Annotated in this window: 50 protein-coding genes, 1 pseudogene and 2 CRISPR repeat arrays (1 of these 53 only partly in view); of the genes and pseudogenes, 25 read left to right on the forward strand and 26 right to left on the reverse strand. The window is 67.2% G+C overall.

Annotated features, from left to right (window positions below; translation table 11 throughout):
- Positions 1–76: 76 nt before the first annotated feature.
- The 10 genes and pseudogenes from PY257_RS04740 to PY257_RS04785 all read left to right on the forward strand — a co-directional run.
- Complete coding sequence (locus PY257_RS04740) at positions 77–478, forward strand: MerR family transcriptional regulator (RefSeq protein WP_275739391.1); 402 nt, start codon at positions 77–79, stop codon at positions 476–478.
- Between the two features lie 75 nt (positions 479–553).
- A complete protein-coding gene (gene can, locus PY257_RS04745) occupies positions 554–1,204 on the forward strand; it encodes a carbonate dehydratase (protein ID WP_275739394.1) in 651 nt (216 codons plus the stop codon).
- A 29-nt stretch (positions 1,205–1,233) separates the two neighbouring features.
- A complete protein-coding gene (gene aceK / locus PY257_RS04750; RefSeq protein ID WP_275739549.1) occupies positions 1,234–3,072 on the forward strand; it encodes a bifunctional isocitrate dehydrogenase kinase/phosphatase in 1,839 nt (612 codons plus the stop codon).
- Complete coding sequence (locus PY257_RS04755) at positions 3,065–4,246, forward strand: acetyl-CoA C-acyltransferase (RefSeq protein WP_275739396.1); 1,182 nt, start codon at positions 3,065–3,067, stop codon at positions 4,244–4,246. The genes aceK and PY257_RS04755 overlap by 8 nt, the downstream gene beginning before the upstream one ends.
- Positions 4,247–4,343: 97 nt before the next feature.
- On the forward strand, positions 4,344–5,474 hold the full coding sequence (locus PY257_RS04760; protein ID WP_275739398.1) for an acyl-CoA dehydrogenase family protein: 1,131 nt from the start codon (positions 4,344–4,346) through the stop codon (positions 5,472–5,474).
- Entirely contained in the window at positions 5,474–5,875 is a 402-nt protein-coding gene (locus PY257_RS04765; protein ID WP_275739400.1) for a YchJ family protein, read from the forward strand. The genes PY257_RS04760 and PY257_RS04765 overlap by 1 nt, the downstream gene beginning before the upstream one ends.
- 62 nt (positions 5,876–5,937) lie before the next feature.
- Positions 5,938–6,612 (forward strand): HAD family hydrolase, encoded by a 675-nt coding sequence (locus PY257_RS04770; RefSeq protein ID WP_275739402.1) that lies wholly within the window; start codon positions 5,938–5,940, stop codon positions 6,610–6,612.
- A gap of 115 nt (positions 6,613–6,727) precedes the next feature.
- On the forward strand, positions 6,728–8,071 hold the full coding sequence (argG, locus tag PY257_RS04775; protein WP_275739404.1) for an argininosuccinate synthase: 1,344 nt from the start codon (positions 6,728–6,730) through the stop codon (positions 8,069–8,071).
- Positions 8,072–8,223: 152 nt separating this feature from the next.
- A complete protein-coding gene (locus PY257_RS04780; RefSeq protein WP_275739406.1) occupies positions 8,224–9,273 on the forward strand; it encodes an NAD(P)-dependent alcohol dehydrogenase in 1,050 nt (349 codons plus the stop codon).
- A gap of 192 nt (positions 9,274–9,465) precedes the next feature.
- Positions 9,466–9,597 (forward strand): annotated as a pseudogene (locus tag PY257_RS04785) (IS630 family transposase); the annotation flags it as partial.
- Here the strand turns inward: PY257_RS04785 and PY257_RS04790 are convergent.
- From PY257_RS04790 to PY257_RS04800, 3 genes are all read right to left on the reverse strand, one after another.
- Positions 9,582–10,853: an MgtC/SapB family protein gene (locus tag PY257_RS04790; RefSeq protein WP_275739408.1), complete on the reverse strand. Its 1,272-nt coding sequence runs from the start codon at positions 10,851–10,853 to the stop codon at positions 9,582–9,584. The pseudogene PY257_RS04785 and the gene PY257_RS04790 overlap by 16 nt on opposite strands.
- A 177-nt stretch (positions 10,854–11,030) precedes the next feature.
- Positions 11,031–11,186 (reverse strand): hypothetical protein, encoded by a 156-nt coding sequence (locus PY257_RS04795; RefSeq protein WP_275739411.1) that lies wholly within the window; start codon positions 11,184–11,186, stop codon positions 11,031–11,033.
- 98 nt (positions 11,187–11,284) lie between these two features.
- A complete protein-coding gene (locus PY257_RS04800) occupies positions 11,285–12,766 on the reverse strand; it encodes an AMP nucleosidase (RefSeq protein ID WP_275739413.1) in 1,482 nt (493 codons plus the stop codon).
- A gap of 169 nt (positions 12,767–12,935) precedes the next feature.
- Here PY257_RS04800 and PY257_RS04805 point away from each other — a divergent pair, with 169 nt between their 5' ends.
- Both PY257_RS04805 and dbpA read left to right on the forward strand, forming a co-directional pair.
- Positions 12,936–13,199: a hypothetical protein gene (locus PY257_RS04805; protein ID WP_275739415.1), complete on the forward strand. Its 264-nt coding sequence runs from the start codon at positions 12,936–12,938 to the stop codon at positions 13,197–13,199.
- 204 nt (positions 13,200–13,403) lie between these two features.
- Positions 13,404–14,831 (forward strand): ATP-dependent RNA helicase DbpA, encoded by a 1,428-nt coding sequence (gene dbpA / locus PY257_RS04810; RefSeq protein WP_275739417.1) that lies wholly within the window; start codon positions 13,404–13,406, stop codon positions 14,829–14,831.
- A gap of 189 nt (positions 14,832–15,020) precedes the next feature.
- Here dbpA and ybeY read toward each other — a convergent pair whose 3' ends face one another.
- Positions 15,021–15,503 carry an rRNA maturation RNase YbeY gene (gene ybeY / locus PY257_RS04815; protein WP_275739419.1) on the reverse strand — a complete coding sequence of 161 codons (483 nt, stop codon included), beginning with the start codon at positions 15,501–15,503 and terminating at the stop codon, positions 15,021–15,023.
- Between the two features lie 7 nt (positions 15,504–15,510).
- Positions 15,511–16,464, reverse strand: a complete 954-nt coding sequence (locus PY257_RS04820; protein ID WP_275739421.1) for a PhoH family protein — start codon at positions 16,462–16,464, stop codon at positions 15,511–15,513.
- Positions 16,465–16,499: 35 nt separating this feature from the next.
- Here PY257_RS04820 and ruvA point away from each other — a divergent pair, with 35 nt between their 5' ends.
- The 3 genes from ruvA to ruvB are packed head-to-tail and all read left to right on the forward strand — an operon-like array spanning position 16,500 to position 19,817.
- Complete coding sequence (ruvA, locus tag PY257_RS04825; RefSeq protein ID WP_275739423.1) at positions 16,500–17,078, forward strand: Holliday junction branch migration protein RuvA; 579 nt, start codon at positions 16,500–16,502, stop codon at positions 17,076–17,078.
- A 41-nt stretch (positions 17,079–17,119) separates the two neighbouring features.
- Positions 17,120–18,742, forward strand: a complete 1,623-nt coding sequence (locus PY257_RS04830) for a trypsin-like serine peptidase (protein WP_275739425.1) — start codon at positions 17,120–17,122, stop codon at positions 18,740–18,742.
- A 13-nt stretch (positions 18,743–18,755) separates the two neighbouring features.
- Positions 18,756–19,817, forward strand: a complete 1,062-nt coding sequence (ruvB, locus tag PY257_RS04835) for a Holliday junction branch migration DNA helicase RuvB (RefSeq protein ID WP_275739427.1) — start codon at positions 18,756–18,758, stop codon at positions 19,815–19,817.
- A 68-nt stretch (positions 19,818–19,885) separates the two neighbouring features.
- Positions 19,886–20,187: direct repeats of the CRISPR family, unit length 28 nt; unit sequence TTTCTGAGCTGCCTGCGCGGCAGCGAAC.
- Positions 20,188–20,845: 658 nt separating this feature from the next.
- Positions 20,846–26,096: a CRISPR direct-repeat array (repeat unit 28 nt; unit sequence TTTCTGAGCTGCCTGCGCGGCAGCGAAC).
- Positions 26,097–26,225: 129 nt separating this feature from the next.
- Here ruvB and cas6f read toward each other — a convergent pair.
- The 4 genes from cas6f to csy1 form a co-directional block, all read right to left on the reverse strand.
- Positions 26,226–26,792, reverse strand: a complete 567-nt coding sequence (gene cas6f, locus PY257_RS04845; protein WP_275739431.1) for a type I-F CRISPR-associated endoribonuclease Cas6/Csy4 — start codon at positions 26,790–26,792, stop codon at positions 26,226–26,228.
- 12 nt (positions 26,793–26,804) lie between these two features.
- Positions 26,805–27,836, reverse strand: a complete 1,032-nt coding sequence (csy3, locus tag PY257_RS04850) for a type I-F CRISPR-associated protein Csy3 (RefSeq protein WP_275739433.1) — start codon at positions 27,834–27,836, stop codon at positions 26,805–26,807.
- A 103-nt stretch (positions 27,837–27,939) separates the two neighbouring features.
- Positions 27,940–29,007, reverse strand: a complete 1,068-nt coding sequence (csy2, locus tag PY257_RS04855; RefSeq protein ID WP_275739435.1) for a type I-F CRISPR-associated protein Csy2 — start codon at positions 29,005–29,007, stop codon at positions 27,940–27,942.
- Positions 29,004–30,317 carry a type I-F CRISPR-associated protein Csy1 gene (gene csy1, locus PY257_RS04860; RefSeq protein WP_275739437.1) on the reverse strand — a complete coding sequence of 438 codons (1,314 nt, stop codon included), beginning with the start codon at positions 30,315–30,317 and terminating at the stop codon, positions 29,004–29,006. The genes csy2 and csy1 overlap by 4 nt, the downstream gene beginning before the upstream one ends.
- Before the next feature lie 163 nt (positions 30,318–30,480).
- On the opposite strand from csy1, the gene PY257_RS04865 reads away from it, so the two are divergent.
- Both PY257_RS04865 and PY257_RS04870 read left to right on the forward strand, forming a co-directional pair.
- Entirely contained in the window at positions 30,481–30,783 is a 303-nt protein-coding gene (locus PY257_RS04865) for a BrnT family toxin (RefSeq protein WP_275739439.1), read from the forward strand.
- A gap of 34 nt (positions 30,784–30,817) precedes the next feature.
- On the forward strand, positions 30,818–31,057 hold the full coding sequence (locus PY257_RS04870; RefSeq protein ID WP_275739441.1) for a hypothetical protein: 240 nt from the start codon (positions 30,818–30,820) through the stop codon (positions 31,055–31,057).
- Between the two features lies 1 nt (position 31,058).
- Here the strand turns inward: PY257_RS04870 and cas3f are convergent, their stop codons facing one another.
- Genes cas3f through PY257_RS04910 form a run of 8 tightly spaced genes read right to left on the reverse strand, consistent with a single transcriptional unit; the run spans position 31,059 to position 40,170 of the window.
- A complete protein-coding gene (gene cas3f / locus PY257_RS04875) occupies positions 31,059–34,553 on the reverse strand; it encodes a type I-F CRISPR-associated helicase Cas3f (RefSeq protein WP_275739443.1) in 3,495 nt (1,164 codons plus the stop codon).
- Positions 34,550–35,548, reverse strand: a complete 999-nt coding sequence (gene cas1f, locus PY257_RS04880) for a type I-F CRISPR-associated endonuclease Cas1f (RefSeq protein WP_275739445.1) — start codon at positions 35,546–35,548, stop codon at positions 34,550–34,552. Before cas1f ends, cas3f begins: the two co-directional genes overlap by 4 nt.
- A gap of 46 nt (positions 35,549–35,594) precedes the next feature.
- The gene (locus PY257_RS04885; protein ID WP_275739446.1) at positions 35,595–36,761 is read right to left on the reverse strand and encodes a DSD1 family PLP-dependent enzyme; all 1,167 of its coding nucleotides are present in this window, start codon (positions 36,759–36,761) and stop codon (positions 35,595–35,597) included.
- On the reverse strand, positions 36,745–37,389 hold the full coding sequence (locus tag PY257_RS04890; RefSeq protein ID WP_275739448.1) for a histidine phosphatase family protein: 645 nt from the start codon (positions 37,387–37,389) through the stop codon (positions 36,745–36,747). The genes PY257_RS04885 and PY257_RS04890 overlap by 17 nt, the downstream gene beginning before the upstream one ends.
- Before the next feature lie 3 nt (positions 37,390–37,392).
- Positions 37,393–38,010 (reverse strand): DUF4136 domain-containing protein, encoded by a 618-nt coding sequence (locus tag PY257_RS04895; RefSeq protein WP_275739450.1) that lies wholly within the window; start codon positions 38,008–38,010, stop codon positions 37,393–37,395.
- Positions 38,011–38,058: 48 nt separating this feature from the next.
- On the reverse strand, positions 38,059–38,985 hold the full coding sequence (ttcA, locus tag PY257_RS04900) for a tRNA 2-thiocytidine(32) synthetase TtcA (protein ID WP_275739452.1): 927 nt from the start codon (positions 38,983–38,985) through the stop codon (positions 38,059–38,061).
- Between the two features lie 31 nt (positions 38,986–39,016).
- Positions 39,017–39,388, reverse strand: a complete 372-nt coding sequence (locus tag PY257_RS04905; RefSeq protein WP_275739454.1) for a dihydroneopterin aldolase — start codon at positions 39,386–39,388, stop codon at positions 39,017–39,019.
- An 8-nt stretch (positions 39,389–39,396) separates the two neighbouring features.
- A complete protein-coding gene (locus PY257_RS04910; RefSeq protein WP_275739456.1) occupies positions 39,397–40,170 on the reverse strand; it encodes an SDR family oxidoreductase in 774 nt (257 codons plus the stop codon).
- Between the two features lie 18 nt (positions 40,171–40,188).
- Between PY257_RS04910 and PY257_RS04915 the strand changes: the two genes are divergently transcribed.
- The gene (locus PY257_RS04915) at positions 40,189–41,286 is read left to right on the forward strand and encodes a class I SAM-dependent methyltransferase (RefSeq protein WP_275739458.1); all 1,098 of its coding nucleotides are present in this window, start codon (positions 40,189–40,191) and stop codon (positions 41,284–41,286) included.
- A gap of 141 nt (positions 41,287–41,427) precedes the next feature.
- Here PY257_RS04915 and eutC read toward each other — a convergent pair whose 3' ends face one another.
- From eutC to PY257_RS04935, 4 genes are all read right to left on the reverse strand, one after another.
- Positions 41,428–42,210, reverse strand: a complete 783-nt coding sequence (gene eutC / locus PY257_RS04920) for an ethanolamine ammonia-lyase subunit EutC (protein ID WP_275739460.1) — start codon at positions 42,208–42,210, stop codon at positions 41,428–41,430.
- A 2-nt stretch (positions 42,211–42,212) separates the two neighbouring features.
- Positions 42,213–43,610, reverse strand: a complete 1,398-nt coding sequence (locus tag PY257_RS04925) for an ethanolamine ammonia-lyase subunit EutB (RefSeq protein WP_275739462.1) — start codon at positions 43,608–43,610, stop codon at positions 42,213–42,215.
- 4 nt (positions 43,611–43,614) lie between these two features.
- On the reverse strand, positions 43,615–44,391 hold the full coding sequence (locus PY257_RS04930; protein WP_275739464.1) for a DeoR/GlpR family DNA-binding transcription regulator: 777 nt from the start codon (positions 44,389–44,391) through the stop codon (positions 43,615–43,617).
- A 338-nt stretch (positions 44,392–44,729) separates the two neighbouring features.
- Positions 44,730–46,034, reverse strand: a complete 1,305-nt coding sequence (locus tag PY257_RS04935) for an aspartate aminotransferase family protein (RefSeq protein ID WP_275739466.1) — start codon at positions 46,032–46,034, stop codon at positions 44,730–44,732.
- Between the two features lie 544 nt (positions 46,035–46,578).
- Between PY257_RS04935 and PY257_RS04940 the strand changes: the two genes are divergently transcribed.
- Both PY257_RS04940 and PY257_RS04945 read left to right on the forward strand, forming a co-directional pair.
- Complete coding sequence (locus PY257_RS04940; RefSeq protein ID WP_275739551.1) at positions 46,579–46,773, forward strand: DUF2905 domain-containing protein; 195 nt, start codon at positions 46,579–46,581, stop codon at positions 46,771–46,773.
- 13 nt (positions 46,774–46,786) lie between these two features.
- The gene (locus PY257_RS04945) at positions 46,787–47,725 is read left to right on the forward strand and encodes an ROK family protein (RefSeq protein ID WP_275739468.1); all 939 of its coding nucleotides are present in this window, start codon (positions 46,787–46,789) and stop codon (positions 47,723–47,725) included.
- 361 nt (positions 47,726–48,086) lie between these two features.
- On the opposite strand, the gene PY257_RS04950 is transcribed toward PY257_RS04945, so the two are convergent.
- Positions 48,087–49,070 (reverse strand): LysR substrate-binding domain-containing protein, encoded by a 984-nt coding sequence (locus tag PY257_RS04950; RefSeq protein WP_275739469.1) that lies wholly within the window; start codon positions 49,068–49,070, stop codon positions 48,087–48,089.
- 133 nt (positions 49,071–49,203) lie between these two features.
- On the opposite strand from PY257_RS04950, the gene PY257_RS04955 reads away from it, so the two are divergent.
- Positions 49,204–49,737 (forward strand): DUF2917 domain-containing protein, encoded by a 534-nt coding sequence (locus tag PY257_RS04955; RefSeq protein WP_275739471.1) that lies wholly within the window; start codon positions 49,204–49,206, stop codon positions 49,735–49,737.
- On the opposite strand, the gene PY257_RS04960 is transcribed toward PY257_RS04955, so the two are convergent.
- From PY257_RS04960 to PY257_RS04975, 4 genes are all read right to left on the reverse strand, one after another.
- The gene (locus PY257_RS04960; RefSeq protein ID WP_275739473.1) at positions 49,670–50,422 is read right to left on the reverse strand and encodes an amino acid ABC transporter permease; all 753 of its coding nucleotides are present in this window, start codon (positions 50,420–50,422) and stop codon (positions 49,670–49,672) included. The genes PY257_RS04955 and PY257_RS04960 overlap by 68 nt on opposite strands.
- A gap of 42 nt (positions 50,423–50,464) precedes the next feature.
- Positions 50,465–51,355: a basic amino acid ABC transporter substrate-binding protein gene (locus tag PY257_RS04965; RefSeq protein WP_275739475.1), complete on the reverse strand. Its 891-nt coding sequence runs from the start codon at positions 51,353–51,355 to the stop codon at positions 50,465–50,467.
- 120 nt (positions 51,356–51,475) lie between these two features.
- Entirely contained in the window at positions 51,476–52,435 is a 960-nt protein-coding gene (gene rocF, locus PY257_RS04970; protein WP_275739477.1) for an arginase, read from the reverse strand.
- On the reverse strand, positions 52,432–53,511 hold the full coding sequence (locus PY257_RS04975; protein WP_275739478.1) for an ornithine cyclodeaminase: 1,080 nt from the start codon (positions 53,509–53,511) through the stop codon (positions 52,432–52,434). The genes rocF and PY257_RS04975 overlap by 4 nt, the downstream gene beginning before the upstream one ends.
- A 122-nt stretch (positions 53,512–53,633) precedes the next feature.
- Between PY257_RS04975 and PY257_RS04980 the strand changes: the two genes are divergently transcribed.
- The 4 genes from PY257_RS04980 to PY257_RS04995 form a co-directional block, all read left to right on the forward strand.
- Positions 53,634–54,056 (forward strand): Lrp/AsnC family transcriptional regulator, encoded by a 423-nt coding sequence (locus tag PY257_RS04980; RefSeq protein WP_275739553.1) that lies wholly within the window; start codon positions 53,634–53,636, stop codon positions 54,054–54,056.
- A 68-nt stretch (positions 54,057–54,124) separates the two neighbouring features.
- Complete coding sequence (locus tag PY257_RS04985; RefSeq protein ID WP_275739480.1) at positions 54,125–54,628, forward strand: hypothetical protein; 504 nt, start codon at positions 54,125–54,127, stop codon at positions 54,626–54,628.
- Positions 54,629–54,726: 98 nt separating this feature from the next.
- Positions 54,727–55,050 carry a hypothetical protein gene (locus PY257_RS04990; protein WP_275739481.1) on the forward strand — a complete coding sequence of 108 codons (324 nt, stop codon included), beginning with the start codon at positions 54,727–54,729 and terminating at the stop codon, positions 55,048–55,050.
- A gap of 90 nt (positions 55,051–55,140) precedes the next feature.
- A protein-coding gene (locus tag PY257_RS04995) for an alkaline phosphatase D family protein (RefSeq protein WP_275739484.1) crosses the window boundary here: on the forward strand, positions 55,141–55,584 show its start. Its footprint extends 1,338 nt past the window's final position; only the first 444 of its 1,782 coding nucleotides appear in the window; its start codon is at positions 55,141–55,143; its stop codon lies off the right edge, out of view.

Consider the following 55,584-nt stretch of genomic DNA (forward strand, 5'->3'; position numbering starts at 1 on the left):
CTTACAGCTTCCCTAGCCCCTCCCCAGTCCCCTGGCGAGGGGCTTTCGGGTTCCTGGGGTGCATAGAGTCCATGCCATGGTCACGGAATACAGTATCAGCGACCTTGCCAAAGAGTTCGATTTGACAACGCGGGCCATGCGCTTCTACGAGGACATGGGCTTGCTGGAGCCGAGGCATGAAGGGCCCAGCGGGCGCAAGCGCGTGTATTCGGCGCGCGACCGCACCCGCCTGCGACTGACACTGCGTGCCAAGCGGTTGGGCCTGAGCTTGAGCGAGGCACGGGACATCATCGATATGTATGACAGCCCGCGTGACACGGGGCCCCAATTGCACAAGTTCCTCATGGTGTTGGAGCAGCACCGCCGGCAGCTCGAAGAGCAGATGGCGGATTTGCAAGTCAATCTGAGCGAAGTGCGCGCCCACGAGAAAGAGGCGCGTGCGCTGCTGCAAAAGCTCGAAAAGAAGAACGACCTCTGAACGCGGCATAATTGACGTTTACGTCAACGTCAATCAAGACTGCGGCTATGCTTGCGCAACTGAGACAATCCGGCCATGCCCCTGAAAGATCTCTTCGCCCACAACCGCGCCTGGGCCGCACAGATGGAGCGCGAGCGGCCGGGTTTCTTCACCAGCTTGGTGAAGCAGCAAACGCCGAAGTACATGTGGATCGGCTGTTCGGACAGCCGCGTGCCGGCCAACCAGATCACGGGCCTGGAGCCCGGCGAGGTTTTCGTCCACCGCAACGTGGCCAACATCGTGGTGCATTCCGACCTCAACGCGCTGTCCGCCATTCAGTTCGCCGTGGAGCGGCTCAAGGTCGAGCACATCATGGTGGTGGGCCACTATGGCTGCTCGGGCGTGCAGGCGGCGCTGGAGCGCGCCCGCATTGGTCTGGCCGACAACTGGCTGCGCCACATCCAGTCGGTGCGCGACCACCATCGTGCCTTGCTGGACCGCCTGCCGGAACATCAACGCGCCAACGCCCTGTGCGATCTCAACGTGGTGGAGCAGGTGGTCAATGTCAGCGTCAGCACGGTGATGCTCGATGCCTGGGCGCGCAACCAGAAGGTCATGGTGCATGGCTGGGCCTTCGGCGTACACGATGGCCTGCTGCAGGATCTGCACGTGACAGTGTCGTCCACTGAATCGCTAGAAGGCGTCTATGCAGCCGCGGTAGAGCGCATATCCGCCAGATACGCCTGAAGGGCACAGGACCGGTCATGGCCAAGGTCATCTTCCCGCAGCGTCTGGACGTGCCTGAGGCCTATGACATAGCGCGCGCGATGATGGACGGCTTCAATCGCCACTACCGCCTGTTTCGTACCGAATCCGCACGCGCCAAGCACCGTTTCGAGACAGCCGACTGGCACGGCCAGCAGCGTGCCCAGCGTGAGCGCATCGAGTTCTACGACCTGCGCGTCAAGGAATGCGTGACGCGGCTGGAGAAGGAGTTCAAGGCTGGCGAGCAGCCCATGGAGGTATGGCACCAGGTCAAGCTGCACTACATCGGGCTGCTGGTAGACCACCACCAGCCCGAGCTGGCCGAGACCTTCTTCAACTCGATCACCACCAAGATCCTGCACCGCACGCATTTCCACAACGATTTCATCTTCGTGCGGCCCGCGATCAGCACCGAGTACATCGAGAACGACGAGCCCGCCGCGCGCCCCACCTACCGTTCGTACTATCCCGCCCACGATTCGCTGCTCGGCACGCTCGCGCGCATCGTCACCAACTTCCAGATCCAGCGCCCGTTCGAGGATTTCGAGCGCGACATCGGCTACGTGCATGCCGCCATGCGCCAGCGCATCGACCCGATGCGCCTGCGCGCCAACTTCCAGCTCCAGGTGCTCGCCAGCCTATTCTTCCGCAACAAGGGTGCTTATGTGGTGGGCAAGATCATCAATGGCTTCAACGAAGTGCCGTTCGCACTGCCCATCTTGCACGGCGAAGCGGGCCGGCTGGTCATCGATGCGGCGCTGTTCGGCGAAGACGATCTGCAGATGCTGTTCAGCTTCGCGCGCGCCTACTTCATGGTGGACATGGAGATTCCCGCGGCCTATGTGCACTTCCTGCGCTCGCTCATGCCGCGCAAGCCGCGCGGCGAGATCTACAACGCGATCGGCCTGGCCAAGCAAGGCAAGACATTGTTCTACCGCGACTTCCTGTTCCACCTGAAGCATTCCAGCGACCGCTTCCGCATCGCGCCAGGCATCAAGGGCATGGTCATGCTGGTGTTCGACCTGCCCTCGTTCCCCTATGTGTTCAAGGTCATCAAGGACTACTACCCGCCGCAGAAGGACACCACGCGTGCGCAGATCGCGGCCAAGTACCTGCTGGTCAAGCAGCACGACCGCGTGGGCCGCATGGCCGACACGCTCGAATACAGCGAGGTCGCCTTCCCCCGCGAGCGCTTCGAAGACGAACTGATCGCCGAGATCGCACAGTTCGCCCCCAGCCAGCTCGAAATCTCCGACCGCGACGGCGACGGCAACGTCGAGGTCATCATCAAGCACCTCTACATCGAGCGCCGCATGATCCCGCTCAACATCTACCTGCAGGAAGCCTTCGATACTGGCCTGCATGAACCACGCGCACGGGCCCAGATGGAAAAGAGCGTGATCGACTATGGCAACGCCATCAAGGACCTGGTGGCCGCCAACATCTTTCCCGGTGACATGCTGTGGAAGAACTTCGGCGTCACGCGCAACGGCAAGGTCGTGTTCTATGACTACGACGAGATCGAATACATTACCGACTGCAACTTCCGCCGCGTGCCTGCGCCGCGCCACGAAGAAGACGAGTTCAGCGGCGAAGTCTGGTATCCCGTCGGCCCGCGCGACGTGTTCCCTGAAACCTTCGGCCCCTTCCTGCTCGGCAACGACGCCGTGCGCGAGGTGTTTTTGCGCCACCACGCCGACCTGCTCGACGCGGCGTTCTGGCAATCGCACAAGGAGCGCATCCAGGCCGGGCATGTGTACGACGTGTTTCCCTACGAGCGCGAGCGGCGCTTCCCGCCATCCAGAGTCCCCCTGTCCCCCACCCCATCCAAGGAGATGAACCATGCCTGAATCCATCGTCATCATCGGCGCCGCGCGCACGCCCATGGGCGCGTTCCAGGGCGACTTCGCCAGCCTGGCGGCGCACGACCTCGGCGGCGCCGCCATCCGCGCGGCAGTCGAGCGCGCGGGCATCGCGCCCGACCTCGTCACCGAAGTGCTGTTCGGCAACTGCCTCATGGCCGGCCAGGGCCAGGCCCCGGCGCGCCAGGCCGCATTCAAGGGCGGCCTGCCCAAAAGCGCGGGCGCGGTCACGCTCAGCAAGATGTGCGGCTCGGGCATGAAGGCCGCCATGTTCGCGCACGACATGCTGCTGGCCGGCAGCCACGACGTGATGGTCGCCGGCGGCATGGAGAGCATGACCAACGCGCCCTACCTGCTGCAGAAAGGCCGCAGTGGCTACCGGCTGGGCCACGACCGCATCTTCGACCACATGATGCTCGACGGCCTGGAGGACGCCTACGAGCCCGGCCGCTCCATGGGCACCTTCGGCGAAGACTGCGCGGCCAAGTACGGCTTCACCCGCGCCGACCAGGACGTCTTCGCCATCGCCAGCGTGCAGCGCGCCCAGGCCGCCACGCAGTCGGGCGCGTTCGCGGCGGAAATCACGCCCATCGCCGTCAAGACCCGCGCCGGCGAAACCGTGGTGTCCATCGACGAAGGCCCGACCAAGGCCCGGCTCGACAAGATCGCCCAGCTCAAGCCCGCGTTCAAGAAGGACGGCACCATCACCGCCGCCTCCAGCTCCAGCATCAACGACGGCGCCGCCGCGCTCGTGATGGTGCGTGCATCCACCGCCGCCAAGCTCGGCGCCAGGCCGCTCGCGCGCATCGTCGCCCATGCCATGCATGCGCAGGAACCCAACTGGTTCACCACCGCCCCCGTGGGCGCCACGCAGAAGGCACTGGCCAAGGCCGGCTGGAGCGCGAAGGACGTGGACCTGTGGGAGGTCAACGAAGCCTTCGCCGTCGTGCCCATGGCGCTCATGCAGGAGCTGAACGTGCCGCACGACATCGTCAACGTCAACGGCGGTGCCTGTGCACTCGGCCACCCCATCGGCGCCAGCGGCGCGCGCATCATGGTCACGCTGATCCACGCGCTGCAGGCGCGCGGCAAGAAGCGCGGCCTGGCCACGCTGTGCATCGGCGGCGGAGAGGCGACCGCAGTGGCGCTTGAACTGCTCTGATTTACTCAGTTTTTGATAGCTGCCAGCGCAGGTGGAATAAGCGCTAGGGGCACTTTTTATCCATAAATGGCCCGTCCCCGCGGGCCGGGAGACAAGCATGCTGCTGACCCCAGATCAGGAGGCCATCCGCGATACCGTGCGCGCCTTCGCCCAGGCTGAACTCGCGCCGCATGCCGCACGCTGGGACAAGGAACACCATTTCCCGCAAGACGCTCACCGCGGCCTGGCCGCGCTCGGCGCCTACGGCATCTGCGTGCCCGAGGACCTGGGCGGCGCGGGCCTGGACTATCTCAGCCTGGCGCTCGTGCTGGAGGAAATCGCCGCCGGCGACGGCGGCACCAGCACCGTCATCAGCGTCACCAACTGCCCCGTCAACGCCATCCTGATGCGCTACGGCAGCGCGGCGCAGCAGCGGCAGTGGCTGGCACCGCTGGCGCAAGGCGAGATGCTCGGCGCCTTCTGCCTCACCGAGCCGCAGGTGGGCAGCGATGCCTCGGCGCTGCAGACCACCGCGGCCCGCGAGGGCGACGTCTATGTGCTCAACGGCGTCAAGCAGTTCATCACCAGCGGCAAGAACGGGCAGGTCGCCATCGTCATCGCCGTCACCGACAAGGCGGCAGGCAAGCGCGGCATGAGCGCCTTCATCGTGCCCACCAGTACGCCGGGCTACCGTGTGGCGCGGCTGGAGGACAAACTGGGCCAGCACAGCAGCGACACCGCGCAGATCCTGTTCGAGAACTGCCGCGTGCCGGTGGAAAACCGCATCGGCGAGGAGGGGGAAGGCTACAAGATCGCGCTCTCGGCCCTGGAGGGCGGGCGCATCGGCATCGCCGCGCAGAGCGTGGGCATGGCGCGCGCCGCGTTCGACTGCGCGCTGCAGTATTCGAAGGAACGCCAGAGCTTCGGCGCCGCCATCTTCCAGCACCAGGCCGTGGGCTTTCGCCTGGCCGACTGCGCCACGCAGATCGAGGCCGCGCGCCAGCTCATCTGGCACGCCGCCGCGCTGCGCGACGCGGGCCGGCCCTGCCTGAAGGAAGCCGCCATGGCCAAGCTGTTCGCCAGCGAGATGGCCGAACGCGTGTGCAGCGCGGCCATCCAGACGCTGGGCGGCTACGGCTACGTGCGCGACTTCCCCGTGGAGCGCATCTACCGCGACGTGCGCGTGTGCCAGATCTACGAAGGCACTTCGGACGTGCAGAAAATTCTCATCCAGCGCGCGCTGGCCTGATGGCGCGGCCCGGGGATGCATGCCCCTGCGGCGGCGGCCCGGGCTACCCGGCCTGCTGCGGCCGCTACATCGACCACTTCGACGCCACGCCCGCGCCCGATGCAGCGAGCCTCATGCGTTCGCGCTACACCGCCTTCGTGCGCGAGGACGCGGCCTACCTGCTCGCCACCTGGCACGCCGGCACGCGCCCGCCGCAGGTCGGCTTCGAGCCCGGCGCGCGCTGGCTGGGCCTGGAGGTGCGCGGCGCGCAGCAGCAGAGCATGGACCACGCCACGGTCGAATTCGTCGCCCGCATGCGCGACGCGGACGGTCGCGCCCACCGCCTGCACGAGCGCAGCCGCTTCGTGCGCACGCAGGGGCGTTGGTACTATGTGGACGGCGACCTCCTCGCCTCTTCATAACCAAATTGGCCCGCAGCGCTTATAAAACATGCGCAAGCAGCTATCAATTTCATAGTATCCAGATGCCCCAGTGCTTCGGCGCCGTGCTCTTCGACTGCGACGGCGTGCTCGTCGATTCCGAGCCCATCACCAACCGCGTGCTGCGCGACATGCTCGAAGAACGCGGCTGGGCGCTGACCCAGGAAGAATGCCTGCGCATCTTCATCGGCAAGGCCGTGAAGGACGAGGCGGCCCTGATCGAGCGCCAGACCGGCCAGCCGCTCACGCAGGAGTGGCTGGCCGGCTTCTGGCGCCGCCGCAACGCCGCGCTGGAGCAGGAGTTGCAACCCATCCCCGGCGCGCCTGAGGCTGTGCGTGCGCTCCACCGCGCGTTCGAGGGCCGCATCGCCTGTGCCTCGGGCGCGGACAAGCACAAGGTGGAGTTGCAGTTGGAGAAGGTCGGCCTCCATGCGCTTTTCAAAGGCCGCATCTTCAGCGGCCACGACATGCCGCGCAGCAAGCCTGCGCCCGACGTCTATCTGGCGGCGGCGGCGTCCCTGGGCGTGCCGTCCGCACACTGTGCCGTGGTGGAAGACACGGTGACCGGTGCCACGGCAGGCGTGGCCGCGGGTGCCACCGTGTTCGGCTACAGCCCCGGCGGCCTGGGCCACAGCAGCGCGCAGGCGCTGCGCGGGGTGGGCGTGGCGCAGGTGTTCACGGACATGCGCGCGCTGCCCGCGCTGCTGCTGGGCGTGTGACCGGCGGGCGCCCAGGCAGGCGAGTACCCCGGGGGCGCCAGGGCGGATAATGGCGGGCTGGCGATGGCCTGCGAGGCCCGCTTTCTCTCCACCGCATCCCCAGCAGCAGCAGACGATGGCAACCATTCTTCAGCAGATTCCCGCCGGCCAGAAGGTCGGCATCGCGTTCTCCGGCGGCCTGGACACCAGCGCCGCCCTGCGCTGGATGCGCAACAAGGGCGCCGTGCCCTACGCCTACACCGCCAACCTCGGCCAGCCCGACGAGCCCGACTACGACGAGATCCCGCGCAAGGCCATGCTCTACGGCGCCGAGAAGGCGCGCCTGGTGGACTGCCGCAGCCAGCTCGTGGCCGAGGGCATCGCCGCGCTGCAGGCCGGCGCCTTCCACATCAGCACCGCCGGCGTGACCTACTTCAACACCACGCCCCTGGGCCGCGCCGTCACCGGCACCATGCTGGTGGCCGCGATGAAGGAGGACGACGTCAACATCTGGGGTGACGGCTCCACCTTCAAGGGCAACGACATCGAGCGGTTCTACCGCTACGGCCTGCTGACCAACCCGGCGCTCAAAATCTACAAGCCCTGGCTCGACCAGTTGTTCATCGACGAACTCGGCGGCCGCGCGGAAATGTCCGCCTTCATGGCCCGCGAAGGCTTCGCCTACAAAATGAGCGCCGAGAAGGCGTACAGCACCGACAGCAACCTGCTCGGCGCCACGCACGAGGCCAAGGACCTGGAGCACCTCTCCAGCGGCATCCGCATCGTCAACCCCATCATGGGCGTGGCATTCTGGCGCGACGACGTGGCCGTCAAGGCCGAGGAGGTGAGCGTGCGCTTCGAGCAGGGCCGGCCCGTGGCCCTCAATGGCCGCACCTTCGCCAGCGCCGTCGAACTGCTGCTCGAAGCCAACCGCATCGGCGGCCGCCACGGCCTGGGCATGAGCGACCAGATCGAGAACCGCATCATCGAGGCCAAGAGCCGCGGCATCTACGAGGCCCCCGGCATGGCGCTGCTATTCGTGGCCTACGAGCGGCTGGTCACCGGCATCCACAACGAGGACACCATCGAGCAGTACCGCGACAACGGTCGCAAGCTCGGCCGCCTGCTCTACCAGGGCCGCTGGTTCGACCCGCAGGCCATCATGCTGCGCGAGACGGCGCAACGCTGGGTGGCGCGCGCCATCACCGGTGAAGTGACCATCGAGCTGCGACGCGGCAACGACTATTCCATCCTGAATACCGAGTCGCCCAACCTCACTTACGCGCCCGAGCGCCTGAGCATGGAGAAGGTGGAAGACGCGCCGTTCAGCCCCGCCGACCGCATCGGCCAGCTGACCATGCGCAACCTCGACATCACCGACACGCGCGCCAAGCTCGGCGTGTACGCCAAGGCCGGGCTGCTGCTGCCCGCCGATGGTATTGCGCTGGCGCAGCTCCAGGACGAGAGCGGCGGCAAGTAAGCGCCGCCTGCGGCGGCTGGCGCCCGGCTGATCCGGCCCGTCCGCACGGGATCAGCCGAGCGTTTCTGCCGGTATCGCGCCGTGACATGCACGGGTCGCGCAAACGCGATAAGGTTGCCCCTCTGTCTCTGTCTTTCTTCGAGGAATCCGCCATGGCCCAAGCACTCGCCTATGCAGCAACGTCCCCCAGCAGCCCGCTGGGCCCGTACACCATCGAGCGCCGTACGCCCGGCGATCTGGACGTGGCCATCGACATTCTCTACTGCGGCGTCTGCCACTCCGACCTGCACACCGCCCGCAACGAATGGGGCGGCACCGTCTACCCCAGCGTGCCGGGCCACGAGATCGTGGGCCGGGTCACGGCCGTCGGCGCGCTGGTCAGCAAGTTCAAGACCGGCGATCTCGTCGGCGTGGGCTGCATGGTGGACAGCTGCCAGCACTGCGTGCCCTGCGCCGAGGGGCTGGAGCAGTACTGCGACAACGGCTTCACCGGCACCTACAACGGGCCCGAGCAGGGAACGGGCGCCACCACCTACGGCGGCTATTCCAAGCAAGTCGTGGTGCGGGAGAGCTTCGTGCTCAAGATCACGCACGACGACGCCACGCTCGCCGCCGTGGCGCCGCTGCTGTGCGCGGGCATCACCACCTATTCGCCGCTGCGCCAGTGGCAGGTCGGCCCGGGCCAGAAGGTGGGCATCGTGGGCCTGGGCGGCCTGGGCCACATGGGGGTGAAGATCGCCGCTGCCATGGGCGCGCACGTGGTGCTGTTCACCACGTCGGAGGGCAAACGCGCGGACGCGCTGCGCCTGGGCGCGCACGAGGTCGTGGTGTCGAAGAACCCGGACGAGATGGCCGCCCACATGGGCAGCCTGGACTTCGTCCTGAACACCGTGGCCGCACCGCACAGCCTGGACCCATTCATCGCCCTGCTCAAGCTCGACGGCACCATGACGCTGGTGGGCGCGCCGGCCAGCCCGCACCCGTCGCCGGCGGTGTTCGGCCTGATCATGCGGCGCCGCCGCATCGCCGGCTCGCTGATCGGCGGCATCCGCGAAACGCAGGAGATGCTGGACTTCTGCGCCAGCCACGGCATCGTCTCGGACATCGAGATGATCCGCATGGACGAAATCAACACCGCCTACGAGCGCATGCTGAAAAGCGACGTGAAGTACCGTTTCGTGATCGATATGGCAACGCTCTGACACGGCGGGCTACTGCCCGCAAGGAGGAGCAACGCCGCATGGCGCGCCGAGCGCGGTGCTGGCAGGTGCATCGCACTCTCACCCACGAGGCGAACGCCATCGAAGCCGGCAACGCTCGATTTCCTGCGGCCTGGCAAGGGATGCAAAGCGGTCAACTGCCGTTTCCAGGATCATTAGGGCAGTGGTTGGCCAGCGCGTGTCGACACGGACGTGCGCGGCAGAAGCTTTGCCTCGGCAGGCCAAACCCCTGTGGCGAGGGCCGTGGGCGGGACGCGCCAGAGGCTCTCGATGAGCGCGACGGTGACCAATCAGGGCAAGACCCGCTGCAGGGCCAGCACACCCACAAATGCCAGCGTGTGTGCCACGATGCCCGGCGCCACAGCCAGCGCATAGCGCCAGCCGCCGCTGGCCAGTGCCACGACACATTTGCTGCCCGCATGCACGAGCAGCGCGGACATCAGGGCCGAGACGATGGCGGGTGCCGCTGTGCTGTCCGGGCCGCCCCGCACCAGCACCGCAGCCGTGGCGGCATGCACATCGGCCAGGGCCGCCAGCATGGCACCGGCCCGCATGCCCGCATCGCCTTGCCACGCCGTCAGCAAATGCACGCCCACCTGGATGCCCGTGAGCAAGGCGGCAATGATCAAGGCGTCGCGCAACTTGAACATGGGAGCATCGGGCAGCACACCGGCAGCCGCCGCGGGCGCGTGCCCGCCCGCCGCGCCCCGACCGCCCCACCACCCCAGGGCGGCCGCCACACAGCCCCCTGCCAGGGCCGGCAGCCACAGCCGCGCCAGCCACTGCGGCTGCGCCGTGGCGGCCACCACCACGATCTGCACCATGGTGGCCACGCACGACAGCAGGGCCGCCCCCGCATGGGCGCGCGGCGCGGCCTGGCCGGCACGCACCTCCATGCCCAAGCTGGCAATGGTGGCGGTGCTTGACACAAACCCCGACGCCAGCGCCGACAGCGCCATGGCATGGCGCGCCTGCATCAGGCGCCGGCCCACATGCGCCAGCGACTGGATCACCAGCAGCACGATGACCAGGCGCACCACCACCTGCGGGTTCAACACCCCTTGCCACAGTGGCCTGTCGGGAACCAGCGGATACACCAGCAAGGCCAGCGCGCCCAAAATGAGCCCGCTGCGCACCTCGCCGGGCTGCAGCCACTGGCTGGAAAACTGGTGCAAAGGGTCACGCAGCGCCAGCAGCCCCGTCACCACCACGGCCAGGGCGGCGGCCAGCAACTGGTCGCGCACGCAGATCACGCCGATCAGGTAGGCCAGCAGCAGCGCGATTTCGGTGGTCACCCCCGGGTCGCCCGACCGGTCGCGGGCATAGGCCACCACGGTCAGGGCCGCCACCAACACAGCCCCGACCACCACCAGCGCAGGAACAGCGGTCAGCGCGGCGGTGGCACCGGCAATGGACACCAGGGTGAATGACCGGACCCCGGCCAACGACCGGTAAGGCCCCGCCCCCTTGCGGCGCTCCCGCTCGATACCCATCAGCAACCCGCACCCTGCGGCACTCGCCAGCATGGCCAGCGCCGTAGAAAAATCTGCCACATCCTGCATGGACTTTTGCACCTTTCATCTCAGTTGCTCCACCGCGCTCGCGCGCCACTCGCGACGCATGAAACTGGCGCAGCCCAATGCCAGGGATACCGCGCAACCGGCTTTGCCGGGCCGCCGGTATCGCCCCCGGCGAGGGGGTTGGCGGCCACACGCAGTGGGCAAGCCTGGGGGAGTGTTTCACTTCAGACCACCTTGCGCCAGACGTTCAAGCGCGAATGCGGCATCACGCAGGGAATATCGCGCCGCCGTGCGCAATGAGCGCGGTGCTGGCATGTGCATAGCGCTCTCACCCACGAGGTGAACGCCATCGAAGCCGTCAACGCTCGATTTCATGCGGCCTGGCAAGGGATACACAGCGGTCAATTGCCGTTTCCAGGTTCAGCGCAGGAAAGCGTGGAGAGATGGCGTGCTTGCGCGGCCGAGCCTCGACTTCACTGGAACGCCACCTCGGCGAAGCTGCGCAGCTTGCGGCTGTGCAGCCGGTCCACGCCGCCTTCGCGCAGGATGTCGATGGCGCGCATGCCGATGCGCAGATGCTGGTCCACGCGCTCGCGGTAGAAGTGGTTGGCCATGCCGGGCAGTTTGATCTCGCCGTGCAGCGGCTTGTCGGACACGCACAGCAGCGTGCCGTAGGGCACGCGGAAGCGAAAGCCGTTGGCGGCTATCGCCGCGCTCTCCATGTCCAGCGCCACCGCGCGGCTCTGGCTGAAGCGGCGCTGGGGCTCGTTCTCGGGCAGCAGCTCCCAGTTGCGGTTGTCGGTGCTGGCCACCGTGCCGGTACGCATGATGCGCTTGAGGTTGGCGCCGGCCAGGCCGGTCACGTCGGCCACGCCCTTCTCCAGCGCGAGCTGGATTTCCGCCAGCGCGGGGATGGGCACCCACAGCGGCAGCTCTTCGTCTAGCACGTGGTCCTCGCGCACGTAGGCATGGGCCAGCACATAGTCGCCCAGTTGCTGGCTGTTGCGCAGGCCCGCGCAGTGGCCCAGCATCAGCCAGGCGTGCGGGCGCAGCACGGCCACGTGGTCGGTGATGGTCTTGGCGTTGGACGGGCCCACGCCGATGTTGACCATGCTGATGCCGCTGCGGTCGGCGCGCACCAGGTGGTAGGCCGGCATTTGCGGCAGGCGCGGCGGCGGTGCGCCCAGCGTGTCGGCGGCCTCGGTGGGCAGGCCGGTGCGGCGCGTGACCACGTTGCCGGGCTCGATGAAGGCCACGTATTCGCTTGCCGGGTCGGCCATGGCCTCGTGGCCCAGGCGCACGAATTCGTCGATGTAGAACTGGTAGTTGGTGAACAGCACGAAGCTCTGGAACCATTCGGGCGCCGTGCCCGTGTAGTGGCGCAGGCGGTGCAGCGAATAGTCCACGCGCGGTGCGGTGAACAGTGACAGCGGCTGCGCCTCGCCGGGCTTGGCCTGCCAGGTGCCGTTGGCGATGCCATCGTCCATGGCGCCCAGGTCGGGCAGGTCGAACAGGTCGCGCATGAGCATGCGGCGCTCCGCGCTCAGGCTGCCTTCGATGTGGTCGTGCTCGGCGAACGAGAAGTGCACCGGGATCGGCTGGGTGCTGGTGCCCACCTCGATTTCCACGTTGTGGCTCTGGCGCAGCAGGCGCAACTGCTCGCAGTAGTAGCCGCCGAACAGGTCTGGGCGCGTCAGCGTGGTCTCGAATCGGCCCGGGCCCTGCACGAAGCCGAAGGCCAGCGACGAAGGGATGCGCACCACCGTGTCGGTGTGGATGCGCACGAACGGGTAGCAGGCACGCACGTGGCCCGGCAGATCCTCGCCGGCCACGAAGCGCTGCATGGCGTCGCGCAGGTGCTGCAGGCTGTCGTTGTAGATGGTGCGAATCTGGGCCAGGGCAGCATCGGGGTCTGAGAAGCTGGCGGGGGCGATGAAGGGCGGCAGATAGGGCATGCGGCTATTGTGCCCGCGCGCCGCATTCATGCCGGCGCACAGCCGGCGGCGGCGTATTCCTACATTCTGTTGCGAATGGCCCTGACGGGCCTGGCGGCGCATGGCGGCCTACAGTGGAAGCACCGAAGAACTGCGGCACGTTCCGCGTAAGACGAAAGGATTCACGGTCATGAATGCCACCGCCGCGATCACCGCCAACCCGTTTGCCCTGATGGTCACGCCCGAGCAGGTGCTGCAGACCATGGAGCAGTCCCGCTCCCTGCGCGCGCTGCACCAGCAGCAGTTTCGCCCGCTCGACCGCGACGACGAGGAGGACGACGCGCCCGCCGCCGCCCTGCCGAGCGCTGCGGCTTCGTCCCTGCCCGAGACCGAGCCCTGGCTGCGCGGCATGACGCGCGTGCAAGCCAGCCTGTACCGCGCGGTATTGGCCTGACCCCCGGGGCGCCCTCAGGCTAGTGCAGTGTTCGATGCTTGGCGGCACAAATAAAAGCGATGCGTTTTGGCGCAGGGCAAGGCGCAAACCACAGCGATAGCCGCGTAGCTATCGCGAGGATTTGCAACGCCGCCATGCGTCAAAAGGCGCGGGTTTATGTGCTGCTTAGCGTTGAACACTGCACCAGGTGCCGATAATCGGCGCATGACCACCGCCTCCACGCCGCCCGCTGCGCCGGGCTTCGGTGCCTTGCCCCTTTCCCCTGCCACACTCGCCAACCTGGAGGCGCTGGGCTACACGGCCATGACTCCCATCCAGGCCGCCAGCCTGCCGCCGGCCCTGGCCGGCCAGGACCTGATCGCCCAGGCGCAGACCGGCAGCGGCAAGACCGCGGCCTTCGCGCTGGCGCTGCTGGCCCGCCTGAACGCGCGCCGCTTCGCCGTGCAGGCCCTGGTGCTGTGCCCCACGCGCGAGCTGGCCGACCAGGTGGCCGCGGAAATCCGCCGCTTGGCGCGTGCCGAGGAAAACACCAAGGTCGTCACGCTCTGCGGCGGCGTGCCGCTGCGCGGCCAGGCCGCCAGCCTGGAGCACGGCGCGCACGTCGTGGTCGGCACGCCAGGCCGCGTGATGGACCATCTGGAGCGCGGCAGCCTGCAACTGGGTGCGCTGAACACGCTGGTGCTCGACGAAGCCGACCGCATGCTCGACATGGGTTTCTTCGACGACATCGCCACGGTGGCGCGGCAGTGCCCCCCGGAGCGCCAGACGCTGCTGTTCTCGGCCACCTACCCGGAGGGCATCGCCCGGCTTGCCCAGCGGTTCATGCGCAGTCCGCGGCAGATCGCGGTGCAGGCCCGGCAGGGCGAGGCCCGGATCGACCAGCGCTGGTACGAGGTGCAGGAAAGCGAGCGCCTGCACGCCGTGGCGCTGCTGCTCGCGCATTTCCGCCCCGCATCCACGCTGGCGTTCTGCAACACCAAGCAGCAATGCCGCGACCTGGTGGCGGTGCTGCGGGCCCAGGGCTTCAGCGCGCTGGCGCTGTACGGCGAGCTGGAGCAGCGCGAGCGCGACCAGGTGCTGGTGCGCTTCGCCAACCGCAGCTGCTCGGTGCTGGTGGCCACCGACGTGGCCGCGCGCGGGCTGGACATCGCGCAGTTGGCTGCCGTCATCAACGTGGACGTGACGCCCGACCCCGAGGTGCACATCCACCGCATCGGCCGCACCGGCCGCGTGGGCCAGGCGCAAGGCGAGGGCCTGGCGCTGAACCTGGCCAGCCTCGACGAGATGGGCAGCGTGGGCAAGATCGAGCAGTTGCAGGGCAGCGCGTCGCACTGGCATCCGCTGGCCGGACTCACGCCCGCCGGCGAAGGCCCGCTGCTGCCGGCCATGGCCACGCTGCAGATCGTGGGCGGGCGCAAGGAGAAGATCCGCGCCGGCGATGTGCTGGGTGCGCTGACCGGCGACTGCGGCTACACGCGCGAGCAGGTCGGCAAGATCAACGTGAACGACTTTTCCACCTATGTGGCGGTGGACCGGCGCATCGCGCGCGAGGCGGTGCAGCGCCTGAATGCCGGGCGCGTGAAGGGCCGCCCGGTGAAGGTGCGGCTGGTGGACGATGCGGCGGATGACTAAAGCATGCAGGGCGCAGTGCAGACCGGGCGCTTCGCCGCCGACATGCAGGCGCACCCGGTCGACGACGGGCCGGTGACGATCCCGCTGCGCATCTATTTGCTATCAAAATAAGAGCTGCTACCGCAGGTAGAATAAGCGCTGGAGGCCGATTTGGCTTGAAAAAGCAGACGTTCCAGTCGCATTCCAGGTTCAGTAGGGGTTGGCGAACCCCAGCGCGCCGAGCAGCAGGATCTCCAGCGCCTCCATCTCCAGCGCATCGCGTTCGTTCGTCTCGTGGTCCCAGCCCTGGGCGTGCAGCGTGCCATGCACCAGCAGGTGTGCGTAGTGCGCCTGCAGCGTCTTGCCTTGTTCGGCGGCCTCGCGCGCGACCACGGGCGCGCAGAGCACCAGGTCGGCCATCACCACGGGGCTTTGCGCGTAGTCGAAGGTCAGCACGTTGGTGGCGTAGTCGCGCCCGCGGAACTGCAGGTTGAGCGCGCGGCCTTCTTCCTCGTCCACGATGCGCACGGCGATCTCGCCGTCGCGCTGCAGCGCCTGCGCGATCCAGCGCGTCACCCGCGCGCGCGGCAGCGCTGCCCGGTGCGCGGCGTTGCCGTCGAAGCGGGCGAACTGCAGGCTCAGCGCGAGCTCCGGGGTGCCGGGGGCCTGCCGCCCTTGCCTTGCTAGGGTCATTTGCTATCTATTTCGCGGCACTGCTGTCGCGCTTGTGGGCCGCGTCGTAGGCGTCCACGATGCGCGCCACCAGCGGGTGGCGCACCACGTCGGCGCTGGTGAAGCGGGTCACGGCGATGCCCTTGACGCGCTTGAGTACCCGCTCGGCATCGATCAGTCCGCTCATCTGCGTCTTGGGCAGGTCGATCTGGCTCACGTCGCCGGTGATGACGGCCTTGGCGCCGAAGCCGATGCGGGTGAGGAACATCTTCATCTGCTCGGGCGTGGTGTTCTGCGCTTCATCCAGGATGACGAAGGCGTGGTTGAGCGTGCGCCCGCGCATGAAGGCCAGCGGCGCGATCTCCAGCGCGCTGCGCTCGAACGCCTTTTGCACGCGCTCGAAGCCCATCAGGTCGTACAGCGCGTCGTAGAGCGGGCGCAGGTACGGGTCCACCTTCTGGCTCAGGTCGCCGGGCAGGAAGCCCAGGCGCTCGCCGGCTTCCACTGCCGGGCGCGTGAGCACGATGCGCTGCACGGCGCTCCTCTCCAGCGCATCGACCGCCATCGCCACGGCCAGGTAGGTCTTGCCAGTGCCGGCGGGGCCGATGCCGAAGGTGATGTCGTGGCTGGCGATGTTGTCCAGGTACATCGACTGGGTGGGCGTGCGCGCGCGCAGATCGGCGCGGCGCGTGGCCAGCACCATGGCGCCGTCGGCGGACTCGGCCAGCGCGCCGTCGCCCGCGAGCATGAGCTGCACCGTGTCGGCGGCAATGGGGCGCTCGGCGATCTCGTAGAGCGCCTGCAGCATTTCCATGGCCTGCTGCGCGCGGGCCTTGGGGCCGTCCACCTTGAACTGCTCGTGGCGGTGGGCGATGACCACTTGCAGCGCCGCCTCGATGGTGCGCAGGTGCGCGTCCGTCGGGCCGCACAGGTTGGCCAGGCGCGCATTGTTGTGGGGAGTGAAGGTGTGGCGCAGGATCAAGCCGATAATCCCAGTGGTATTGAGGAACAGGCCCCATGATAGGCAGATTGACCGGAACGCTCACCGACAAGAACCCGCCCGAGGTGGTGCTCGACTGCCACGGCGTGGGCTACGAGGTGAGCGTGCCCATGAGCACCTTCTACAACCTGCCCGCGCCGGGCGAGCGCGTGACGCTGCTCACGCACTTCGTGGTGCGCGAGGACGCGCAGGTTCTCTACGGCTTCGCCGCCGCGGAGGAGCGCGGCGCCTTCCGCCAGCTCATCAAGATATCGGGCATCGGGCCGCGCATGGCGCTGGGCGTGCTGTCGGGCCTCAGCGTGGCCGAACTGTCGCAGGCCATCACGCGGCAGGACGCGGGCCGGCTGGTCAAGATCCCGGGCATCGGCAAGAAGACCGCCGAGCGCCTACTGCTCGAACTGAAGGGCAAACTGGGCGCCGACATCGGCGCCCCCCCCGTGCATGCCGCCGCCAGCGACGCCCAGGCCGACATCCTGCAAGCCCTGCTGGCGCTGGGTTACAACGACAAGGAAGCGGCGGCGGCGCTCAAGGCGCTGCCGGCGGAGGTGGGCGTAAGCGAGGGCATCAGGCTGGCGCTGAAGGCGCTGGCCAAATAGGGGCTGTGCCCGAAATTGTCACGAAGATTGAAAGAGCAATCATGGCGAATGGATGGTGGCAGGGTTTCAAATGGGCTGCGCGCTGGAGTGCCTGCGCCGGCTTGGTCGTGGCGCTGGTCGCGTGCGGAGGGGGCTCCGGTGGGGACGATTCGGGCACATCCACCGCTGGTGGCGGTGACAGCAGCAACACGGGCAGCGGCAGCACGGGCACGGGTGACACTCCCACGACCCCCACGACGCCTGAGACGCCTGTCTGCACACCCGTCATCAGTCCGGTGCAGTATGCCGAGTACCACGTGGCCACCGCTACGAAGGCCGGGTCCGGCACGCCCAAGGCATGGAGCCAGACCCGCGTGGCGCCCGCGCCGCACAGCATCGAACTCGGCGCGCTCGCGCAGACCAAGGTGGCGCAATCGCTGCCGGGCGGCATGCGGCAGATCGGGCTGGCGCGCAGCGTGGCGCAGACCGGCGACAGCGACGCCACGGGGGCGCTGTTGCGCTGGCAGTTCAAGGCGGGTGGGGGCATGGCGGCGGCCATCAGCTTCCGCTCCACGGGTGCCCAGGGCATCCGGCTCGGCATTCTCGTCGACCAGGTGCCCGACGAAGCGGTGCTGCGGTTTTATGCGCAGGGCGGTGGCAGTGTGTTCGAAGTGCCAGGCGCGGAAATCACGGCAGCCATAAGGCGCAACGTCGCTGCGGGCGACGCGGGCAGCGATGCACGCACCTATTGGGCGCCAGACGTGGGCGCCGACGAGGTGACGCTGGAGGTCGAGCTGCCCCGGGGCACGGATCCTTCCACCTTGCGCATCGCGGTGCCGCGCCTGTCGCACTACGTCGTGACGCCGCAGGACAGCGGCTTGCGCGACAGCACCAAGATCGGCCAGGCGGAAGCCTGCACGGTGGATGTATCGTGCGACGCCACTTATGACAACGAAAGCAATTCCGTGGCGCGCATGGCGTTCGTGGAAAACGGCAGCGCCTATCTGTGCACCGGCACCCTGGTGAACGACCAGGCGGCCAGCGAAACGCCGTATTTCCTGAGTGCGAGCCACTGTGTCGCAACGCAGACGGTGGCGTCGAGCCTGACCACCTACTGGTTCTACCGCGCAACCTCTTGCAACAGCGGCATCGCAAGCCAGCAGATGCGGGTTGTGGTGGGTGGCGCGACCCTGCTGTATGCGAATGGGCTGACAGATACCTCGTTCATGCGCCTGAACACCGCGCCACCTGCGGGCGTGGTGTATGCGGGCTGGCAAAGCGCGACGCCCGTGGCAGGAACGTCCGTGGCAGACATCAGCCACCCATCTGGCGACGTACAGAAGCTCAGCGTGGGCAGCATTTCCGGGTTTGGCACCTGCTCCAACATCAGCGGGGATAAGTTCACGTGCAGCAGCGCCACCGCCAGTACGGGCAACTTCGTCACCGTCAATTGGACCAGCGGGGTGACGGAGAGCGGCAGCAGCGGCTCGGCGCTGTTCGCCTCAATCGGCGGGCACCGCTACCTGGTCGGCCAACTCACGGGCGGCACCGCAAGTTGCACGATCAAGAACGGTGTCGACTACTTCGGCCGCTTCGACCTCGCCTACACCGCAGCGTTGAGTCAGTGGCTGGGTGCCACACAGCAAAGCGGTACCACCTGCAGCACGTCTGCTGCGCAGCAATAGTGGCCTCCGGCGCATGACCATCCAGACCGATGACTTCGCCACCGCTCCGCAGTCGCGCGTGGTATCCGCCGTGCCTGCCTCACCGGGCGAGGAAGTCATCGAGCGCGCGCTGCGCCCCAAGCTGCTCGGCGAATACGTCGGCCAGGCCAAGGCGCGCGAGCAGCTCGAAATCTTCATCGGCGCGGCCCGCAAGCGCGGCGAGGCGCTCGACCATGTACTACTGTTTGGCCCGCCCGGATTGGGCAAGACCACGCTCTCCCACATCATTGCCGCCGAACTCGGCGTGAACCTGCGCCAGACCAGCGGCCCGGTGCTCGAAAAGCCCAAGGACCTGGCCGCGCTGCTGACCAACCTGGAGCGCAACGACGTTCTGTTCATCGACGAGATCCATCGCCTCAGCCCCGTGGTGGAGGAAATCCTCTACCCGGCGCTGGAGGACTACCAGATCGACATCATGATCGGCGAAGGCCCGGCGGCGCGCAGCATCAAGCTCGACCTGCAGCCCTTCACCCTGGTGGGCGCCACCACGCGCGCGGGCATGCTCACCAACCCGCTGCGCGACCGCTTCGGCATCGTGGCGCGGCTGGAGTTCTACACCGACGAGGAGCTGGCGCGCATCGTCGCGCGCAGCGCCAGTCTGCTCGGCGCGCCGATGGACGAGGAAGGCGGCTTCGAAATCGCGCGCCGCTCGCGCGGTACCCCGCGCATCGCCAACCGCCTACTGCGCCGCGTGCGCGACTACGCCGACGTGAAGGCCGACGGACGCATCACCCGTACCATCGCCGACCTGGCGCTCGCCATGCTCGACGTGGACCCGCGCGGCTTCGACGTGATGGATCGCAAGCTGCTAGAAGCCGTGATCCATCGCTTCGACGGCGGCCCCGTGGGGCTGGACAACGTGGCCGCGGCCATCGGCGAGGAGGCCGGCACCATCGAGGACGTAATCGAGCCCTACCTGATCCAACAGGGCTACCTGCAGCGCACGCCGCGCGGGCGCATTGCCACGCTGGCGGCGTTCCGGCATCTCGGCGTGGCGCCGCCGCAGAGCGCAGGCGGGTTGTTCGACGCTAGTTGAGCCGCGCGCGCCTACCATCGCGTCGTGCACGGGAATCCACCAGAGATTGCTTTCTGACGTACCTGAATTTTCTGAGCTGCCTGCGCTGCAGCGAACCGTTGGCCCATCCCAACTCGCGCAGTTCTTCTTTTTTGAGCTGCCTGCACGGCAGTGAACTCAAAGGCATCGGCTGCCTGCGCGGCAGCGAACAGCTTGCAGAGTGCCAAGGTATTGGAGAAGACTTTCTGAGCTGCCTGCGCGGCAGCGAACCTTGCCGCAGCGCGGCGATTTCTCGGGTGACTTTTCTGAGCTGCCTGCGCGGCAGCGAACCTTGCGCTCGATGTATGCCCGCGCAATCCGAATTTCTGAGCTGCCTGCGCGGCAGCGAACGTTTTTCAACCTAAATCCGGCAGTTGAACCAACCGAAAAACTGAAAAAACCCAATATCCATGCGGGTTTCCAAAGACTTCGCGTGACTGCAGAGCAGTTCCAAATGGGTGAGTCTGGAAAGCATGGAAACTCAATGCGTGACAGGCACTTGCTCGAATTTTGGGGATTCAACTGCCGGAAATAGGTTCAAATGCTTGAGCGTAGGCACCGGAATTTCTGAGCTGCCTGCGCGGCAGCGAACAGACAGTAGAAGTTTTCGCTTGGGATGAAGATTTTCTGAGCTGCCTGCGCGGCAGCGAACTGCCCGTGCGGCAGCGAACTGCCCGTGCCGGAGGCCATGACCGCAGAGCATTTTCTGAGCTGCCTGCGCGGCAGCGAACTTGTCGTATGAGGGACTTGCAGAATTCGGATGAATTTTTTAAACGCGCCAACGTGCGCTCAAAATAGACTGCGACCCCTCCCCCTACGCTGAACATGAAAAACGCCTCAAAACGCACGAGATCGCCTCCAAATCAATTTGCCCAAAATGGCCTCTAAAAATTCTCGTCAAAATTCCTCAAATCTTAGAAATTTTGCTTAAATTTTAAGCAAATTTAGACGAATTTCGGCAAAAATAATTCTGCAAGTCCCTCGTATGTGTAGCCCATTGCCGCCTGCCATTTCTGAGCTGCCTGCGCGGCAGCGAACGTGCAGTTCACGGAGAAGTTCGGCACGCCGTGTTTCTGAGCTGCCTGCGCGGCAGCGAACGAACCGCGCGGTGCTCGGCACGGGCCGATAGATTTCTGAGCTGCCTGCGCGGCAGCGAACTGCACGACACCCGAGAGAGCCACGTTCTCGGCTTTCTGAGCTGCCTGCGCGGCAGCGAACCGGGAGTTACGGTTATCGGACGTTCCTCTGTATTTCTGAGCTGCCTGCGCGGCAGCGAACACAACCGACACGACCCATGCCTTGCAGATAGATTTCTGAGCTGCCTGCGCGGCAGCGAACCGGGCCGTCGAGCCCAGCACGGCGTCCTGCAATTTCTGAGCTGCCTGCGCGGCAGCGAACATGGAGGTGTTGTGGAGCCATGCGCTGCCGCTTTTCTGAGCTGCCTGCGCGGCAGCGAACCAAATGCAGGCCCGCCGGCAGAATCTGCGCTCTTTCTGAGCTGCCTGCGCGGCAGCGAACGCGGCAAAGCTGGCGCTGGCAACGCGCGGGAATTTCTGAGCTGCCTGCGCGGCAGCGAACGTGTTGCTGAGATGGAGACGCATCGGCATCGTTTTCTGAGCTGCCTGCGCGGCAGCGAACTAATCACTTGAGCTCGAGCTTTTTGAGGGACTTTTCTGAGCTGCCTGCGCGGCAGCGAACGGCAAACAGCCGCGCGGCGCCGGCAAGCCGGATTTCTGAGCTGCCTGCGCGGCAGCGAACGGCGGAGGCCGTCGCGTCCGCTGGACGAACAATTTCTGAGCTGCCTGCGCGGCAGCGAACGCTATTTATAGGGCTAAGGCAGGTGAGGCATGGTTTCTGAGCTGCCTGCGCGGCAGCGAACTCGTACTACAGCTTGGCCTAACAATGGCCCATTTTCTGAGCTGCCTGCGCGGCAGCGAACTGTGCGCTGGCTCTTGCTCACGGCCAGCACCATTTCTGAGCTGCCTGCGCGGCAGCGAACAAACGCCCTTTCCAGATGCAGAGGTCGAGAAATTTCTGAGCTGCCTGCGCGGCAGCGAACTAGCTGAAGAATCACCTGGTTGATGCTCCAGATTTCTGAGCTGCCTGCGCGGCAGCGAACGTGTTGCTGAGATGGAGACGCATCGGCATCGTTTTCTGAGCTGCCTGCGCGGCAGCGAACACCACGAGCTCGACGTCGTGCGGACGCCACCATTTCTGAGCTGCCTGCGCGGCAGCGAACAAATCAAAACAGTTGCGCGAGTAAGTGTCGGCTTTCTGAGCTGCCTGCGCGGCAGCGAACGGCTGATTGACGCGAACGTGCGCGGCCTTGTCTTTCTGAGCTGCCTGCGCGGCAGCGAACCGCTGGTGGTACGAGTGGCCCGAGACAAATGATTTCTGAGCTGCCTGCGCGGCAGCGAACACGGTGCTCCTTCTCCGATTCGTGTCCCCATTTTTCTGAGCTGCCTGCGCGGCAGCGAACCGTCTTCGGCGTCATGCGCACAGGCTTTGTGTTTTCTGAGCTGCCTGCGCGGCAGCGAACGTTCCTGCGCTCGGCCAAGTAATGGCCTATCATTTCTGAGCTGCCTGCGCGGCAGCGAACGTACTCCAGCCACTCGGCGGAGCCTTGAACAATTTCTGAGCTGCCTGCGCGGCAGCGAACGTGATCAGCGCATCCGGGGTCTTGCGTCCACTTTTCTGAGCTGCCTGCGCGGCAGCGAACGCGGACAGTACGGAATGCGTATGGCCCGTGCTTTTCTGAGCTGCCTGCGCGGCAGCGAACTGGACCGTGGACTGGCTCACCCCCGCCTTCTTTTTCTGAGCTGCCTGCGCGGCAGCGAACTCTTCCAGGATGGAAAGGTGCGCGGTGTCCTTTTTCTGAGCTGCCTGCGCGGCAGCGAACCGGTGATGATGTCCTGCGACTCTTCGGCCGATTTTCTGAGCTGCCTGCGCGGCAGCGAACGTATCCGTGACGCTGGACACATCGACCACAAATTTCTGAGCTGCCTGCGCGGCAGCGAACTTGACGACAGGGCCAGCAATGAGCGCGAGAAATTTCTGAGCTGCCTGCGCGGCAGCGAACACCACGCCGACCTCACGCAAAGCGTCGAACATTTTCTGAGCTGCCTGCGCGGCAGCGAACCATTGACATCTATCTCACGACGCAGGCCCCGCTTTCTGAGCTGCCTGCGCGGCAGCGAACTCGAGCTCGTGACGTCCGACCGCTCTCGACCTTTTCTGAGCTGCCTGCGCGGCAGCGAACGCCACGAGGCCGGCAGCGGGCGGACACCGCGATTTCTGAGCTGCCTGCGCGGCAGCGAACATGAAACGTTTGCTTTGCAGACTACAGGGCATTTCTGAGCTGCCTGCGCGGCAGCGAACAGCTTCACCCACGCAAATCAGCGACTGATCATTTTCTGAGCTGCCTGCGCGGCAGCGAACCATGTTCCTGACTCCTAAAAATGTTCCTGACATTTCTGAGCTGCCTGCGCGGCAGCGAACAATTGACAGTAATGTTCGTGCTCTTGCGGGTATTTCTGAGCTGCCTGCGCGGCAGCGAACAATCCGTAGTAGCAGGGTTCTCATCGCAAGCATTTCTGAGCTGCCTGCGCGGCAGCGAACTCGATGGTCATTGCGAGTGCTTCAACGGCCCATTTCTGAGCTGCCTGCGCGGCAGCGAACTTCGGCGGTGAAGTCTTGCAGTTGCTTGCAATTTTCTGAGCTGCCTGCGCGGCAGCGAACAATTGCCCGCTCCTGTTGATTCTGCTCGATCTTTTCTGAGCTGCCTGCGCGGCAGCGAACGACTTCTGTAGCTTCGCGTTCACTGGCCAAACTTTCTGAGCTGCCTGCGCGGCAGCGAACTCGAACTCGTGACGTCCGACCGCTGCCGATCTTTTCTGAGCTGCCTGCGCGGCAGCGAACTGGCCGGCGGACGCCGCGAGGCCGGGGCAGCCTTTCTGAGCTGCCTGCGCGGCAGCGAACATGGCTCCCCGTCCCCTCTGCGTGTCCCCATTTTTCTGAGCTGCCTGCGCGGCAGCGAACTCGAGCTGGTGGCGTCGGTCTGTCGCCGATCTTTTCTGAGCTGCCTGCGCGGCAGCGAACGTCCGCCGTCGTCCTGGTCGGCGTCCCCTTGATTTCTGAGCTGCCTGCGCGGCAGCGAACCCGAAAGCGCCCCGAGCACCGGGAGCCTTCAACTTTCTGAGCTGCCTGCGCGGCAGCGAACAGCTCCACTTCCTCCGGGTCGAGCAGGAGATATTTCTGAGCTGCCTGCGCGGCAGCGAACAAGCCGCGCATCTTCGAGCGGTACTCCTGGCTTTTCTGAGCTGCCTGCGCGGCAGCGAACCTGGCGATCGTCAACCTCTGGAGCATCAACTATTTCTGAGCTGCCTGCGCGGCAGCGAACGCGGCTCTCATGGAAGTCGTTATCAAGGGAAATTTCTGAGCTGCCTGCGCGGCAGCGAACGATCAACCAGCGCGGCAGTCTTGCCCGCGCCAGTTTCTGAGCTGCCTGCGCGGCAGCGAACGCCAACCCGATAGCAACGCCCCAGACGTCAGCTTTCTGAGCTGCCTGCGCGGCAGCGAACTCTTCGTGATCTTGGTATTCTTGGTCGCTGGTTTTCTGAGCTGCCTGCGCGGCAGCGAACTGGTTTCTCGTGCTCTTGTTGCGCTCGGGTTTTTTCTGAGCTGCCTGCGCGGCAGCGAACTTCCTTCAAGCTGCCCGCGAGTTGGTGCACCTTTTCTGAGCTGCCTGCGCGGCAGCGAACGCTCGACCTCAAGGGGACGCCGGCCAGGACGATTTCTGAGCTGCCTGCGCGGCAGCGAACTGTTTCGTCGCAGCCTGGTTGCGCTGGGTTTTTTTCTGAGCTGCCTGCGCGGCAGCGAACTTCGGCGGTGAAGTCTTGCAGTTGCTTGCAATTTTCTGAGCTGCCTGCGCGGCAGCGAACCGCCCGCGCTGCATCAAGATCAGAAGCAACTTTTTCTGAGCTGCCTGCGCGGCAGCGAACTCGAGCTGGTGGCGTCGGTCTGTCGCCGGCCTTTTCTGAGCTGCCTGCGCGGCAGCGAACCACTCGGAGGAACTCTCGCAGCAGGCCCACGATTTCTGAGCTGCCTGCGCGGCAGCGAACATCTTCTGCGACACCGGCAACGAGCACGAAGATTTCTGAGCTGCCTGCGCGGCAGCGAACTTTCAAACATCATCCGCAGCAGACTCGCGTCATTTCTGAGCTGCCTGCGCGGCAGCGAACATTGCCGCGCGCAATGACTTGTTCGTTATCTGTTTCTGAGCTGCCTGCGCGGCAGCGAACCTGGCGCGCAGGCGCACGATCTTGATGTCGAGTTTCTGAGCTGCCTGCGCGGCAGCGAACGCGAACGCCAGCATGGCCAGCGGACGCCTCGATTTCTGAGCTGCCTGCGCGGCAGCGAACAAGTTTGTGGGGCTCGATGAAGCAGCACTGCATTTCTGAGCTGCCTGCGCGGCAGCGAACACAAACCCACGCCACGCCTTCATGCGCGTCGCTTTCTGAGCTGCCTGCGCGGCAGCGAACGCCAAATTTTTCCGTTGAGCGCTGCATGACTTTTTCTGAGCTGCCTGCGCGGCAGCGAACAGAGGAAGGAAGCTCTTCTTTCCCTTCTTCATTTTCTGAGCTGCCTGCGCGGCAGCGAACGACGACATCCGAATCAGTCTTGCCAAGGACCATTTCTGAGCTGCCTGCGCGGCAGCGAACCTCCAGATGTGGCTGGACAATGAGCCCGATGTTTTCTGAGCTGCCTGCGCGGCAGCGAACGACAAGTTTCATGTCGTCAAGATGGCGAACAATTTCTGAGCTGCCTGCGCGGCAGCGAACACGAAATATCGTGCTGTCCACGACGCGCATGAATTTCTGAGCTGCCTGCGCGGCAGCGAACTTGGAGCACAAGGATTGCCTGGCCATCGTCAATTTCTGAGCTGCCTGCGCGGCAGCGAACGGGAAAATGTTGCAGATAAGTGCTGGCGGCCTTTTCTGAGCTGCCTGCGCGGCAGCGAACCAGAAGACATAGGACTGATAGCAAGCGCTGGTTTTCTGAGCTGCCTGCGCGGCAGCGAACCGTCTTCGGCGTCATGCGCACAGGCTTTGTGTTTTCTGAGCTGCCTGCGCGGCAGCGAACATCAGTGCCGAGCGCGAGCTGGCCTTTCGGGCTTTCTGAGCTGCCTGCGCGGCAGCGAACTTGAGCTCGTAGTGTTCGCCCGCCGTCGTCCTTTTCTGAGCTGCCTGCGCGGCAGCGAACTCCATCATAAGTTGCGCAACACTATGATTCTTAAAGAAAACTAACCCCAAAAAGCAAATGCCTCAAATTCACGGACTATCCGTTAACTCCTTGATTCTTATGGACTTGGCATTGAGTCATGGAAAAGGGTCAAAACCAGGGTACGGTTGCGCCATGACTCAAGCCATAGCAGTTGAAGGAGCCGGCTTGGGGGCTAGCTTGTATCGGGACGTGTTCTACGAATAAGCAAAACCTCTGGCCGGTGGTGGCACTGTGCAGTTGCGTGAAAGGCAGGTTTGGCTGGCGTTGCGCGCTGTCGGGGATGGCGGCGGCAGCTTGCTCGGCAGTTTCGCCCTTGCGCAGCATGCGGCGGCGGCGCAGACGCTCCACGCTGGTCTTGAATTGGCGGCGTATCACGGCGCGGTGCAGGGCTCCGGTAGGGGCGGGGGACATGGCAGTCAGCGCGATGTGGTCGCGCATGCCTTTGAGCCAGTCTATGCCCATCAGGCGCGCCAGTGCTGCCTCACTGCTATGCAGGCGCAGCACGGTGCCAAGTGTGCGTGGGTGCTGCTGGTAGCGCGGAAAGCTCACCCCTATGTCGTTTGCCTGCAATTGCACCAGTACCTGGTGCAGCTTGGCATAGAGTGCGCTCAGCAGATGGGCATGGCTGAACTCCGGGTCTGGGAGCAGCGTGATGTCAATGTAATGCGTGGTCATGGGCACTGCCTCTCAGCTTGCATCACCAAACACACCGCCGCGGATCAATATCGCCATCACGAAATGCTGTTGCTCCACAGGAGGGGGCTGGTCCTTGAGCAGCCAGTTGTCGAGCAGTGTGTAGAAGTCCAGCTTCTGCTTGGGCTGGCGGTAGGCCTTGCCTTGCGTGGTGACGGATCCGTACGGCTCCACGGCGATGGGGCCGAGGTCTTGCGCGCCTTCGTACCAAGTGTCAATGGTGCGCAGGGCGTTGCCGATTTTCTGCGAGTGGATGGCGGCGACTTCCTGCCCCTTGGGGCCGATCTGGTAGAGCGTCTTGCTCTTCTTGTCGCCGCGCCCTCGACCGAGGATCAACTCCTGCGATGGGAAAACTTCCTGCCCCGCGCCCATGCGGACGAAGGCGGTGATTTGCAGCAGCACATGGGCTTGGCCGGCCAAGCCTTCGGCAATAACGGTACCCAGCGATGCAACTTCACTATTGATCGCGCCTTGCGCACGCAGGTTGTGGGTCAGCGCATCAAAAGACCAGGATTTTTCCGTTCGCCCGTTTATCAGGCGCGCCACGTTCACCTGCGCGCTTTCGGCGCCCAGGCGGTTGCGCCACAGGAACCGACCATTGGCCAGGTTGACGGCGTAGCGGTTGGTCAGCTCGCCAAAGCCGTGTTGCTGCACATAGGCTTGCACGGTGTGCTGCAGCTTGGCCTGGTATTCGGCGCTGTTGCAGGCCGATGGCGTGCCCGCGCCCGCCAGCACGCGCAGGGTGAATTGCACGCGCAGCGTGTCGGCATCAGCGGGTAGTGCGGCCACGTCCACCGTTTGCAGGTTGGGGTTTTCGATGTCGGCGTCGAGCTTGGCCGGGTCCTGGTCCTTGGTTTTCAGGCGGTTGCTGATCGTGCCGCGCACGGCCTTCTCGCGCACCTGGACTGGCGTCCAGGCGCTGGCGTCGGCCTGCGCGTCCCAGCGGCCGGCGTGGAAGACGGCGTCAGAGGGGTCGAGCTTGCGCTCGAAGGCGAGGACGGAGGCAGTCTTGAGGGTGTTCGACATGGTGGTTCAATCCTTGATTACGGGGTTCGGATCATCAAAATTCATAGCTGCCTGCGCTTGATACATAAGCGCAAAGTGCCAATTTCTTTCAAATTTCTGGCAGTCAGTCATAGGCATAGACATCGCTTTCGTCTTCATCCTCCCATTCGCCTGGGGCGTCAGGCGCTGCATCGGCGGCGTAGCCGCTGCGGCAGCGGTACAGGCCTTGGGCGGCGTCGGTTTCGGCATGCCACAGCAGTTGTTCCAGGCTGCGCAGGCGGTGGGGGCTGATCCACTCGCCCAGCGAATAGACCGATTCGACGAAGCGCAGCGGCGTGGCGGCGTCGCGGGCATTGGCCACGGCGCCGGCCGCATGTTGGCCCGACAGCGCGGCGTAGCCCACCGGAATGGGAACGATCCAGCCGCTGCCCCGTGGGCGCAAGGGGTCGTGCCAGCGCACCTTGCCGTCTGCGGCTTGAGGCTGGTCGGTCTGGGGACGCTCGGCCTCGTAGTTAAAGCGCGAGGCGTGCAGCCAGGCATCGAGCAGAGTGGCCTGCGGAGTGTGTTCGCGCAGCACGCGCAGCCGCTCGGCCAGCAGGTCGTCGCGCCCCACCAGCGCATAGCCGGGCAGCCATTGGCGGCGCCATTCGCGCAGCCGTGTGGCGCGTTGCTGCGTGTCATCGGGCAGCACGGCAATCCAGGGGCGCACGCGCCTGCCGAGTGCTGCGCGCGTTGGCAACAGGCTACCGCCGGCCATGCGCATCTGCGCCAGCACGCGGCTTGCGTCATCGGCCCATTGCTGCAGGGTGTCGGGCGCGTCCTGCACTAGGCGGGGCAGCGCGCCGGGAGCGCGTTTTTCCGAAACGCTGAAGACCAGCGTGATGTCAAGATGGATGCGCCCTTCCTCGACGATGGCGGCCGTGCTGCCGTCCTTGTCCACCGGGTTGCGGGTGAGGTTGAAGCTGTGCACATAGCCTTGCGTCGTCTGCTCCTGATAGTGGTGGCAGACCACGCCGACGCCATGCAAGTGCAAGGGGATGCCCGCCTGGTTCAGCTTGCGCTCCAGCGCCCACATCAGGCCGGTGAGGGCGGTGATGGCAGGGAAGCCGTGGGTGAGCGGGCTGGAGATGGCGTTGGCGTTCTGCACGCGCAGGTGGGGGAAGACCAGGATGGCCTGGGGGTGTTCGCTCATTGCGCAGCCTCCAGTTCCGCCTGCAGCACTTTTTTCCATTCACGCGCTTCAACTTCGCTCACGGGGAGCCCGGTCTTCCCGAGTTGCTGGTTCAGCCAGTTGGCAAAACGCTTGCCCACCTGCGCGGGCCAGTCCATCCATTGCCATTGGCTGGCAAACGCGCCTTCGCTCGGCAATGTGGCGCGCAATGGGTCCAGCCACAGTTGCTCTTCTAGCGCTAGGCGGTCGAAGCGGTTTTCCGGATCGGTGCCGGGGCGCGTCCAGCCTGCCGGCATGGCTTGCTGCAACTCCCCGGCCATCGATACCAGTTCATCGAGCAGCATGTCGATGTAGATCACTCGGCGCTCGCGGGTTTTCAGATTCGGTTCGGGGTCGGATGCGAGGAACTCTCGCAGCCCGCGCACGGCCTTGCGCACATCGGGGCGGGCGATGAACAGCCGGTCGAACACCGATTCGGCATGCGCGGGCAAGCGCCGCGCGCTGACCGCCCACGCGGGCGGCAGCGATGACAGCAGGTAGTTCACGCCACCGCGTTCGCTGTTGAGCTGGCTGATGTTCTGCGGCTTCGTTCCACCCATCTTCTGCACGGCCAGATCGGGGTAGTCGTGGAGTACGCCGTCGTGCGCCTTGCGATCACGCCGAGCCTGGCGGGCGGCCTTGTTGGCTTCGTCGAAGCGATCTTCCTGAATCTGCGCATGCACCGCGTGGGCCAGCGATGTGGCAAACAGCGGCGCCAGCAGTTCGTAATCGCCATCGGCGCAGGCATCGCTGCCTGTCAGCCAGTACAACTGCTTGGCCCTTGTGTGCGAACTGGGGGGGGCAGCGCGCGGCTGCGTCAGGCCGACAAAGGCGTCGCGCAGCGATCGGGCCTGGGCGGGGTTATTGTGCAGGGCCTGAATGGCGGCTTCGTCCTCCGCTAGCAGTGCAGCCAGCAGGCTGCGGCCATCAAGCTCCAGCTTCAGGAATTTATAGACATCCAGCGCCCCGGCAGAGCCGACCACGTCGCCCGTGAACGCTGCGCCCAGCGCGTGGCTGCCCAGCACGCCGAGGCTGGGCAGACTGTTTGGCTCCACATACAGATTGGTGCCACGTGCGTCGGGGTGGATGGGTTTGAGGGAGTGGGTGACGGCCTGGATTTGCGTCACGCGCCGTGCGGCATCGTCAATCCAGGCATCGAACTGGTGCTGTGCCAGTAACTCCGCGCGTTTGGGGTCGTCGTCCTTGAGCTTGTCGAGCTTGGCCTGCAGGCGTTCCTGGATGAAAACATCAATAGCAGACCGCCAGAACGCTGGGTTGGTGGTTGGCTGCATACATCCTCCCTTAAAAATGTGAACCATGATACTTGGAATCTTATATCATGTCATCCTGCCGTGGAGGTAGCTCAGCAAATGATCCTTGGGATCTGTCTTCCGTGTTCCTTTTTCTGCCGCATAGGCAGATTTTTGTATTGACATAGTGAATACGAGAATTAATATGAACTCTGCAGATGTTCACTACGAAGTCAACGGCGACCTGTTCGTCTGGAGCCGTGTCAAGGCCCAACTGAACTGGCGCAAGCATGGCGTGCGCTTCGAGGAGGTGGCCACCGTATTCGGCGACCCGTACTTCGTACTCACGGATGCGTCGCGCAACGACGAGGCGCGCGATGCGGCAATTGGTTTCGATGTCCATGCGCGGCTGCTATTCGTGGTGCACGTCGAGATTGAGGACACGTGTATCCGAATCATTTCTGCGCGGCGAGCGGAACCCCGCGAAGAGGCTCTTTATGCTGACTGACCGTTTGAAGACCCGTTTGACGAAGGATCGACCGATGACGTCGATCACGCTGCGCATTCCCGTGGACGTGGTCGAGTCGATGAAGACCATCGCGCCGCAGCGCGGCTTCTCTGGCTATCAATCCCTGCTCAAGTCCTACCTGAGCGAGGGGCTGCGCCGTGACGAGCAGCAATTTGCCGCCGCGACGCATGCGCGCCTGATCGAGGCGCTCAAGCGCCACGGGGTGCCGGTAGAGGTGATCGAGCAGGCAGAGCGCGACGTGGCGGCGGCTTGACTCAGCGTGTAGGAGTGAAGCCTAGCGCTTCATGAAATAGCCAGCCATCCCTGCTTTCAGGCAGGCTGGCGGTCGCATACCGCCCGGCGCATGCGCTCAGTGATTGCTCCTGACTCTGCGCCAGCCTCATCAGCTCCTGCAACAAATCAATCTGCGCCCACGGCGTAAGGTTGGCGTTCGTGTTGAGCTTCAGCCGCACGGCGTGGCGCTGGTTTTCGTCCACGCACACGTAGAGTTTTTCTCCGCGCCGGTTGCCGTCATCCACGCGGTGCAGCAGCAGGCGCGCTTCATCCTCATCCGGCAAAAATGCCACGTCCACACGTGGTTGCCGGTCATGGCGGAAGCGCTGGAACTGCGGCAGCAGGCCGGTGAGCCACAGGTGTTCGGGGCTGGCCCAGTGCAGGCTTGCGGCACGGGTCACGGACGTCGTGCCGTGGCTGTCTGGGGGGCGGGGCAGCATGGCGTCGTGCATACGGGCGTGTTCCAGGTCGGCGAGGTGCTGGCCGGGGTTGAAGTGTGCCTTGGCGACGGCGATGCGTGCCCGGGCATCCACTGGCCACGCCGATGCGCCGTGGGTATGCTTGGCAAGCAGTTCCTGCAACTGGTGCGAGCGCAGGTGGAAGTGACGCGCGCTGTCGCGTTGGTCTTGCGTCTGGTCCATCTCGAAACCCGGCTTGCAGAAGGCGGCGCCGCCGGGCTTTTCGTAGGCTCGCAAGTTGCTGTCCATCACCGTCATATTCACGCCGGCAACCGCGCCGGGGCGGTGGCGGCGCACGCGGCCTGCCAATTGAATGAGCGAGCGCATCGATGACGGCTCGACCACGGCCCAGTCGTAATCGTGGTCGCGGCCCACTTCGGTAACGGGTGAGCCAAGCACGATGAACAACTGGTTGGACTGCGGACTGGCGTCGAGTAGTGCCCGAATCGCGGGTTGCTGTAGGGCCGCATCGCTGCCATCTGCCGCCGGGCGGCGGTTGAGCACCGTGTCCAGTTGCCGCTCGATGGCCGAGCGCGCCAGCAGCGGAAACTGCGAGTGGTAGACGCACAGGTGCACGCGCACGTCGGCTGCGGGTGCGCCTTGCGTGTACATCGCCAGTGCCACGTCGAACAGTGGCCCGATGTTGGCCATGCGGATCAGGCCGAAGCTCACGCGCTTTCCGCTGCCGGGGTCGATGGTGTGGTTCTGCGGCATCTGGTGCAGGCGCCATGCCTGCTCCAGCGCCAGACGGGCAAAGTCGGCGCGGCGCTCAGCTTTATCCATGCCATGCCATTTGTCGGGTAAAGCGGCGATCTGCGCGCGGCGGCGCACTTCGGCCTTGGCGAGTTGGGCCACGCGCTTTTGCACGAAGCCTTCATGGGTGGCGCGAAAGTCCGAGCCATCGGCGCAGTCGGCGGCGCTCTGGTGGAACTCGTCCATCCACAGGCAGCAGATGTTGACCCGCTCGCCGGGCCGCTCGCTGCGATGCCGTTGGAACACGTCGCGGCCTGCGCGGTAAGCCAGGAACAGCCCTTCCACCAGCGCGGGCGGCAGGGTTGCCGACGACAGCAGCACGCGGCTACCGAGCAGTCCGGCCCAATGCACCAGCCGCGTGAGCGCAGGCAGGTCTGCCATGTCGAAATCGTCCGGCTCATCGAGCACCAGATCGCCCGTGAGCAGGCGCAGCATGGGCGCGATCTGGCGGCCTCCGCGCAGGCTTTCAGTGGCGGGCGTCAGGTGATCGACAGTGCAGACCAACAACGGCGCGGCCAGCAGGCGGCGCGCCTGTGCGTCGCCCATCAGGCGTTGCAGCAGCGGGTGCTGGTCGTTGCCCTCGAACAGCACCTGCCCGCCTTCGTCGAGCAGCGCCTGGCGCGATGCGGAGCCGGTGGCCTCAGCCTCGTGCTCCCAATGCTCGAACAGCGCGCGGCTGGCAGCGGCGCCGACCTGGATGGCGAGTTGCTCTTCGTTCAGGCCCAACTCGTTTTGATATACGCGCCCCATTTGCAGTGTCAACGTGCGCAGGCCCACAGCAAACGCGCAGCGCAGGCCCGTGGCCGGGTCGGCCAGCGCGTTCATGACGCGCGCGTTGCCCAGCGTCTTGCCGCAGCCCGTGGATGCCATGTTGACGATGAAGGTGCCCTGGCTGCCAGCGTGCTGGCGCACGCTGGCAGCCAGATCGGCGGCCTTGTCCTGCCACTGAAAGCGCGCATCGCGGCTGCGCTTTTTCAGCGCCTTGTGGTTTTGCAGCGCCGGCAGGCTGCGCGCCAGCGTGGGCAGCGAGCGCGCGACCAGTGTGGCGTGGGCCTGCACGCCCAGCAGGTGTTCATCCAGGGTTTGATGAAAAATTGGCTTTTCGCTCTTATCTGGCGGGCGCTGATAGCTATCGTTTTTGATGGTGTTGGCGTAGAGCGGATAGCCGGCATTGACGTAAGGCTTGCGCTGCCCATCGTCCCGGACGCTGGAGTAGTGGTGGTCGGCCAGCATCAGGCACAGGCGGGTCACGTGCATGGCGAACGGATCGTGCAGCACGGCGCCCTGCGCAGTGGATTCCAGCAGCTTGCGTGCATAGCGGGCGGCCTGCTTTCGCCACGGCACGGTCGTCACCGGCAGCCCATGGGGAAAGCGCCAATGGGACTGTACCGTGACGTTGTCCGCAGACTCCTCGCGCGGCTCGTTCCAGTCGGCGCTGAGGCGTTGCAGCAGCCCTTGCAGATCGGCAAGGTTCACGAAAGCGGGGTGCGCCCCGAAGCTCCGCCAGCGGCTGTGGGGCAGGTCGATGTCCGCATCGCTGCTGCCATCCTTGTGCAGCACCGGCATGCAGGGCAAGCGATGGTGCGTGAGCACCAGCCAGGCCACGGCCTGCGCCAGCGGCGGCATGGCGGTAAAGGGCAGGTGGTAGCGGGCCTGCGGCTCGTCGATGCCGTCGCGCAGCAAGCGGCCGTTGGAACAGTCCAGCCATTGCGCCTCGAAAGCGGTTGCATCCATGGCTTCATCGGCCAGCCGTTGCAGCCAGCCCGCATCGTCCTCGCCGCCCACGAAGGCCTGGAACAGCCGTACCGACACCCATTCGTGCCGGTAGTGGTTGCGCTGGCGCAGGCTGGGGTTTTTCAGGCGGTTCTGGAAGGCGGCCGTCGCCTTGCCCAGGTCGTGCAGCAGCGCGGCAAGGGCGCCCAGCGCCGTCATCAGCGGCAGGTGGTGCCAGGCGCTTTCGTCGCCGGCGCGCAGCACGTTGCTGGCCGTGGTGTTGGTGGGCGTCGCGCCCTCGGCGTTGAACTGGCGGCCATCGCCCACCACCCACAGCAGCTCAGTGTGGTCCTTGGCGCGTATCCAGTGGCAGGCCACGGCGGTGTTCTTGCGGGCGGTCTGGCGCAGCAGCTTGCGCACGGTGTCCAGCCCGGCCTGGGTGATGGGCGTCTGCCAGGTGCGGTCGCCGCAGCGCTCGGCGAACTGGTCGAGGATGCGGCGCGTTTCGGTCAGCGCGCGCTTGCTGCATTGGGAGACGAACAGGACGTTCAAGCCACGCTCCCGGGCGCTGGGTGATTCGCCATGCGCGCGGTGTCCAGGGCGATGCGCTTGAGCGTGTCGATGATGAAGTCCAGCGATTCGCTGCGCGTGAGCGCCTCGATGCACTGGTGGCGAAACTGCTGCTCGTCGTCGCCGCGCATGGCCGACAGGAACGCCTGCGGCAGGATGGCGGCGTCTTTGACCAGATCGGCCGCGTCGAACACCAGCCCGCCGCGCCGCGTCTTGCCGTGCAGCACCGCCAGCCCGTGCGGCAGGCCCAGCACCCAGGTGGCCGTTGCGCCCAAGCCGTAGGCCAGGTAGTTGCCGTGGTCGAGAAAACGGTTGGCCGGGTCAGTGCCCGCGCCGCGCTTGGCGCGGGTGAATTCGCCATAGCCTGTGGCATCCACGGCGAGTTTGAACAACGCCTTGGTCAGCCGGGCCTCGTCGGTCAGCAGCGCGGTCACATCGGGCGCGTTGGCGATCAGCGGGGTGAACTGCGCCGTGAGCGCCTGCAGCCGCGCCACATCGACTGCAAAGCCCGCTTCGCGCAAGCCGCGGGTGTTCCATTCGGCCAGCAGGCGCTGCATGCGCCAGGTCTGCAACTGTTTGGCGGCGTGCAGGCGCAGCTCGTCGTCGAACCAGAACCGCGCCCAGGCCTGAAGGTACTCGGTGGGGCGGTATTCGCTCTGCGGTGCGAGCCAGGCTACGTCCACATCGACCTCATTCGCGCTGAACAGCGGTGTGCCGCCACCACCGCAAAAGCCCACCAGCACGCCCGCTTTGGAGAGTTCGCGCATGGCGGCCTGGGTGATGGAGGTGCCCGTGCCCAGCAGGATGCTGGTCGTGTTGGCGATGGGAATATTCCAGTAAAGGCTGCGCTTGCCCGCATCGGTTACGTATTCGACCCTGCCGCCGCTGACCAGGACGCGGCAATGCTCCAGGTAGTACAGGTTGGCGCGCTTGGAATGGAGGATGGCTTTGAGGTCGGATGCGGCAATGTCGTCCATGGCGCACGCCAGTGTGCCCGAGATGCCGGGCCCTGGAAACTATGGGTTATGAGAGCGCGCCGCGCGCATCGACACGGAGCAGCCGCTCCACGGCGCCGCCTTCGAGCCCGCCGCGCACGCCCACCATCACGTCGTGCAGGTTCACGCTCGGGTCGCAGTGGCCGGGGATCAGCCACAGCATCTGCCCCAGCGCCGGCAAATGCCCGCCGGGCCGGCGCGCGCGCAGGATGCCGTGCTCGTCACCGCCGCTGGCGTAATCCAGGGCGTGGCGGTCGTCCTGCGCGAGCACGCGCGGCAGGCCCGAATCGATGGCGTGGCTCTTGTGGCCCGCGTCGCACACGGCGTGCGTGGCGCGGGCGCTGATGACCTGGGTCTTGACGAACAGCGCGTGCTCGAAATTGGGCTGCGCCGGCTCGCGTTCGTTGGCGGCATAGTCCGCGTCCATGAACAGGAACGAGCCGGCCTGCAACTCGCCGTACACGCCGCTGGCGGCCTCGTGCACCAGGGTGCCAGTGCCCGCGCCGGTGACCAGCGGCACGTCGATGCCGGCGGCGGCGATCAGGTCGCGCGTGCGCCGGGCCGCCTCCACCGCGCCGGCGATGGCTTCGCGCCGCGCCCGCGCGCTGCGCAGATGCTGTGCGCCGCCGTGGTAGGCGTGCAGGCCGGCAAAGCGCATCTGCGGCTGGCCGTGCACGGCCTGCGCGAGCGCGAGCGTTTCGGGGCCTGGCGCGGCGCCGCAGCGGCCCTGGCCGACGTCGATTTCGATGAGCACATCCGCGGCGGCCCGTGCGGCGGCCAGGGCTTCGCCGAGCCGCTGGATGCCCTCCGGGCTGTCCACGGCAATGGCGAGGCGCCCGCCCCGCGCGGCCAGCAGGGCCGCGAGCCGCGCCACGCGCAGCAGCTTGTGCGGCGCGACCACCTCGTTGCTGATGAAGATGTCGTTCACGCCGCCCGCGGCCAGCGCCTCGGCCTCGGCGGTCTTCTGCACGCAGGCGCCGGTGGCGCCCGCGGCCTGCATCTGCAGGGCCAATTCGGCGCTCTTGTGCATCTTCGCGTGCGGGCGCCAGCGCACCTGGTGCTTGCGCGCGAACTCGGCCATGCGCTGGATGTTGCGCTCCATCGCGTCTAGGTCCACCACCAGGGCCGGCGTGTCGATCTGGTCCACGCGCTGGCCGGTGGTGGCGGGGTTGTAGGTGTCAGGTGGTGGTTTCATCGAGCGCTCCGCTGGATCGCAGGTGCTGGGTGTCGGCCCAGCCGACCAGCATGAGGCCCGAGGGCGTCCACAGCAGCCGGTTGATGGCGGCGTTGCCCAGGGCCCAGGTGCGCGGCGCCTGCAGGTCCAGGCCGGTGGCGTCGCGGTACAGCACGTCCAGCACGCCGCCGTGGGCCACGAGGGCGATCAACTGGCCCGGGTGGCGCGCGGCCAGGCCGTGCGCGGCCTGGGTGACGCGCGTGCGGAAGCGGCGCAGCGACTCGCCGCCCTCGGGCTCGAAGTCGGGGTCGCGGCGGCGCCAGCGCAGGGCCTGGGCGGGCAGCGCGGTTTCCACCTCGGCGAAGGTCTTGCCCTCGAAGATGCCGAAGCCGCGCTCGCGCAGCGCGGGCGCGGCGTGCACCGGCGCGCCGGTCGTGCGGCCCACGGCCTGCGCGGTTTCCCAGGCGCGGGAGAGGTCGCTCGCGTAGATGGCCGATACGGGTTCCTCGCCCAGCGCCGCGGCCAACTGGCCGGCCTGCCGGCGCCCGGTGTCGTTGAGCGGGATGTCGAGATGCCCCTGGATGCGCGTGTCCACGTTCCAGGCCGTTTCGCCGTGGCGGATGGCGATGATGCGGGTCGGCTCTTCCATCGGTCAGCGCGGGATCTCGATGTTGATGCGGCGCGGGCCCTGCGGCGGCTGCGGAAAGTCGCGCAGCGCGGCATCGAACATGGCGGCCAGCGCGGCGGGATCGTCGTTCCAGAGGTCGTCGTTGACGGCGTGGGTTTCGTAGACGATCTGGTTGCTCGCCGTGTCGCGCATGACCAGGCCGATCTCATGCTGGTACAGCACCGTGGGCGGGAACCACCCCATGCCGCCGATGGACGAGCGGCGGCCATAAAAGCCCAGGCCCACGCCCATGCGCCAGCGCGGGCCGCCGTACCAGCCGTCGTTCCACCCATCGTCGCGCAGGCGGCTGGTGGTCTGCATGCCCACCTGCACCGTGTAGCGCGCATGGGCGTCGTCGCGCTGCATGCCGACCTTGGCCAGCGCCTGCTCGGCGATGTCCTCCAGCGCCCTTTGCTGCACGGCGGCCTGCGGGGTCTGCTGCGAGGGCAGGCGCTCGAAACGGTAGGTGGCGGCGGGCAGCGGCTGCGTGGGCAGAGCGGAGAACGCCTGCACGTCGCTGTCGACCAGGCGCATGCCGCCGCAGCCGGACAGCGCCAGCGCGGCCAGGCAGGCAAGGGTGGTGGTGATGATCCGCTTCGTCATGGTGAAAGGCTCCTGGGCACGGGGGGCCGCGCGGATGTGCCGGCCCGTCTACAGCGCAACGACTTGCAGCCCCGGCAGCGTGGGCGCCGCGGCGGAGAATGCTTCATGGTCGAAAGCCTTGTCGCCTTCGTCGCTGGCCACGCCGGTGGCGCGGATGTGCCGAAAATCATGCAGCTTGCCATCGAGCAGGTGGCTGGGCACCACGTCTTGCAGGGCGCGGAACATGTTGTCCACGCGGCCGGGGTATTTGCGGTCCCACTCGCGCAGCATCTCGGCCACCTGTTGGCGCTGCAGGTTCTCCTGGCTACCGCAGAGATTGCACGGGATGATGGGAAAGCCCTGCTGCCGGGCCCAGCGCGCGGTGTCCTTCTCGGCCACGTAGGCCAGCGGGCGGATCACCACGTGGCGGCCGTCGTCGCTCACCAGCTTGGGCGGCATGCTCTTGAGCTTGGCGGCGAAGAACATGTTGAGCAACAGCGTCTGCAGCATGTCGTCGCGGTGGTGGCCCAGCGCGATCTTGGTGGCGCCCAGTTCGCCGGCCACGCGGTACAGGATGCCGCGGCGCAGGCGGCTGCACAGGCCGCAGGTGGTCTTGCCCTCGGGCACCACGCGCTTGACGATGCTGTAGGTGTCCTGGTTCTCGATGTGGAACGGCACGCCGAGCTGGCGCAGGTAGGCGGGCAGCACGTCTTCGGGAAAACCGGGCTGCTTCTGGTCGAGGTTGACGGCCACCAGGTCGAAATGGATCGGCGCGCGGGCCTTGAGCTTGAGCAGGATGTCGAGCAGCGTATAGCTGTCCTTGCCGCCCGACAGGCAGACCATGACCTTGTCGCCCGCTTCGATCATCGCGTAGTCGGTGATGGCGCGGCCCACCTCGCGGCACAGGCGCTTTTCGAGCTTGTGGCTTTCGCGTTCGATCCGGCGCTGGGCGGCGGCGGAATCGACGGGTTCGTTTTCGGTCCAGACGGCACTCATGGCCGCGATTGTCGCACCGGGGCGCCAACCCTCACCACTGGCCGGTTTCGAGCCGTATCGCCACTTCGCAGTCGTCGAAGATCTCCAGCTTGGCGATCTTCACGCGCACGCCCACCACGCCGGGCAACTGCATCAGGCGCAGGGCCAGCTTGCCGATCAGGCTCTCCAGCAGGTTCACATGCTCCGCCGTGCATTCGTCGATGATGATCTTGCGCACCTTGCGGTAGTCCAGCACGTGCAGGATGTCGTCGTCGCGCGGCAGCAGGTCCTGCGCGCCCAGATTCAGCTCGGCGTCCACCTGGATCGGCTGCGGCGCGGTCTTCTCGTGCGCGAGGATGCCCAGGTTGGCGGCGAAGCGCAGCCCGGTCAGCGTGAGTATCTGGGTGCCTTGGGTCGCGGACATGGCGGCCTTTACATGAGCGAGAAATCGCGCTCGAAGCGCATCAGGTGCTGGCCGCCGTCCACCAGCAGCGTGGTGCCGGTGATCGAGGGCGTCTCCAGCACGAACTTCACCGCCGCGGCCACGTCCCGCGGCGTGGAGGAGCGGCCCAGCGGCGAAAGCCGGTGCAGTTGCGCAAACCTCTCCTCGCTCAGCAGGTGGCTGGTGAGCGTGAGCCCCGGCGCCACGCCCGCCACCCGCACGCGCGGGGCCAGCGCCAGCGCCAGCATGGTGGTGGCCGCCTCCAGCGCGGCCTTGGAGAGCGTGTAGCTCAGGAAGTCGGGGTTCTGGTTCCAGAGCTTCTGGTCCAGCAGGTTCACCACCGCGCCGCGCACCTCGCCGCCACGGGCGGCCAGGTGCGCGTGCAGCGCCTGCGCCAGCACGATGGGCGCGCCGGTGTTGGCGCGCAGGTGCCGCTCCAGCGATGCGTAGCCGAAGGTGGCGGCGCCGTCATGGTCGAACAGCGCGGCGTTGTTGACCACCGCGTCCACCGCGCCGAAGCCTTGCACCACGCGCGGCAGCAGCGCACGCACCGCGTCCTCGTCCTGCAGGTCTGCATCAAAACCGGCGCTATCGCCCGCCAATGCAGCGCAATCAGCTATTGTTTTAAGAGCATCATCGTCCGAATGCCGGTAGTGCACGGCCACCCGCCAGCCGCCCGCGGCCAGCGCCAGCGCGATCTCGCGCCCCAGGCGCCTGGCGGCGCCGGTCACCAGCACGGTGCGGGGGCGTGGGGGCGTGGACATTCGGGGACAATCCGGGGCGTGACGACAAGACCCGACAGTGTAGCGACCGCCCTGCACGCCCATATCGCGCGGGCCATTGCCGCTGCCGGCGGCTGGATCGGCTTCGACCGGTTCATGGCGCTGGCCCTCTACACCCCCGGCCTGGGCTACTACGCCAACGATTCGGCCAAGTTCGGCGCCATGCCGGACACGGGCAGCGACTTCGTCACCGCGCCCGAGATGACGCCGCTGTTCGGCCAGACCCTGGCCGTGCAGGTGGCGCAGGCGCTGCAGGCCACCGGCACCGGCCAGGTGTGGGAATTCGGCGCCGGCTCCGGCGCGCTGGCCGGGCAATTGCTGGGCGCCCTCGGCGGTGCGGTGGAGCGCTACACCATCGTCGACCTGTCGGGCACGCTGCGGGCGCGCCAGCAGGCGCGGCTGGCGCCCTGGGGCGGCAAGGTGCAGTGGGCCGATGCGTTGCCCGCGCGCATCGAAGGCGTGGTGGTCGGCAACGAGGTGCTCGACGCCATGCCGGTCACGCTGCTGGCGCGCGTGGCCGGCCAGTGGTTCGCGCGCGGCGTGGCGCTGCACGCCGGTGCGCTGGCCTGGGCCGACGTGCCCACCCGCCTGCGCCCGCCGGTGGAAATCGAGGGCCCGCACGACTACCTGACCGAAGTCCATCCCCAGGCCGAAGCCTTCGTCCGCACGCTGGCCGACCGGCTGGCGCGCGGGGCGGCTTTTTTCATCGACTACGGCTTTCCCGAGGCCGAGTACTACCACCCCCAGCGCCACATGGGCACGGTGATGTGCCACCAGGGCCACCGCGCCGACGGCGACCCGCTGGCCAGCGTGGGCGCCAAGGACATCACCGCCCATGTCAACTTCACCGGCATCGCCCTGGCGGCGCAGGAGGCGGGGCTCGACGTGCTGGGCTACACCTCGCAGGCGCGCTTCCTCATGAACTGCGGACTGCTATCAAAAATGGAGCTGTCGGCGCAGGCAGATAAAGCGCTGGCAGCCAAATTGATCCATGAACATGAAATGGGCGAACTGTTCAAGGTGATCGCCCTGGGCGCGGGCGGCGCGGCATGGGAGCCGCTGGGTTTTGCGCAAGGCGACCGCACGCACCGGCTGTAGGGCGGCGCGCGCCGTGGGCGTGGCACCTGGGCGCCCAAGGGCCAGGCGCACATCTCCGGCATCGCCGGGCTGAGCCGCACGAACAGCCTGTTGCGTCTGCACCGGGACTCGATCAAGGAGAGGCGGCGGATCGAGAGTTCATCAAGGCGCCGCGCCTGGAGTGGCGGGCGCGTCCAGCGTGGCGGCGTCGCTGCGGTCCTTCAGGCCCACGCCGGTCAGGCCCAGGCGGCGCGCCTCGCGGCACAGCCACCACAGGCGCGCGGCGGCGGCGGATGCGGGCAGGCCCTCGGGCCGCACGTTGGAGATGCAGTTGCGCTGCGCGTCGTGGCAGCCCACGCGCGGCTGCCAGGTGAGGTAGATGCCCAGGCCGTCGGGCGCGCAGAGGCCGGGGCGCTCGCCGATCAGCACCGCCGCCATGCGCGCGCCCAGCAGCGCGCCGATCTCGTCGCCCAGCGCCACGCGGGCCTGGGTGGCGACGACCACGGGGCCGAGCGTCCAGCCCGCCGGGGCCTGCGCCCGGATGGCCTGCACCAGCGGCATGGCGTTACGTTCCACGGCCAGCGACGACAGGCCGTCGGCCACCACCAGCAGCAGGTCGCAGCCACCGGGGGCGGCGGCCTGGCCCAGCCGCTGCGCATCGTCGGCGTCCAGGCGCCGGCCCAGGTCGGGCCGCAGCAGGTAGGTGGCGCGGTCGGCGGCGGCGCTGCGCACCACCTGCGTGGCGCAGCCCAGGGATTGCAGACGCGCGGCCAGCGCGGCGGGGTCGAGCCGCACGTGCACCGCGTCGCGCGCCTGCGCGTGCGCCAGGCCGAAGCGCAGCAGCTCGTGCGTGGGCAGGGCGGCGCCCGCGCGGCCCAGGGCGATGCGCGCGGCGGTGTGGGCGCGCAGGTCGGCCCAGGGGTCGGGGGCGGGGCGGCGGTCCATGGTCAGGCCAGTTGCAACTGGCGCATGCGCGCCAGCGCCGGGTGGTGCGCCGTGGCGGGCAGCAGGCGGCCCGCGCCGTCGATGATCTGCATGCGCTGCAGCCAGGCCTCGAACTCGGGCGCGTGCCGCAGGCCCAGCGCCTGGCGCAGGTACAGCGCGTCGTGGAACGAGGTGCTCTGGTAGCCCAGCATGATGTCGTCGGCGCCGGGCACGCCCATGATGAAGGGCACGCCGGCCACGCCCAGCAGCGTCATCAGCGTGTCCATGTCGTCGGAATCGGCCTCGGCATGGTTGGTGTAGCACACGTCGCAGCCCAGCGGCACGCCCAGCAGCTTGCCGCAGAAGTGGTCTTCCAGGCCGGCGCGGATGATCTGCTTGCCGTCGAACAGGTACTCGGGCCCGATGAAGCCGACCACCGTGTTGGCGAGCAGCGGCGCGAAGGCCCGCGCCACGCCGTGGGCGCGGGCCTCGCAGGTCTGCTGGTCCACGCCGTGGTGGGCGCTGGCCGACAGCGCGCTGCCCTGGCCGGTCTCGAAGTACATCACGTTGTCGCCCAGCGTGCCGCGCTTCAATGACAGCGCGGCCTCGCGCGCCTCGCGCAGCAGTGCGAGGCTGATGCCGAAGCTCGCGTTGGCCGCCTCGGTGCCGGCGATGGACTGGAACACCAGGTCCACCGGCGCGCCGTGCTCGATCATCTGCAGCGTGTTGGTCACGTGCGTGAGCACGCAAGCCTGGGTGGGGATGGCCAGCCGCTCGATCACTTCGGCCAGCCTGTGCACCAGCCCGGTCAGCGCGGCCAGGTTGTCGGTGGCGGGGTTGACGCCGACCACCGCGTCGCCCGCGCCGTAGAGCAGGCCGTCCACCATCGACGCGGCGATGCCGCGCAGATCGTCCGTGGGGTGGTTGGGCTGCAGCCGCACCGCCAGGCGCCCGGGCAGGCCGATGGTGTTGCGAAAGCGCGTGACCACGCGGCACTTGCGCGCCACGGCGATCAGGTCCTGGTTGCGCATGAGCTTGCTGGCCGCCGCCGCCATCTCGGGCGTGATGCCGGCGCGCACGGCGGCGAGCGTGTCGCCGCTGGCGGCGTCGCCGAGCAGCCAGTCGCGCAAGCCGCCCACCGTCAGGTGCGCGACGGGGGCGAAGGCGGCGGCGTCGTGCGTGTCGATGATGAGGCGCGTGACCTCGTCTTCTTCATACGGAACCAGCGCCTCGTTCAGAAAGGTTTCGAGCGGCACGTCGGCCAGCGCCATGCGCGCGGCCATGCGTTCCACCGCCGAGCCCGCGGCGATGCCGGCCAGCATGTCGCCCGAGCGCGCCGGCGTGGCCTTGGCCATCAGCGTGCGCAGGTCGGCGAACTGCCAGGTGTGGCCCGCAACCGTATGGGAATAGGGCGCTGGCATGGCTTCAGGCCACGACCACGTGGTTGCCCGCGGCCTGCAGCGCCGACAGCGCCGGCATGGCGCGCGCCGCCGCGTCGGTGACGATGGTGTCGATGTCCTGCGGCCCCGCGTACACCACGCGGCTGGCCTGGCCGATCTTGCTGTGGTCGGCCAGCACCACGAGCCGCTGCGCCTGCTGCGCCATGGCGCGCGCCACGGCGGCATCGGGGTGCGCGAAGTTGGTGGCACCGTGCTGGTCATGCACGCCCACGGGCGAGAGCAGGGCCACGTCGGCGCGGTAGCGGTGGATGTCGGCCACGGTGATGTCGCCGTGCGCGGCCTGCGCCTCGGTGTTCACGCTGCCGCCCAGCAGGATGACCTGGTTGCGCGCGTCGCGGTTCTTGTCGGCGGCGGCCAGCCGCAGCGCGACGGCCAGCCCGTTGGTGATGATGGTCAGGCCCGAGAGGGCGGACAGCTCCTCGGCCAGCAGCGCCGTGGTGCTGCCGGCGTCGACGAACAGGGTCTGCCCCGGCTGCAGCAGTTGCACCGCGGCACGGGCGATGGCGCGCTTCTCCTTTGCGCGCACGGTCTGGCGCGCGGCCAGCGGCGGCTCGGGCGCGAGGCCCGTCGCCACCACGCCGCCATGCACGCGGCGCAGCGCGCCCAGGGCCTCCAGCTCCACGATGTCGCGCCGCACCGTCTCGCGCGACACGGCGAGCTCCTGCGCGATGCGGTCGGTGCCCAGGCGCGAGACGGCGGCCAGCAGCATGCGGATGCGGACGAAGCGTTCTTCCTGCAGCATGGGCGGTGGGTCCTCCGTGGGGTCCGGAATGTTGCGGCGGGCACCCTGCGGCACCCCCCGGGAACGTGTTTTCAATTGCGATTGGGCGGAGATTGTGCGGATTATTGGCTGTGCACGGAAACACACAAGCACTGAATATGCCAACCGCTTGGCGGGCGCTGGACATGGGCTCCGGCGGGCGCGCGCCGGCGGCGGCCACGCCGCGCCGCATGCGCAGGCGCCGGAACGCCTGCGCGCCGTGGGGCTGGTGGTTTTCGATACTACCTGGGAGTATCGTTTGCCGCCGCTTTTATTTATTGCGCTGGCGAGGTGCTTGGTGGGGAGTATATGAGTAGGCCTCAGCAGCAGCGGGCAATGGCCTGCCCCAGCAGTTCCACCCCCAGGTCGATCTCCGCGTCGCTCACCGTCAGCGGCGGCGCGATGCGGAACACGCCGCCCATGCCCGGTAGCTGCACCACGTTCATCGACAGCCCCAGCCCCATGCAGGCCTGCGTGATGGCCGCGCCCAGTTCGGGCGCGGGCGCCTTGGTCCTGCGGTCCTGCACGATCTCCACGCCCAGCAGCAGGCCGCGCCCGCGCACGTCGCCGATGCAGCCATGCTTCTCCTGCAGCCCGCGCAGGCCCTGCTCCAGCCGCGCGCCGGCCACCGCCGCGCGCTGCGCCAGGCCGTCGCGCTCCACCACCTCCAGCACCTTCAGGCCGATGGCCGCGGGCAGCGGGTCGCTGACATGCGTGGTGTAGAACAGGTAGCCGCGTTCGTGCGCGCGCTCCTCGATCTCGGCGGTGGTGACGACCGCCGCCAGCGGCAGCCCCGCGCCCAGCGTCTTGGACAGCGTGAGGATGTCGGGCACCACGCCGTCGCGCTGGCAGGCGAACATGGTGCCGGTGCGGCCCACGCCGGTCTGCGCCTCGTCGAGGATCAGCAGCATGCCGCGCTCCGCGCACTTGCGCTGGAGCGCGGCCATGTAGCCCGGCGGCAGGTCGATGATGCCGCCCGAACTCAGGATCGGCTCGGCGATGAAGGCCGCCAGGCTGCCGCAGGACTGGCGGTCCACCAGGTCGAAGGCGTAGTCCAGCTCGCCTTGCCAGTCGTAGGCGCCGCTGGCGTCGAAGAAGCGCGGGCGGTAGCCGAACGGCGCCGGGATCGCCAATGAACCCACCGCCGCCGGCCCCACGCCGCGCCGCCCGGCGCTGTAGGTGGCCGCGGCCGCGCCGCCGGTCATGCCGTGCCACGACTGGGCGAAGCCCACCACCTCGTACTTGCCGGTGACCAGCTTGGCCATGCGGATCGCCGCCTCGTTCGACTCCGCGCCCGTGGTCAGCAGGATGCTGCGCGTGAGCGCCCCGGGCGCCACCTCGGCCAGCCGCGCGGCCAGATCGACCACCGGGCGCGAGAGCATGCCGCTGAACAGGTGGTCGAGCCGGTGCGCGTAGTCGGCCACCACGGCGCTGATCTCGGGGTGGCAGTGGCCGAGCACGGCGCTCATCTGGCCCGAGGTGAAGTCGAGGATGGGGCGGTCGTCGGCGTCATAGACGAAGCTGCCCTGCGCGCGCTCGATCACCAGGGGTGCGAAAGTGCCGCCGTAGCGGATCAGGTGCTGGCGCGCCTTGCGCCAGAAATCGGGGTCTTCGTTGCGGGACATGGGGGCTCCTGGAATGGGGGGTGCAGGGCAGTCTAGTGCAATGTTCAACGCCAGGCAGCACATAAAACCGCGCCTTGCCCTGCGCCAAAACTCATCCGTTTAGAGACTAGAAACGGCAGTTGGATGCGCCTGCCGGTGCCGTGATCGGGGTGCCAGGCAAGGCGCGACGACGCGGCGGGCTACTGCCCGCAAGGAGGAGCAACGCCGCATGGCGCGCCGAGCGCGGTGCTGGCAGGTGCATAGCGCTCTCACCCACCAGGTGAACCCCATCGGAGCCGGCAACGCTCGATTGCATGCGGCCTGGCAAGGGATACGAAGCGGTCAACTGCTGTTTCCAGGTTCAATGAATCGAATAGTTTTCATCGCTGGCATCAAGTGAATTGATGACGAAATGGCGCTCTCCCTCGACATCGGCCTGCTGCGCAGCTTCGCCGCCATCGCCCAGGCCGGCACGCTGGGCCGCGCCGCCGCCCGCGTTCGCCGCGCATGTCCAGGCGGTGCTGGTGCTCCCCTGCGCCTGAGCGCGGCCCTACACTCGGCACCCATGCTGCGCTGGTTCATCGTCATCTTCCTGGCCCTTGCGCTCATCAGTTGGCTCTCGCCGCTGCTGCGCCGGCTGGGTTTCGGGCGGCTGCCGGGCGACTTCCGCTTCCGGCTGGGCGGGCGCGAGTGGGACATTCCGCTGGCCTCCACGCTGCTGCTGAGCTTCGCGGTCAGCCTGCTGACCAAGCTCCTGTAGAACGCACACTCCCATGAAAGCCTGCATCGACATCGGCGGCACCAAGGTGGCCGTGAGCCTGGCCGACGGCAGCGGCGCGCCGCCCGTGCACCGGCGCAGCGAGCCCACCGCCACCCGCGGCGACCGCGATGCGCTGGCGCGGCAGGTGCTGCGCATGGTGGATGCCGTGTGCGCCGACGCCGGACTGGCGCCGCAGAGCGTGGCGCAGGCCGGCGTGGCGTCCTGCGGGCCCTTCGTGCTGGACGGCGGCTGCCTGGAGGTGGCCAACCCCAATATTTGCGGCGGCATCGCCGGCCCCGCGCGCGGCCTGCCCAACGACTGGAAGACCGTGCCGCTGGAGGCGCCGCTGCGCCAGCGCTTCGCGCGCCTGCGCATCGAGAACGACGCCGTGGCCGCGCTGGAGGCCGAGCGCCTATGGGGCGCGCTGCAGGGCAGCAGCCACTGCGCCTACGTGACCTGGAGCACCGGCATCGGCGCCGGCCTGTGCGTGGATGGCCGCGTGCTGCGCGGCAAGAACGGCAACGCGGGCCATGCGGGCCACACCTTCGCCAGCGACGGCGCGCACGGGCTGCTGTGCGGCTGCGGCAACGTCGGCGACGTGGAGGCGCTGGTGGCCGGCAACGCGCTGGCGCGCCGCTTCGCCAGCGAGGGCTGGGGCGACGCCGCCGGCCTGATGGCGGCAGCCGGCGCAGGCGACGCGCGCGCGCTGGCCGAGGTGGACGAACTCTGCCGCGTGCTGGGCCGCATGCTCTACAACCTGGTCGCGCTGCTGGACCTGGAGCGCATCAGCCTGGGCGGCGGCGTGTTCCTGCACCACCGCGCGCTGCTGCTGCCCAGGCTGCAAGCCGAAGTCGCGGCGCACCTGCCGGCGCTGACGGCGGGCGTGCGGCTCGTGCCGGCGGGGCTGGGGGAGAGGGTGGGGGATTTTGGGGCGGTGGCGTTGGTGGCCTAAAAACGGCAGTTGAACCAACCGAAAAACTGAAGAAACCCAATATCCATGCAGGTTTCCAAAGACTTCGCGTGACTGCAGAGCAGTTCCAGTTGGGTGAGTCTGGAAAGCATGGAAACTCAATGCGTGACAGGCACTTGCTCGAATTTTGGGGATTCAACTGCCGGAAATAGGTTAATTTCCTGCGGCCTGGCAAGGGATACGAAGCGGTCAACTGCTGTTTCCAGGTTAATTGCCCAGGATGTGCGCCTTCTCGCGCCCGAACTCCGTTTGCGTGAGCATGCCCTGTGGTGCAGCAAGGGCCTTGGCTTTGCCGAGCCGGGTGTGGCAGTTCCGCGTCGGGGTGACACTGGGGCCGGTGGCCTCAGTCAAGGTCGTCGGCCAGGTCGCAATCCAGCCCTTCCCCCACCGTCTCCCGCGTCATCCGCGCCTCGCGGCGCAGCCATTCGCAGAACGCCTGTACCTCGGGTCGCGTTGTGCTGCGCGGGCCCACGATGAGCCAGTAGGCCATCGGCGACTCCAGGCGCTTGGCGGGCATCACTTCCACCAGGTCGCCGCTGGCCAGGCTGTCGGAGATCAGCGGCATGCGCGACAGCGCGATGCCCTGGCCCGTGAGCGCGGCCTGCGCCATCTGGCTGGCGTAGTTGAAGTACAGCCAGCGCCGCGGCGTGATCTGCAGGCCGTATTCGTCGAACCAGCGGCGCCAGGTCAGCAGCTCCATGTAAGCGCTGCGGTGCGAGTCGCCGGCTTCGATCAGCGTGAACTGCGCCACGTCCTCGGGCTGCTCCAGCCGTGCGCCGCTCTTGAGCAGCCAGGGGCTGGCCACCACGGTGAGCTGTTCGCCGAAGAGCCGCTGCGCGCCGTGCGGCACGCTGGCGGGCAGGGCGTAGCGCAGCGCCAGGTCCACGTCGGCGGTGTCCAGGTCCAGCGAGGTGTCGCTGGCGTCGATGCGGATGTCGATGTCAGGGTGCGTGCGCTGGAACACCTCCAGGCGCGGGATCAGCCACATCGACGCGAACGAGGCCCAGGTGGTGATGGCCACGCTCTTGCGCCCGGCCGTCTGGCGGATCTGCCGCACGGCGCTGTCGATGCGCGCCACGCTGGACTGCGTGGCGCGCAGCAGTTGCGCGCCGGCGTCGGTCAGCTCCACGGCGCGCGTGTGGCGCAGGAACAGCGGCACGCCCACTTCGTCTTCCAGCCCCTGGATTTGGCGGCTCACCGCCGACTGCGTGAGCGCCAGCTCTTGCGCCGCGGCGCGGAAGTTCAGGTGCCGCGCCACCGCCTCGAAGGTGCGCAGGTGGCCCACGGGTATGGGGCGGGTGCGCAGGTGGGTTTGCGGTTGCTGCATAGGGGTTTGTCTGGATTGATGCGTTTGCAGAATCAATAGAGTAGCGCGATTTCATTGGACTGCGTGGGGATGGCGCAACGATCATTCAACCTGGTAGGTTCAATTCCAGCAACGCCCATTGAGGAGTGATGTGATGTACGCCAACGACGTTCTCGAACTGCAACTTCCGTCGCAGGCCGCCGCGCCGGCCCGCAAGGCATTCACGGGTAGCTGGCGCCTGAATGCCGGGCACGCCATCACGCTCGTGGCGCGTGGGCCGGCCCTGTTTCGCGTGGACGGCGGCTGCGCCTGGGTCACGTTCGACGGCCCGCAGCACGGCCCCGCCAACGACTGGGGCGACCTGTTCCTGGTGCCCGGCCACGCGGTGCGCGTGGAGGCCGGCCAGCGCATCGTGGTCGAGGCGCTGGAGGCTGCGGGCGCGGCGCGCTTCCACTGGGATGCGGCCACCGCCGCGGCGGCGGCCAGCATGGGCCAGCGCTGGCAGGTCAGCGTGGGCGAGCCGCTGGCCGACCTGCGCCTGGCGCTGCACGGAGCCGCCGCGGCGGCGCTGCGGCTGGTCGGGGGTGTGGCGGCCTTCGCGTTCGCCGGCAGTGGCCGGCTCAGCGCCCCTTCTGGTAGTCCGGCGTTTCCAGCCGGCGCGCCACGAGCGAAAGCAGCAGCGTCATGACGAGGTACAGCGCCGAGATCATGAGGTAGGGCTCCCAGTAGCGCGAGTAGGCGCCCGCCACGGTGCGGGCGGCCAGCGCCAGCTCGGCCAGGCCGATGGCCGAGACAAGCGACGAGTCCTTGATGAGCGTGACGGCTTCGTTGACCAACGGCGGCACCATGCGCCGCGCGGCCTGCGGCACCACCACGTAGCGCATGGTCTGCGCGTGCGTGAGGCCCAGGCTGTAGGCGGCTTGCGTCTGCCCGCGGTGGATCGACTGGATGCCAGCGCGGAAGATTTCGGAGATGTAGGCCCCCGCGTTGAGCGAGAGCGCCAGCGCGCCCGAGAAGAAGGCGCCGTAGTTCTGACGGAATTCGGTGGCCAGCGGCCCGGAGAGCAGCAGGCCGTGGTCGGAATGGATCAGTGCAGGCATCAGCGCGAAGTGCACCAGCAGTATCTGCACGAACAGCGGCGTGCCGCGGAAGAAGGTGACGTAAGCCACGCCGAACCATTGCACGGGCCTGATGGCCCAGCGCGCCAGAGACCCGCGCGGCGGCGGGGCCTGGCGCGAACTGGTGACGAGCCCGAAGACCAGGCCCAGCGCCAGCCCGGCGACGATGGCCACGGCGGTGACCTTGATGGTCATCCACAGGCCGGATACGAACAGCGGCATGTAGCCGGAAAGGATGTTCCAGCGCAAGTCCATGTCGCGGTCGTCGTCGTGGGGCCGAGGGCGTGCGTGCGGTGCTTACTTCTTCGCCGGCTCGGCGGCGGCAGCCGGGGCGGCGTCCTTGGCGCCGAAGTACTGGGCGTAGATCTTGTCGTAGGTGCCGTCGGCCTTGATCGCGGCCAGGCCCTTGTTGAGCTTCGCCAGCAATTCGGCATTGCCCTTGCGCACGGCCAGGCCGTACTGCTCGGGCGCGAAGCTGGGGTCGTTGACGGTCTTGAACTTGGAGCCGGCGTTGTTGGCCACGTAGTTCACGATCACGCCGTTGTCGGCCACCACGGCATCGACGCCGCCGGCTTCGAGCTCCTTGAGCGCCAGGGGCGTGGATTCGAAGCGCTTGATGTTGGTGCTGTCCTTGCCGAGCATCTTGGTCACCACCTCGTCGCCGGTGGTGCCGGTCTGCACGCCGACCTTGAGCTTCTTCAGGTCGTCGAACTTGGTGACCTTGGACTTCTCGCCCACGGCGATGAGCTGGTGCGCGTCGAAGTACGCGTCGCTGAAGTCCATGGTCTGCTTGCGCTCGTCGGTGATGGTGATGGCCGACACCAGCAGGTCGCGGTCGCCCTGCGCCAGCGTGTTGAAGATGCCTTCCCACGGCGTGTTGACGAACTTCACTTCCACGCCCTGGCTCTTGGCCACGGCGGTCACCACGTCGATGTCGAAGCCGACGATCTGGCCCGTGGCGTCCTGCGATTCGAAGGGCGCATAGGCGGCGTCGGTGCCGACCACCAGCGCCTTGGCCGGCGCCGGCGCGGGGGCGGCGGGCGCCTCGGCTGCCGGGGCGGGCGCGGGCGCGGGCGTTTCAGCCTGCTTGCCGCAGCCGGCCAGTGCCAGGCCGGCCAGCAGCAGGGCGGCGCCGCGCCACAGGTTGTCCAGCTTCGCGGTAGCGAAGTTCAGCGTTGTTGCGTTCATATGGATCCTTTGCAATCAGCAAGTTGGGTAAAAGACCGCCATTGTGGCGTCAAAAACCGACGCACACGTCAGCACGGGTGGCGGTTAGAAGTGAACCCCGTGGAGCAAATTCCGTACCCGTTAAGTGCCGCGGTTGCGCACCAGGGTGCTTTTGCCGAACAGGCTTTCGACGAGATCGACCACCAGGCCGGCGGTCTGGTTGCGCACGTCCAGCGCGGGATTCAGCTCCACGATGTCGAGCGAGCCCAGGCGCCCGGTGTCGGCGATCATCTCCATGCACAGTTGCGCCTCGCGGTAGGTCGGCCCGCCGCGCACCGTGGTGCCGGTGCCGGGGGCGATCTCGGGGTCGAGGAAGTCGACGTCGAAGCTCAGGTGCAGGTGGATGCCCGGATCTTCCAGGCCGCGCAGCGCCTGCTGCAGGGTGGCGCGCATGCCGGTTTCATCGATGAAGCGCATGTCGAACACCTCCACGCCCAGTTCGTTGACCATGCGCTTTTCTTCCTCGTCCACGCTGCGGATGCCGATCTGGCGGATGTCGGCGGGCGCCAGCGCAGGCACATGGCCGGCCAGGCCCGTGAGCTCCGCAGGCCCGTGGCCGCACAGGCAGGCCACGGGCATGCCATGGATGTTGCCCGTGGGCGAGATGGAGGCGGTGTTGAAGTCGGCATGCGCGTCGAGCCAGACCACGCGCAACTGCTTGCCCGCGGCGCGGCAGTGCCGCGCCACCGCGCTGATGGAGCCGATGGCCAGGCTGTGGTCGCCGCCCAGCATCACGGGCATGCGGCCCGCCTGCAACTGCGCGTGCACCGCGTCGTGCACGCCTTGGTTCCATTGCACGCATTCGTCGAGGTGGCGAAAGCCGCCGCCGTCGCGAGGGCGCTGCGGGTTGGCGGGGCCGGCCAGGTTGCCCAGGTCGAGCACAGGGCCGGCGAGCTGCGCGATGGCCTCGCCCAGGCGCGCCACGCGCAGGGCGTCGGGCCCCATGCCGGTGCCGCGCGTGCCGGCGCCGATGTCGGTGGGCACGCCGATCAGCGCGATGCGCGCGGGAGGCTCTTCGGCGGTGGAGGCAAGGGCGTTCATGCGTTCTCCAGCACTGCTGTGTGCGCCGCCGTGGTCGCGGGCGCGGGGCGCAGCAGCGCGTACAGGTTCTTCGGGTCGGGCAGGCCGGGCACCAGGTCGATGGTGTCGAGCAAGTGCAAGTCGCGTGCCATGCCGTGCATGTAGCGCAGCGCGGAATAGTCCTCCAGTGCGAAGCCCACCGAGTCGAACACCGTCACCTGCGCGTCGCTGGCGCGGCCCGGCGCCTGGCTTGTGAGCACGCGCCAGAACTCGGTGACGGGGAAGTCCGCCGGCATCTGCTGGATGTCGCCCTCCACGCGGGTCTGCGGCTCGTATTCGACGAACACGGCGCTGCCGCGCAGTACGCCGGGGTGCAGCTCGGTCTTGCCGGGGCAGTCGCCGCCCACGGCGTTGATGTGCATGCCGGGCTCCACCATGCCGGGGTGCACGATGGTGGCGCGGGCCTTGTCGGCGGTGGCGGTGGTCACGATGTCGGCGCTCTGGGCGGCTTCCTCGGCGCTGGCGCAGACGTGCACGCGCAGCTTCCAGGGCCGCAGGTTGGCGGCGAGCTTGAGCATGGCGGCGGGGTCGGTATCGAAGATGCGCAGCGTGTCCACGCCCAGCAGCGCGTGGAAGGCCAGGGCCTGGAATTCGCTTTGCGCGCCGTTGCCGATCAGCGCCATCGTGCGGCTGCCGGGGCGCGCCAGCACGCGCGCGGCCAGCGCCGACATGGCGGCGGTGCGCAGCGCGGTGGTGAGTGTGAGCTCGCTCAGGAAAAGCGGCGCGCCCGTCCGCACGCTGGCCAGGGCGCCGAAAGCCATGACCGTGGCCATGCCGTCCTGCGTGTTGCGCGGGTGGCCGTTGACGTACTTGAAGGCATAGGTCTGCTGGTCGGCCACGGGCATCAGCTCGATCACGCCGTCGGGCGAATGGCTGGCGGTGCGGGCGGATTTGTCGAAGTCCTGCCAGCGCCGGTAGTCGGCCTCCAGGCAGTCGGCCATGCCGCGCAGGCAGTTGGCCAGCCCCACGCGGCGTACTACTTCGGCGGCGCGCGCGGGGCTCAGGAATCCGGTCTCGTTTCGTCGTGGGGTGCTCATGGTCCGCCTCCGGTTGAGGGAAGTCATAGAGCATCGCAAACCGCCATGCAAAAGGGAATCGTCAAAAATGTAGTGAAATGCTGCGCAAAATTGCGTTTTGCAGAATATCTATTGACGAAATGATGGATGCCACGGACCACGATCTCATCGCGCTGCTGCGCGCGAATGCGCGCACGAGCATCGCCACGCTGGCCGCGCGGCTGAAGGTATCGCGCGGCACGGTCACCAACCGTATCGCGCGGCTCGAACGCGAGGGCGTAGTGGTGGGCTACACCGTGCGCCTGCGGCCCGAGTCCGAGCCCGCAGGCATCGTGGCGTGGACGAGTATCCTGGTCGAAGGCAACGAGGCGCGCAAGGTGGCGGCCAGCCTGCTCGGCGAGCCCGGCGTGGCGGCGCTGCACGACACCAACGGCAAGTGGGACCTGCTGGCCGAGCTGCGGGTGGAGAACCTCTACGCGCTGTCGCGCACACTGGACCGCATCCGTCTCATCAAGGGCATCGGCAACACCGAGACCAGCATCCACCTGCAGACCTACCGCGCCTGACCGGACGGGCGCGGAACATTCATGCGCCTGTCACCCACTGCGGTTCCAATGGAGCCGGGAGTCCCGTCATGTTGTTGCAGAAAACCGCCAAAGCCCATGCCGAACTGGCTCCTGGGGTCCGCACGCTGGGGTTGCGCGAGCGCTCGGTGCTGCTGCTCGCGGATGGCCGCAAGACCGACGCGGAGCTGCGCGCGCTTTTCGATGGCACCGGCGAGCGCATCGTCGCCCTGCTGCTGGCGCAGGGCTATCTGTCTGCGGAAGTGCAAGAGCCGCCTGCGCCCGCCGCAGCGCCCGCGCCTGCGCCCGCGCGTGTGGTCCAGACGCTGGCCGGCGCGCGCATGTTTCTTTTTGACATCTGCGAGCGCCTGTTCGCGCGCAGGGATCCGGCGCAGGCAGACTTTTTCCGGCAGGCGCTGCGCGAGGCGCGCGACCGCGAGTCGATGCTGCTGGTGGCCGACGAGATGATGGACGAGGTGACGCGTATCGCGGGGCGCGAGCGTGCCGATTCCATCCGGGAGCGCCTGACCGCGCTGTTGCCGCTCCATGGAGCAGCAGCGCCCACCGATGCCTGAGTGGCCTTGCTATTTCTCGGCCTTCATCAAATTGTCATCAATTTGCGGCAAGGCTCTGCATAGAATTTCCGTTTACACAGCCCTGGCCACTCCCTTATATGAACGCAATCAAGCTTGCACGCAATTTCATTGCGACCGACCCTACCAGCGAAGCGGCGCGAACGCTCGCCGCCTTGGTGCTGGCGCTGGAATCCGCCGGCCCCTTTGAACTCAGCAGCCTCTACAGGCTGGACTACAAGCGCTTTCAGTTGGCCATCGACATCCTGGAAGAGTGGCGCATCGACCGCTACTACGCCGGCAAGGCCAAGTTGTTCGATCTGTCGCTGCAGGTCAGCGAGCTGCCACCTCCCGCTCCCGCGGCAGCGCCCGCACCCGCACCCGCACCTGCGGCAGCGCCCGCACCCGTGCCTGACAAGAAGTAGCCCCGGCGCGCGCGACCCCTTCATTTTCACAGTGGCGTCATGGCAGCGCCGCAAGCTCGGCGGTTTCTTTCCCCGAACATTGCGAACACCATGGACCGCCGCCAATTCCTTTCCCGAACCAGTTTCTTCGTCGTCGCCACCGCCGCGTCGTCACTGACCGCCTGCGGCGGTGACGACGATGGCGAGCCCCTCGGCCGCTATGCCTTCCCGCAGGGCGTGGCCAGCGGCGACCCCCGCGAAGCCAGCCTCGTCTTCTGGAGCCGCTGCGTGCGCACCGACGGCAGCAGCGGCGACGTGGCAGTGCGGCTGCAGGTCTCGACAAGCGATAAGTTCGACAGCCTGCTGGCCGACGTGCCCCTCAGCGCCACCGCGGCCTACGACTACACCGTGCGCGCCAAGGTCACGGGCCTGCCCGCAGCCACGCGGCTTTACTACCGCTTCGCCGCCGGCGCCGACAAGAGCGCCGCAGGCCGCGCCAAAACCGCGCCCGCCGCCGGCGCGGCGGTGCCGCAACTGCGCTTCGCCTGGTTTTCC

Origin of the sequence: Curvibacter soli (assembly GCF_029211125.1) — a bacterium.
In the GTDB taxonomy this organism is placed as follows: Bacteria; Pseudomonadota; Gammaproteobacteria; order Burkholderiales; family Burkholderiaceae_C; genus Curvibacter_A; species Curvibacter_A soli.

What these genes read in the sequence shown, in the direction of transcription:
- PY257_RS04740 (WP_275739391.1), top strand. Translation starts at nt 77, where the DNA reads ATGGTCACGGAATACAGTATCAGCGACCTTGCCAAAGAGTTCGATTTG.
- can (WP_275739394.1), top strand. Translation starts at nt 554, where the DNA reads ATGCCCCTGAAAGATCTCTTCGCCCACAACCGCGCCTGGGCCGCACAG.
- PY257_RS04755 (WP_275739396.1), top strand. Translation starts at nt 3,065, where the DNA reads ATGCCTGAATCCATCGTCATCATCGGCGCCGCGCGCACGCCCATGGGC.
- PY257_RS04760 (WP_275739398.1), top strand. Translation starts at nt 4,344, where the DNA reads ATGCTGCTGACCCCAGATCAGGAGGCCATCCGCGATACCGTGCGCGCC.
- PY257_RS04765 (WP_275739400.1), top strand. Translation starts at nt 5,474, where the DNA reads ATGGCGCGGCCCGGGGATGCATGCCCCTGCGGCGGCGGCCCGGGCTAC.
- PY257_RS04770 (WP_275739402.1), top strand. Translation starts at nt 5,938, where the DNA reads ATGCCCCAGTGCTTCGGCGCCGTGCTCTTCGACTGCGACGGCGTGCTC.
- argG (WP_275739404.1), top strand. Translation starts at nt 6,728, where the DNA reads ATGGCAACCATTCTTCAGCAGATTCCCGCCGGCCAGAAGGTCGGCATC.
- PY257_RS04780 (WP_275739406.1), top strand. Translation starts at nt 8,224, where the DNA reads ATGGCCCAAGCACTCGCCTATGCAGCAACGTCCCCCAGCAGCCCGCTG.
- PY257_RS04790 (WP_275739408.1), bottom strand. Translation starts at nt 10,853, where the DNA reads ATGCAGGATGTGGCAGATTTTTCTACGGCGCTGGCCATGCTGGCGAGT.
- PY257_RS04795 (WP_275739411.1), bottom strand. Translation starts at nt 11,186, where the DNA reads ATGAAATCGAGCGTTGACGGCTTCGATGGCGTTCACCTCGTGGGTGAG.
- PY257_RS04800 (WP_275739413.1), bottom strand. Translation starts at nt 12,766, where the DNA reads ATGCCCTATCTGCCGCCCTTCATCGCCCCCGCCAGCTTCTCAGACCCC.
- PY257_RS04805 (WP_275739415.1), top strand. Translation starts at nt 12,936, where the DNA reads ATGAATGCCACCGCCGCGATCACCGCCAACCCGTTTGCCCTGATGGTC.
- dbpA (WP_275739417.1), top strand. Translation starts at nt 13,404, where the DNA reads ATGACCACCGCCTCCACGCCGCCCGCTGCGCCGGGCTTCGGTGCCTTG.
- ybeY (WP_275739419.1), bottom strand. Translation starts at nt 15,503, where the DNA reads ATGACCCTAGCAAGGCAAGGGCGGCAGGCCCCCGGCACCCCGGAGCTC.
- ruvA (WP_275739423.1), top strand. Translation starts at nt 16,500, where the DNA reads ATGATAGGCAGATTGACCGGAACGCTCACCGACAAGAACCCGCCCGAG.
- PY257_RS04830 (WP_275739425.1), top strand. Translation starts at nt 17,120, where the DNA reads ATGGCGAATGGATGGTGGCAGGGTTTCAAATGGGCTGCGCGCTGGAGT.
- ruvB (WP_275739427.1), top strand. Translation starts at nt 18,756, where the DNA reads ATGACCATCCAGACCGATGACTTCGCCACCGCTCCGCAGTCGCGCGTG.
- cas6f (WP_275739431.1), bottom strand. Translation starts at nt 26,792, where the DNA reads ATGACCACGCATTACATTGACATCACGCTGCTCCCAGACCCGGAGTTC.
- csy3 (WP_275739433.1), bottom strand. Translation starts at nt 27,836, where the DNA reads ATGTCGAACACCCTCAAGACTGCCTCCGTCCTCGCCTTCGAGCGCAAG.
- csy2 (WP_275739435.1), bottom strand. Translation starts at nt 29,007, where the DNA reads ATGAGCGAACACCCCCAGGCCATCCTGGTCTTCCCCCACCTGCGCGTG.
- csy1 (WP_275739437.1), bottom strand. Translation starts at nt 30,317, where the DNA reads ATGCAGCCAACCACCAACCCAGCGTTCTGGCGGTCTGCTATTGATGTT.
- PY257_RS04865 (WP_275739439.1), top strand. Translation starts at nt 30,481, where the DNA reads ATGAACTCTGCAGATGTTCACTACGAAGTCAACGGCGACCTGTTCGTC.
- PY257_RS04870 (WP_275739441.1), top strand. Translation starts at nt 30,818, where the DNA reads ATGACGTCGATCACGCTGCGCATTCCCGTGGACGTGGTCGAGTCGATG.
- cas1f (WP_275739445.1), bottom strand. Translation starts at nt 35,548, where the DNA reads ATGGACGACATTGCCGCATCCGACCTCAAAGCCATCCTCCATTCCAAG.
- PY257_RS04885 (WP_275739446.1), bottom strand. Translation starts at nt 36,761, where the DNA reads ATGAAACCACCACCTGACACCTACAACCCCGCCACCACCGGCCAGCGC.
- PY257_RS04890 (WP_275739448.1), bottom strand. Translation starts at nt 37,389, where the DNA reads ATGGAAGAGCCGACCCGCATCATCGCCATCCGCCACGGCGAAACGGCC.
- PY257_RS04895 (WP_275739450.1), bottom strand. Translation starts at nt 38,010, where the DNA reads ATGACGAAGCGGATCATCACCACCACCCTTGCCTGCCTGGCCGCGCTG.
- ttcA (WP_275739452.1), bottom strand. Translation starts at nt 38,985, where the DNA reads ATGAGTGCCGTCTGGACCGAAAACGAACCCGTCGATTCCGCCGCCGCC.
- PY257_RS04905 (WP_275739454.1), bottom strand. Translation starts at nt 39,388, where the DNA reads ATGTCCGCGACCCAAGGCACCCAGATACTCACGCTGACCGGGCTGCGC.
- PY257_RS04910 (WP_275739456.1), bottom strand. Translation starts at nt 40,170, where the DNA reads ATGTCCACGCCCCCACGCCCCCGCACCGTGCTGGTGACCGGCGCCGCC.
- eutC (WP_275739460.1), bottom strand. Translation starts at nt 42,210, where the DNA reads ATGGACCGCCGCCCCGCCCCCGACCCCTGGGCCGACCTGCGCGCCCAC.
- PY257_RS04925 (WP_275739462.1), bottom strand. Translation starts at nt 43,610, where the DNA reads ATGCCAGCGCCCTATTCCCATACGGTTGCGGGCCACACCTGGCAGTTC.
- PY257_RS04930 (WP_275739464.1), bottom strand. Translation starts at nt 44,391, where the DNA reads ATGCTGCAGGAAGAACGCTTCGTCCGCATCCGCATGCTGCTGGCCGCC.
- PY257_RS04935 (WP_275739466.1), bottom strand. Translation starts at nt 46,034, where the DNA reads ATGTCCCGCAACGAAGACCCCGATTTCTGGCGCAAGGCGCGCCAGCAC.
- PY257_RS04940 (WP_275739551.1), top strand. Translation starts at nt 46,579, where the DNA reads ATGCTGCGCTGGTTCATCGTCATCTTCCTGGCCCTTGCGCTCATCAGT.
- PY257_RS04945 (WP_275739468.1), top strand. Translation starts at nt 46,787, where the DNA reads ATGAAAGCCTGCATCGACATCGGCGGCACCAAGGTGGCCGTGAGCCTG.
- PY257_RS04950 (WP_275739469.1), bottom strand. Translation starts at nt 49,070, where the DNA reads ATGCAGCAACCGCAAACCCACCTGCGCACCCGCCCCATACCCGTGGGC.
- PY257_RS04955 (WP_275739471.1), top strand. Translation starts at nt 49,204, where the DNA reads ATGTACGCCAACGACGTTCTCGAACTGCAACTTCCGTCGCAGGCCGCC.
- PY257_RS04960 (WP_275739473.1), bottom strand. Translation starts at nt 50,422, where the DNA reads ATGGACTTGCGCTGGAACATCCTTTCCGGCTACATGCCGCTGTTCGTA.
- PY257_RS04965 (WP_275739475.1), bottom strand. Translation starts at nt 51,355, where the DNA reads ATGAACGCAACAACGCTGAACTTCGCTACCGCGAAGCTGGACAACCTG.
- rocF (WP_275739477.1), bottom strand. Translation starts at nt 52,435, where the DNA reads ATGAACGCCCTTGCCTCCACCGCCGAAGAGCCTCCCGCGCGCATCGCG.
- PY257_RS04975 (WP_275739478.1), bottom strand. Translation starts at nt 53,511, where the DNA reads ATGAGCACCCCACGACGAAACGAGACCGGATTCCTGAGCCCCGCGCGC.
- PY257_RS04980 (WP_275739553.1), top strand. Translation starts at nt 53,634, where the DNA reads ATGGATGCCACGGACCACGATCTCATCGCGCTGCTGCGCGCGAATGCG.
- PY257_RS04985 (WP_275739480.1), top strand. Translation starts at nt 54,125, where the DNA reads ATGTTGTTGCAGAAAACCGCCAAAGCCCATGCCGAACTGGCTCCTGGG.
- PY257_RS04990 (WP_275739481.1), top strand. Translation starts at nt 54,727, where the DNA reads ATGAACGCAATCAAGCTTGCACGCAATTTCATTGCGACCGACCCTACC.